Origin of the sequence: Streptomyces sp. NBC_01520 (genome assembly GCF_045040375.1) — a bacterium.
In the GTDB taxonomy this organism is placed as follows: Bacteria; Actinomycetota; Actinomycetes; order Streptomycetales; family Streptomycetaceae; genus Streptomyces.
The window spans coordinates 6,474,093-6,530,991 of sequence record NZ_CP109404.1 but is presented as its reverse complement, the minus strand read 5'-3'; the positions used below and the strand labels follow the sequence as shown (position 1 = coordinate 6,530,991).

Annotated in this window: 49 protein-coding genes and 5 pseudogenes (2 of these 54 only partly in view); 27 read left to right on the top strand and 27 right to left on the bottom strand. The window is 69.7% G+C overall.

The genetic code is table 11. The features are described 5' to 3' along the window. Positions 1-564, bottom strand: the 5' portion of a protein-coding gene (locus OG524_RS29465) for a phage tail sheath family protein (RefSeq protein ID WP_405387686.1). The gene continues 1,287 nt to the left of window position 1, outside the view; only the first 564 of its 1,851 coding nucleotides appear in the window; it begins with the start codon at positions 562-564; its stop codon lies beyond the left edge, outside the window. A 640-nt stretch (positions 565-1,204) separates the two neighbouring features. Between OG524_RS29465 and OG524_RS29460 the strand changes: the two genes are divergently transcribed. Further along, the gene (locus tag OG524_RS29460) at positions 1,205-1,675 is read left to right on the top strand and encodes a hypothetical protein (protein ID WP_405811976.1); all 471 of its coding nucleotides are present in this window, start codon (positions 1,205-1,207) and stop codon (positions 1,673-1,675) included. A gap of 21 nt (positions 1,676-1,696) precedes the next feature. Here OG524_RS29460 and OG524_RS29455 read toward each other — a convergent pair. The 3 genes and pseudogenes from OG524_RS29455 to OG524_RS29445 form a co-directional block, all read right to left on the bottom strand. Further along, positions 1,697-1,906: pseudogene (locus OG524_RS29455) on the bottom strand (peptide-methionine (R)-S-oxide reductase); the annotation flags it as partial. Between the two features lie 228 nt (positions 1,907-2,134). Continuing rightward, positions 2,135-2,710: pseudogene (locus OG524_RS29450) on the bottom strand (ISAs1 family transposase); the annotation flags it as partial. A gap of 359 nt (positions 2,711-3,069) precedes the next feature. Continuing rightward, complete coding sequence (locus OG524_RS29445) at positions 3,070-4,227, bottom strand: nuclear transport factor 2 family protein (protein ID WP_405811975.1); 1,158 nt, start codon at positions 4,225-4,227, stop codon at positions 3,070-3,072. A 95-nt stretch (positions 4,228-4,322) separates the two neighbouring features. Between OG524_RS29445 and OG524_RS29440 the strand changes: the two genes are divergently transcribed. Next, on the top strand, positions 4,323-5,303 hold the full coding sequence (locus tag OG524_RS29440; RefSeq protein WP_405387689.1) for a LysR family transcriptional regulator: 981 nt from the start codon (positions 4,323-4,325) through the stop codon (positions 5,301-5,303). Positions 5,304-5,637: 334 nt separating this feature from the next. On the opposite strand, the pseudogene OG524_RS29435 reads toward OG524_RS29440, so the two are convergent. The 3 genes and pseudogenes from OG524_RS29435 to OG524_RS29425 form a co-directional block, all read right to left on the bottom strand. Then, positions 5,638-7,028 (bottom strand): annotated as a pseudogene (locus OG524_RS29435) (IS1380 family transposase). 138 nt (positions 7,029-7,166) lie between these two features. Continuing rightward, positions 7,167-7,715, bottom strand: coding sequence for a flavodoxin family protein (locus tag OG524_RS29430; protein ID WP_405812517.1), 549 nt, complete (start codon positions 7,713-7,715; stop codon positions 7,167-7,169). Positions 7,716-7,748: 33 nt separating this feature from the next. Next, entirely contained in the window at positions 7,749-8,462 is a 714-nt protein-coding gene (locus OG524_RS29425) for a hypothetical protein (RefSeq protein WP_405387690.1), read from the bottom strand. Between the two features lie 234 nt (positions 8,463-8,696). Between OG524_RS29425 and OG524_RS29420 the strand changes: the two are divergent. Both OG524_RS29420 and OG524_RS29415 read left to right on the top strand, forming a co-directional pair. Then, a pseudogene (locus tag OG524_RS29420) lies at positions 8,697-9,561 on the top strand (IS5 family transposase). A 428-nt stretch (positions 9,562-9,989) separates the two neighbouring features. Beyond that, a complete protein-coding gene (locus OG524_RS29415) occupies positions 9,990-10,700 on the top strand; it encodes a hypothetical protein (protein ID WP_405811974.1) in 711 nt (236 codons plus the stop codon). Between the two features lie 317 nt (positions 10,701-11,017). On the opposite strand, the gene msrB is transcribed toward OG524_RS29415, so the two are convergent. From msrB to OG524_RS29395, 4 genes are all read right to left on the bottom strand, one after another. Further along, positions 11,018-11,425, bottom strand: a complete 408-nt coding sequence (gene msrB / locus OG524_RS29410) for a peptide-methionine (R)-S-oxide reductase MsrB (RefSeq protein WP_405387692.1) — start codon at positions 11,423-11,425, stop codon at positions 11,018-11,020. 10 nt (positions 11,426-11,435) lie between these two features. Continuing rightward, entirely contained in the window at positions 11,436-12,830 is a 1,395-nt protein-coding gene (murC, locus tag OG524_RS29405; RefSeq protein WP_405387693.1) for a UDP-N-acetylmuramate--L-alanine ligase, read from the bottom strand. Positions 12,831-12,875: 45 nt separating this feature from the next. Continuing rightward, on the bottom strand, positions 12,876-13,328 hold the full coding sequence (locus OG524_RS29400) for an indole-3-glycerol phosphate synthase (RefSeq protein ID WP_405387694.1): 453 nt from the start codon (positions 13,326-13,328) through the stop codon (positions 12,876-12,878). A 155-nt stretch (positions 13,329-13,483) separates the two neighbouring features. Beyond that, on the bottom strand, positions 13,484-14,266 hold the full coding sequence (locus OG524_RS29395; protein WP_405387695.1) for a pyrimidine reductase family protein: 783 nt from the start codon (positions 14,264-14,266) through the stop codon (positions 13,484-13,486). Between the two features lie 37 nt (positions 14,267-14,303). Here OG524_RS29395 and zapE point away from each other — a divergent pair, with 37 nt between their 5' ends. The 4 genes from zapE (at position 14,304) to OG524_RS29375 (ending at position 18,453) form a co-directional block, all read left to right on the top strand. Next, a complete protein-coding gene (gene zapE / locus OG524_RS29390) occupies positions 14,304-15,443 on the top strand; it encodes a cell division protein ZapE (RefSeq protein WP_405387696.1) in 1,140 nt (379 codons plus the stop codon). Positions 15,444-15,526: 83 nt separating this feature from the next. Further along, entirely contained in the window at positions 15,527-15,952 is a 426-nt protein-coding gene (locus OG524_RS29385; protein ID WP_405387697.1) for an OsmC family protein, read from the top strand. 134 nt (positions 15,953-16,086) lie between these two features. After that, positions 16,087-17,463 carry an alkaline phosphatase PhoX gene (locus tag OG524_RS29380; protein WP_405387698.1) on the top strand — a complete coding sequence of 459 codons (1,377 nt, stop codon included), beginning with the start codon at positions 16,087-16,089 and terminating at the stop codon, positions 17,461-17,463. Positions 17,464-17,607: 144 nt separating this feature from the next. Then, positions 17,608-18,453 carry a polysaccharide deacetylase family protein gene (locus OG524_RS29375; protein ID WP_405387699.1) on the top strand — a complete coding sequence of 282 codons (846 nt, stop codon included), beginning with the start codon at positions 17,608-17,610 and terminating at the stop codon, positions 18,451-18,453. Positions 18,454-18,501: 48 nt separating this feature from the next. On the opposite strand, the gene OG524_RS29370 is transcribed toward OG524_RS29375, so the two are convergent. Continuing rightward, a complete protein-coding gene (locus OG524_RS29370) occupies positions 18,502-18,681 on the bottom strand; it encodes a hypothetical protein (RefSeq protein WP_405387700.1) in 180 nt (59 codons plus the stop codon). 26 nt (positions 18,682-18,707) lie between these two features. Further along, entirely contained in the window at positions 18,708-19,385 is a 678-nt protein-coding gene (locus tag OG524_RS29365) for an AIM24 family protein (RefSeq protein ID WP_405811973.1), read from the bottom strand. Positions 19,386-19,456: 71 nt separating this feature from the next. On the opposite strand from OG524_RS29365, the gene OG524_RS29360 reads away from it, so the two are divergent. The 5 genes from OG524_RS29360 (at position 19,457) to OG524_RS29340 (ending at position 24,612) form a co-directional block, all read left to right on the top strand. Continuing rightward, positions 19,457-20,227, top strand: coding sequence for a peptidyl-tRNA hydrolase (locus OG524_RS29360; protein ID WP_405811972.1), 771 nt, complete (start codon positions 19,457-19,459; stop codon positions 20,225-20,227). Between the two features lie 200 nt (positions 20,228-20,427). After that, entirely contained in the window at positions 20,428-21,180 is a 753-nt protein-coding gene (locus tag OG524_RS29355) for a DUF4142 domain-containing protein (protein WP_405393051.1), read from the top strand. A 123-nt stretch (positions 21,181-21,303) separates the two neighbouring features. Continuing rightward, positions 21,304-22,596: a DUF692 domain-containing protein gene (locus tag OG524_RS29350; protein WP_405387703.1), complete on the top strand. Its 1,293-nt coding sequence runs from the start codon at positions 21,304-21,306 to the stop codon at positions 22,594-22,596. Positions 22,597-22,601: 5 nt separating this feature from the next. Next, a complete protein-coding gene (locus tag OG524_RS29345; RefSeq protein ID WP_405387704.1) occupies positions 22,602-23,729 on the top strand; it encodes a TIGR04222 domain-containing membrane protein in 1,128 nt (375 codons plus the stop codon). Between the two features lie 100 nt (positions 23,730-23,829). After that, positions 23,830-24,612 carry a TIGR04222 domain-containing membrane protein gene (locus OG524_RS29340; protein WP_405811971.1) on the top strand — a complete coding sequence of 261 codons (783 nt, stop codon included), beginning with the start codon at positions 23,830-23,832 and terminating at the stop codon, positions 24,610-24,612. Positions 24,613-24,940: 328 nt separating this feature from the next. On the opposite strand, the gene hemQ is transcribed toward OG524_RS29340, so the two are convergent. Next, on the bottom strand, positions 24,941-25,654 hold the full coding sequence (gene hemQ / locus OG524_RS29335) for a hydrogen peroxide-dependent heme synthase (protein ID WP_405387706.1): 714 nt from the start codon (positions 25,652-25,654) through the stop codon (positions 24,941-24,943). Positions 25,655-25,658: 4 nt separating this feature from the next. Then, the gene (gene hemG / locus OG524_RS29330) at positions 25,659-27,170 is read right to left on the bottom strand and encodes a protoporphyrinogen oxidase (RefSeq protein ID WP_405811970.1); all 1,512 of its coding nucleotides are present in this window, start codon (positions 27,168-27,170) and stop codon (positions 25,659-25,661) included. Between the two features lie 127 nt (positions 27,171-27,297). Between hemG and OG524_RS29325 the strand changes: the two genes are divergently transcribed. The 3 genes from OG524_RS29325 to OG524_RS29315 all read left to right on the top strand — a co-directional run bounded on the left by OG524_RS29325 (position 27,298) and on the right by OG524_RS29315 (position 30,065). Continuing rightward, positions 27,298-28,290, top strand: a complete 993-nt coding sequence (locus tag OG524_RS29325) for a DUF4349 domain-containing protein (RefSeq protein WP_405387708.1) — start codon at positions 27,298-27,300, stop codon at positions 28,288-28,290. A 45-nt stretch (positions 28,291-28,335) separates the two neighbouring features. Beyond that, positions 28,336-29,718 carry an FAD-dependent oxidoreductase gene (locus OG524_RS29320; RefSeq protein ID WP_405387709.1) on the top strand — a complete coding sequence of 461 codons (1,383 nt, stop codon included), beginning with the start codon at positions 28,336-28,338 and terminating at the stop codon, positions 29,716-29,718. A 71-nt stretch (positions 29,719-29,789) separates the two neighbouring features. Beyond that, complete coding sequence (locus tag OG524_RS29315) at positions 29,790-30,065, top strand: hypothetical protein (RefSeq protein ID WP_405387710.1); 276 nt, start codon at positions 29,790-29,792, stop codon at positions 30,063-30,065. 1 nt (position 30,066) lies between these two features. Here the strand turns inward: OG524_RS29315 and hemE are convergent, their stop codons facing one another. Next, positions 30,067-31,137, bottom strand: coding sequence for a uroporphyrinogen decarboxylase (hemE, locus tag OG524_RS29310; protein ID WP_405387711.1), 1,071 nt, complete (start codon positions 31,135-31,137; stop codon positions 30,067-30,069). Positions 31,138-31,229: 92 nt separating this feature from the next. On the opposite strand from hemE, the gene OG524_RS29305 reads away from it, so the two are divergent. The 8 genes and pseudogenes from OG524_RS29305 to OG524_RS29270 form a co-directional block, all read left to right on the top strand. After that, positions 31,230-31,889, top strand: a complete 660-nt coding sequence (locus tag OG524_RS29305; RefSeq protein WP_405387712.1) for a DUF3000 domain-containing protein — start codon at positions 31,230-31,232, stop codon at positions 31,887-31,889. 220 nt (positions 31,890-32,109) lie between these two features. Beyond that, positions 32,110-32,772 carry a response regulator transcription factor gene (locus OG524_RS29300; RefSeq protein ID WP_056791805.1) on the top strand — a complete coding sequence of 221 codons (663 nt, stop codon included), beginning with the start codon at positions 32,110-32,112 and terminating at the stop codon, positions 32,770-32,772. Between the two features lie 117 nt (positions 32,773-32,889). After that, positions 32,890-34,164 (top strand): HRDC domain-containing protein, encoded by a 1,275-nt coding sequence (locus tag OG524_RS29295; RefSeq protein ID WP_405811969.1) that lies wholly within the window; start codon positions 32,890-32,892, stop codon positions 34,162-34,164. A 27-nt stretch (positions 34,165-34,191) separates the two neighbouring features. After that, entirely contained in the window at positions 34,192-34,923 is a 732-nt protein-coding gene (locus OG524_RS29290) for a ferritin-like domain-containing protein (RefSeq protein ID WP_405811968.1), read from the top strand. Positions 34,924-35,045: 122 nt separating this feature from the next. After that, a complete protein-coding gene (locus OG524_RS29285) occupies positions 35,046-36,266 on the top strand; it encodes a thiolase family protein (protein WP_405387715.1) in 1,221 nt (406 codons plus the stop codon). Next, positions 36,263-38,395 (top strand): 3-hydroxyacyl-CoA dehydrogenase NAD-binding domain-containing protein, encoded by a 2,133-nt coding sequence (locus OG524_RS29280; protein WP_405811967.1) that lies wholly within the window; start codon positions 36,263-36,265, stop codon positions 38,393-38,395. Before OG524_RS29285 ends, OG524_RS29280 begins: the two co-directional genes overlap by 4 nt. A 171-nt stretch (positions 38,396-38,566) precedes the next feature. Beyond that, entirely contained in the window at positions 38,567-39,550 is a 984-nt protein-coding gene (locus tag OG524_RS29275) for a hypothetical protein (protein ID WP_405811966.1), read from the top strand. 196 nt (positions 39,551-39,746) lie between these two features. Then, positions 39,747-39,932: pseudogene (locus tag OG524_RS29270) on the top strand (2-C-methyl-D-erythritol 4-phosphate cytidylyltransferase); the annotation flags it as partial. A gap of 130 nt (positions 39,933-40,062) precedes the next feature. Here OG524_RS29270 and OG524_RS29265 read toward each other — a convergent pair. Next, positions 40,063-41,184 carry a hypothetical protein gene (locus OG524_RS29265; RefSeq protein ID WP_405387718.1) on the bottom strand — a complete coding sequence of 374 codons (1,122 nt, stop codon included), beginning with the start codon at positions 41,182-41,184 and terminating at the stop codon, positions 40,063-40,065. A 339-nt stretch (positions 41,185-41,523) separates the two neighbouring features. Here OG524_RS29265 and OG524_RS29260 point away from each other — a divergent pair, with 339 nt between their 5' ends. Together OG524_RS29260 and OG524_RS29255 are read left to right on the top strand one after the other, a co-directional pair. Further along, the gene (locus OG524_RS29260; protein WP_405387719.1) at positions 41,524-42,624 is read left to right on the top strand and encodes an LCP family protein; all 1,101 of its coding nucleotides are present in this window, start codon (positions 41,524-41,526) and stop codon (positions 42,622-42,624) included. Between the two features lie 20 nt (positions 42,625-42,644). Continuing rightward, the gene (locus tag OG524_RS29255) at positions 42,645-43,058 is read left to right on the top strand and encodes an NTP pyrophosphohydrolase (RefSeq protein ID WP_405811965.1); all 414 of its coding nucleotides are present in this window, start codon (positions 42,645-42,647) and stop codon (positions 43,056-43,058) included. A gap of 7 nt (positions 43,059-43,065) precedes the next feature. Here OG524_RS29255 and OG524_RS29250 read toward each other — a convergent pair whose 3' ends face one another. The 10 genes from OG524_RS29250 to ngcE form a co-directional block, all read right to left on the bottom strand. Further along, positions 43,066-44,529 (bottom strand): amino acid permease, encoded by a 1,464-nt coding sequence (locus tag OG524_RS29250; RefSeq protein ID WP_405812516.1) that lies wholly within the window; start codon positions 44,527-44,529, stop codon positions 43,066-43,068. A 251-nt stretch (positions 44,530-44,780) separates the two neighbouring features. Then, the gene (dxs, locus tag OG524_RS29245; RefSeq protein WP_405387721.1) at positions 44,781-46,694 is read right to left on the bottom strand and encodes a 1-deoxy-D-xylulose-5-phosphate synthase; all 1,914 of its coding nucleotides are present in this window, start codon (positions 46,692-46,694) and stop codon (positions 44,781-44,783) included. Positions 46,695-46,862: 168 nt separating this feature from the next. Continuing rightward, positions 46,863-48,140 (bottom strand): sugar ABC transporter permease, encoded by a 1,278-nt coding sequence (locus OG524_RS29240; protein ID WP_405387722.1) that lies wholly within the window; start codon positions 48,138-48,140, stop codon positions 46,863-46,865. Continuing rightward, on the bottom strand, positions 48,137-48,925 hold the full coding sequence (locus tag OG524_RS29235; protein WP_384497907.1) for an ATP-binding cassette domain-containing protein: 789 nt from the start codon (positions 48,923-48,925) through the stop codon (positions 48,137-48,139). Before OG524_RS29235 ends, OG524_RS29240 begins: the two co-directional genes overlap by 4 nt. Before the next feature lie 194 nt (positions 48,926-49,119). Further along, on the bottom strand, positions 49,120-50,232 hold the full coding sequence (locus tag OG524_RS29230) for a sugar ABC transporter substrate-binding protein (protein ID WP_405387723.1): 1,113 nt from the start codon (positions 50,230-50,232) through the stop codon (positions 49,120-49,122). A gap of 121 nt (positions 50,233-50,353) precedes the next feature. Next, positions 50,354-51,553: an ROK family protein gene (locus OG524_RS29225; protein ID WP_405387724.1), complete on the bottom strand. Its 1,200-nt coding sequence runs from the start codon at positions 51,551-51,553 to the stop codon at positions 50,354-50,356. Between the two features lie 806 nt (positions 51,554-52,359). Next, positions 52,360-52,842 (bottom strand): hypothetical protein, encoded by a 483-nt coding sequence (locus OG524_RS29220; RefSeq protein WP_405387725.1) that lies wholly within the window; start codon positions 52,840-52,842, stop codon positions 52,360-52,362. A gap of 103 nt (positions 52,843-52,945) precedes the next feature. After that, positions 52,946-53,863: a carbohydrate ABC transporter permease gene (locus tag OG524_RS29215; RefSeq protein ID WP_405811964.1), complete on the bottom strand. Its 918-nt coding sequence runs from the start codon at positions 53,861-53,863 to the stop codon at positions 52,946-52,948. A gap of 97 nt (positions 53,864-53,960) precedes the next feature. Then, positions 53,961-54,884 carry a carbohydrate ABC transporter permease gene (locus tag OG524_RS29210; protein WP_405387727.1) on the bottom strand — a complete coding sequence of 308 codons (924 nt, stop codon included), beginning with the start codon at positions 54,882-54,884 and terminating at the stop codon, positions 53,961-53,963. Between the two features lie 50 nt (positions 54,885-54,934). After that, the gene (gene ngcE, locus OG524_RS29205; RefSeq protein WP_405387728.1) at positions 54,935-56,383 is read right to left on the bottom strand and encodes an N-acetylglucosamine/diacetylchitobiose ABC transporter substrate-binding protein; all 1,449 of its coding nucleotides are present in this window, start codon (positions 56,381-56,383) and stop codon (positions 54,935-54,937) included. A 499-nt stretch (positions 56,384-56,882) separates the two neighbouring features. Between ngcE and OG524_RS29200 the strand changes: the two genes are divergently transcribed. Further along, on the top strand, positions 56,883-56,899 hold the start of the coding sequence (locus OG524_RS29200; RefSeq protein WP_405811963.1) for a GH92 family glycosyl hydrolase. It continues 3,832 nt past the right edge of the window; only the first 17 of its 3,849 coding nucleotides appear in the window; its start codon is at positions 56,883-56,885; its stop codon lies off the right edge, out of view.

Sequence of the window (56,899 nt, the reverse complement as noted above, 5' to 3'; positions counted from 1 at the left end):
CCGGTCCTCGTCGAGTGCCTTCACCCGGACGAGGGAGGAACCCGCGTTGACGACGGTCTCGACGAAGCGGCCGTGGCCGGCGTCCATGGACAGGCCGGTGAAGGACTCCCGGGCTCCGCCGCGGGCGTCGAGGATCTGGAGGTTGAACGTCCGGTCCGGCGCGGGGGTGTCGTGGTCGACGGCCACCCGCAGGCCCGAGCCCCATACCCCGGGCTCTTTCGCGTGCACCTCCAGCACCGGGCACTCGCTGTGCCCCTCGGTGGAGCGGAGGGTGACGCAGGCGTCCTCGCCCGTGCCGGCCTTGGCCACCCGGACGATCACCGCGAGCGTGCCGCCGTTACCGAAGAACTGGTGCACCGCGTAGCTGAGGGCGCTCTGCGAGGTGAGTCCGCCGAAGCGGCGCTCGAAGTCCGCGAAGCTGGTGACCCGTATCGGTTGGTTGAGCGGACCCCGGCGCGTGTGCCCCACGAACGCGGTCACCGAGGTGGTGACCGAGGCGATCGTGCGGACGCTGCTGGGAAGTTCTTCGATGTACACACCGGGATAGCCCATGTGCGTCGGCATTCCCCCTCCATTCCCTTCGCGCACCAAGAGATGAGAGGAGAGGTGAAGGAATTGCGCGCATACGCTGAATACGCATACGCGCGCACGATCCCCCGCGTGCATCCCCCGTCGTTCACCCCGTGCGATATCTGGTCTCGCAGGGCCATCCGCATCCGTGTGCGCTCGTGGCTCCTGATGCATGAGTGCCTCTTGCGAGTGTGTATCTCGCTACGAGAACAGGTCAAGGTAGTGATTCGGTCATCCCGGGACGGCGCCTGACCGGATCGCCGATAAACGATTCGGCATGGTCAGAAGATTTTCCCATCTTCATATGAAGATTCAATTCACCATCGCTTCACAGAAAACTCGGAGCTCACAGGAGAAACAAGCCGAATTGACTCGATGACGGCGCGCCGTCGTGCGCGGGGGCCACCAGGAACAGCGATCAGGTTCGATTCCCGGACGGATATAGCATTCGGGGTCATACGGGATTCTCGCGGATCTTGCGGACCTCGTGGGGCGAATCGGCAGGGCGCGAGGGCGCGGACGGCGGGTGCGGCGGCCCGGGGGTCGCCGCACCCGTGGGTGTGGAGCGCCAGGTACCGTAGGGAGGAAGATTTCGTGGGCCTCCTGACGGGCTGCGTACACCCAGGAGGAACACATGACGACGAACCGCGGGCGCAAGGACGTCATCCGGGACCGGATGGCCGCGACCGGCGAGTCGTACAACGTCGCCGCGCGCAATCTGAAGGCGATGAAGGACATGGGCGCGACCCGCGACGCCATGCTCGTCCAGCGCTGGCAGCCCGCGGAGTCGCTGGACGTCCCCTGCCCGTGCGGCGGTACCTGTGAGCCGGGCGAGACGTGCGACCACTGTCACGCCCGGCACCGGCATGTGAAGCGGTACCCGGGCAGCGTCACGGACGTGGAGGTCTGGGCGGACCGCTACGAGTGCCTGAGCTGCTCGTCCTCGTACGCCCTGACCGTCCGCCTGGCCGGACGGCCGTGGGGCGTCGCCGAGACCGTGGTCCAGGGCGGGTCGGCCGAGGAGGTCGTGCGGGCCCGGGTGTTCCCCGGGGTCAGGCACCCGCTGCTGCGGGCCGAGGCGACCGCCGGGTCCCAGGAGGACTGACGGCGGCCGCGCCCCGGCCGCTCAGCCCTCGTCGGGCGCCAGCGTCAGCGAGATCGAGTTGATGCAGTACCGCTGGTCCGTGGGCGTGGGGCAGCCCTCGCCCTCGAAGACGTGGCCCAGGTGCGAGCCGCAGCGGGAGCAGCGCACCTCGGTGCGGGTCATCCCGAGGCTGGTGTCCTGGATCAGCTCGACGGCTTCGGTGTCCTTCGGGTCGTAGAAGGACGGCCATCCTTGGTTTGCCCATTCACACAACAGCCAAGGAATCAATCCATGAACGATCGCGTGATCGGGGCAATCCGGCTCTCCGACAGAACTGACGTCACGACATCGCCGGAACGTCAACGTGCAAGCATCGTCAACGCGGCAGCGGCTCGGGGAGCCGTCATCGTCGGCTGGGCCGAGAACATCGACGACCTTGATTGTCCGGGTGGCCCGGCGTCCGTGACCGCGATCTGTTCTGGTGGTGGCGGGTACCGAAGCCCAGGGAAGCGCTTTGAGGTGCGCATACAACGACTTCTGATTGGCTTTCACGGTCAGGACGTAGTCACCGCCGACCCTGGTCACGACGGCCGCGGTGTCGTGCTGGGTGTGCGGCGCGTCCATCGTGACGACCACGCCGTCCAGGTCGAGGTTCTGGAGCGACTCCCGGGCAGCCGGGATCTCGTTGCTCTTCTCGCTCACGGCGATCTGGCCGAGCACCGCCCCTGATCCGTGCGCGAGGGCGGCGACCAGGTGCGGGGCCGAGGAGCCGCCACCGCGTGCACCCCGGACGGCCTTGCCGTCGATGGCGATCACCCGCCGTCCCGCCACCAGCGCGGTCCTGGTCACCGCCCAGGCACCCAGCACCGCATCGAGCCGGTCCGCGTCGAGGCGGGCGAACAGACACCGCGACGTCGACTCGTCCACACCGCCGCGTTCAAGTCCCAGCCGGGCAAGCGCACCGCCGCCGGCATCCCGGGCCCACTCCCCGATCGCGGTGAACCCCCGCGCTCCGGCCACCACCGCACACACGGCCACCGCGATCAGAGCACCCACCGGGTGCCGCACACCGCGTCGATGGCGCGGATCAGGTATCCGGCCGAGCAGGTGGACCAGGAGTTCGTGATCGAGCACGGGCGCGCGAACAGGCGCGGGGATGAGGGACGATGGCACGACGCGGGCGTGATCCCCTGGCCGGACGGTACGGCGTAGGAACCTCCGTCCAACCGGACCGGAACACGCCCGCGCACCACTGCTCCGCCACAAAACCCCACGTCACAGGGCTACAAGACGACTTTCCCGGGGCCCTGGGACACGTCCCTCCCCGAAAACGCGGACTTCTACTTCGAATCTCGTTGCGAGCTGCTGTCGTAAATCGATGAGGAACCGGAAATTCGGCTACATCGAACGCCCTCTCATGGGTGCCGGTGATACGCCTTGTTGGCGATGCGCCAACTGTCGCCGACATGGACCAGCAGGAATATGTCGGTAAAGGTGTCTGCGCCGTGTTGGAGCGTCATGGTCGCGGTCGCGATAGTGCCGTAGACATCGACGGTGTCGATCCGGCGAGAGCGGCTCGCTTCGTCCAGCGCCGAGTGGCCGTCAAAGAGAGCGCAGTATTCATCCAGAGGCCACGAGACGAAAGCACCGCCCCGAATTCCCTCAATGTGGGCTGTGGGCAGGAAAGCGTCGCGGAAGTGGTTGGGCTCGCCGGTGATATGTCCGAGAATGTAGGCGCGAAGCGGTGCGAGAACGGCGTCCGACACAGCGGGGACCGTGGCGGCCATGGCGATGTCGGCCTCGGGAGCGACAGAGGTGTCAGCCAGACCGGCGGCGCTGCGCAGAGGCGTGTCTGATGCGGCGGCCAGCACAGCCATATCCTTGGCCAGCGCACCAATTGTGAAGTCGGCGGTGCCGACGGGCGACTCACTGCCGAGGAAGGGTCGTTTGCGGGTCACGAGCCCACCGAGCTGGCCGAGCTCGAGGACGTCCAGCGCTTGGTCGCGTTGCAGGCCAAGGGCGTCGGCTTGCCGCAGCGAGTCGCGCAGTGCGAGAACGGTGCCGGCGAGGCTGTTGTTAGCGATCAACTTGAGCGCGGCAGCGGTGGAGGCGTCATCGACACGCCGCATGGTGCCGAGCGTTTCCAGAACCGGTCGGGCTCGATCGAGGGCATCTTGGTCGGCAGCGGCGAGAATCTGCAGGGTGCCCGCGGCGACCGCCGGAACAGAACCGAGCACGGGCGCGTGGATGTAGGACGGGCCGAGCTGTCGGGCCAGAATCGACGCTTCGGCAGGGGCGATGGTGCTGGTGTTCAGGACAATCGTGTCCGGTCGCAGCGAGTCACGAATGTCGTCGAGGACCTGCTGGCAAGCCGGGCCGTCGAACAACGCCAGGAGCACGAGGTCGGCCTTCGCCACCGCCTCGTTCGGGTTGTCGGCCGTCTTGCCGACGCCTGATGTACGCCCCGAGCGTGTCCAACCCACGACGTCCCAGTCCTGGGCAGCAAGTCGAGTCGCGATTGCGCCACCCATGCGCCCCAAGCCAAGGACGGCGATCGTGTGCAGTGTATTCATGCACGCCAGAGTGGCCCGTCAGAAGGACTGCGACAAGCGCATATTGCGCAGGCCAGACATGCGGGAGGAGCATACCAGCTGTGCATACTGATGCCATGGAACTGACGGTGTGGCGGACCTTCGTGACCGTGTGCCGACTCGGGTCGCTGTCGGCGGCAGCCGCCGAGCTCAATCACACGCAGTCGGCCGTCTCCCGCCAGATCGCCGGGCTGGAGCGAGAACTCGGCGTGCCTTTGGTGGAACGCCACGCGCGCGGTGTGCGTCCGACGCCTGCTGGCGGGGTCTTCCGGCACCACGCCATGGCCACACTCAATGAGGCGGACCGCGCCGTTCGTGCCGTACGAGACATTCGTGACGGAGCGCTCAATCGATCGCTGGCCGTTGGCTCGACACCGTCGCTGGCCGCAGGGGTCGTTCCTGAGGCCATCCGGGGGCTGCTCGAGCAAGTCGGATCCATCCGCTGGAACCTACTGCCGGACCTGAGCGCGCAACTACACAACCGCGTGATCGCCGGCGATCTCGACATCGCTGTTGTCACCGATGCACCGCCAGGGCTGCCCCATGACCCCGGGATCGAGCGCCGATTCTTCGGGTTGGACCACATGGTTGTCGCACTGCCCGTCGGCCATCCACAGGCTGGTCGCGGCCCGGTGCACATCCAGACGCTGGCCGATCAGATCTGGGTCGAGGACAACGACGGTTCGGCGGCGCTTCTGCGCCAACACGCCGCCCGCGCCGGGGTAAGCGTCCGTATCGACCTCACCGCAGCTGATCTGGTCGGCAAGTTGGCCTTGGTCGCAACCGGTCACGCCATAGCGCTGATACCTGGCGTACTAATGGGCGCCCTGCGGACCGGCGTCATCACCGTGCCCCTTGTCGATCCTCCGTCCCGTGGTATCTACGCGATAACTCCACGCCGTGATCCCCACCCCTCTGCAGCGCCCCTACTCGACCAGCTCGCTGCGGCCTTCGCCTCGGTACGTCCTACCCACATCCCTCATCAGCCGAATGAGGAGGATGTCCATGCCGCCGCGCTGACATTTTATGACAGCGTTATGGAAACGCCCCGAGTTTGAGCCACTGCGCAAGGGCACCTCGGTGCCGCCCGCTCATCAGCGCGCTCAGAGCGTGGACGAGATGTTGGACGGTGGCAGCACCGGGTCCGTATGGGCGTCGACGTTTCTCGTCGGGCTTGAGCCCGGCGGGCCTGAGAGGACGGTGGCGTTCGGCGGTGTCTCGACGCCAGCGCGGCTGGCCTCAGCCTGGATCCACCGGCTCGGTTCGTGAGTGATTGATTCTCGTGATTGGTCGGAGTTTCCGTTCTCGGGCGCGGGGTGGCCGCTGGTCTGCCCAGCTTTTCCACGTGTCCACAGCTCTCGGGCCCTCGCGGGCGGGTCGGACAGGTCCTGGTCAGGCCGGTGGAGGTGGGACGTGGACGCCATGGAAGAGGGTGTCGAAGGCGTCTTGCCAGGGCCAGTGTTCGGGCAGGTGCAGGGTGAGCCGGCGGGCCGAACGAGCTAGGCGGGCAGGCACGTTGATCAGGTGTTCGCGGATGGTCGCGCAGGTCGCGCGGGCGTGGAAGGTGTCGGCGAGGGTGCCGCAGGCTCGCATCAGGTTGAAGGCGAGGGCGGCCGGCGCCAGCCAGGCGGCGTTGGCCTGGAAGTTCCCCGAGGGCGCGTGGGCGAACGGGCCGATCTTCAACTCCGCGATCACCTGTTCCACGATCGCGTGCCTGCGGTGATCCTTCTCGGCATCGGCCGGCGACAGCGTGCTGTCGGTGAACGCGGCGTGGAAGCGCCAGGCGGTGAACAGTTCGCCTTGGCCCTCGGGGACCGTGGCGGGGTTGAGGCCTTTCACGCGGCGCACGATCAGATGTGCGGTGACCTGCTGTTTCTTCGGCTTCGAGGTGAACACGGTGTAGGGGATCTCGGCGATCTCCGCGTCCGATATCCAGCGGGCCTCCGCGTCGTCCCAGATCGCCCGGGGGTACTTGATCGGCCTCCAGGCGTCCTCGGCGATGGTGGCGATGGCCATCTTGACGGAGGTGTTGTGGCGCACGGTGATCGAGAAGCGGGCGCCGGCCGCCCTGCAGGCGGCGATAAGTTCAGCACCGTAGTAGGCGGAGTCGGCCCGCACGATCAGCATCCCCGTGACGCCCGTGGCGCGGGCGGTCGTGATCGCCTCGGTGGCGAAGGAGGCGGCTCCGCGGGCGGAGTTCACGCTTCCCTTGCGCAGCCTCGTTGCGGCGATCACCGGCGCGGCCAGCGGCGTGGAGAGCGTCGCGATCAGCGCGTTCAGGCCCTTGACCTTGTTGTATCCATAGCCCACGCCCTGCTTGGCATAGCCGTGCACGGGCTTGATGGTGTCGTCCAGATCGAGGTGGGCGACGGTGTCCGCGCCGGGCAGCAGCGGGGCGTGGGCCGCCAGGCGGGGCAGCAACCGGCGCGCGACGGAATGGAGTTGTTCCACGTGCCCGTGGGTGAAGGACCGCAGGAAGCTGCCCAGCGTGGACGGCGCCCGCACCCCGCGAAACAGACCGTTCATGGCGCCGTGCCGCAGCCGGTCCATGTCGTCGATGCTGTCCGCGCCCGCCGCCATCCCCGCGACCAGGCCATCACCTTCGATGCCGGGAAGGCGCCGGTGCCGTTGGCCGACGGCGGCAGGCGCACCAGCTCATCAACCAGACCGGGCAGCCCGCACCGCTCGGCCAGGCGCACCAGCGGAGCCAGCCCGCCGTACGCGATCAGATTCGGGTCGTCGAACCGTGCGGAAACCCCCGCCGGGGCATGGGAAGATCGCATCTCGGAAGTGCCCTCGTGAACGTGCTTGATGTGGTCCTAGAGAAACCTCATCATCGCAGGTCACAGGGCACTTCTTCGTTCCCGGAGAAGTTGTCCACAGCCATCGGGCCGGTGGATCCAGGCTGAGTAGGCGCAGCGTCAGCGATCGCCACCGAAGAAGGCGACAGCCCTCGCCAGAGCAGCCTGGTCCGCTTCCAAGTCGCCCTCACGGTGTGCGCGGGCGAGAAGCGCGCCACACCACTCCATGCCGAGGTATTCGGCAGTCCGCCGGAACATGCCTGTGAGTGGTTGGGTATCGGTCTCGTCGCCGCGAGCGTACGCCGTGACAGCCCACAGATTTTTGCCCCGCATCTGCTCGCGGAAGCCAAGGTCCGGCAGCCCGCTCCAGCGGGCCCAGTAGTCGAGATAGAGTTTCGTCGCGGCGGAGACGCTGTACCAGTGGAGCGGCGACGCAACGACGATGTCCGTGCTATCCAGAGTCGCATCGAGCAGTACCTTCTCTGCACTATTGAGAAGCGGCCCGGCAGGACTGGGCGGAAGCGTCAGCTCGCTCAGACTGAGCCAGCTGTCCGTGGCATCCGGTGGAAGTCCTTCAGCCGCGTAGCGGGCCAGCGTCTCGGTATTGCCTCCTCCGCGAGGGCTGCCCAGGATGAAGGCGAAGCTCCGGCTCCGTACCGGGTCGAGCATGACAGTCACAGCAGTCCTCACAACTCGTGGTGGTCAGACGGACTGATCCGCGACCCCGTGGCCGTCGGCAACCAGCCTCAGGTGGTTCTCTGCGTCGCGGTGCAGCTCCTCCGAGTAGTTGATGAGGCCGCCGGTGCCGGCGTAGCGCAGCTTCTGCTCGCCGGACGTGCGGCGCAGGATCGTGACACTGTTCTGCATCAGCTTCTGCGGCTCGAGCAAGCTGACGACCTCCAGCTCTCCTGGGTGGCGTTCCTGAAACTTCGCGATGTAGCGGCGGACGGCATCGCCCTCCGGGTAAGTCATCAGATAGTGCATGACGACGAGGCCACCGTCGGGGTTAATCAGGGGCCAAAAGTGGTCGAAAAACCATAGGCACTCCCAGGCATCGACCCAGGCGAAGTCGATGGGGGCGAACTCCTCAGGCAGCTTGTCGAGGGAATCCTTGATGTCGGCGTTGACGACGGTAACCAGGTAGTCCAGACCGAGTTCAGCGAGTACCTTACGGACTCGCCCCGCCGAGGACTCGGCGATCGACAGGTCGTCGACAGCAGCGAGACGCGGATGGTACGGCTCCAGGTGAAGGGAGGGCGTGACGAGCGGAGGCTCAGCAAGCAACCAACTGTCGTCGAGCGCTCGACCGGCGTCGAAGTGCCCGCGAGTCTTCGCGGCAAGGGCTAGCGACTCGTCAGCGACAGTGCGCTCGGCCTCGGCGAGCGCGGCGGCAAGAAATGGGGTCGTGTATCCCATTCCCACCTCCAGTACGCGTTGCGGCCTCAGCAGTTGGACAAGGTTAGCGAGGAGCGGGCCAACAACCTCGGTGCCCATTCCGGGCACGGACAACCGGGCTACCGCCGAACGAAATTCTTCACTGTGTATCAAATGAGGTATTTCCATCCCTTTGAATTAGCGGAGCATTAAACCCAACAGGAGCAGACCGCTCACAGCGGATTTTCCAACTTTAACAACGGCTAACACAATGAGGTGGATCGGCCTTGGCGGCCGTGTCCGCGTCAGAAGTGCAGCGTTGTTCGGGTATGGGGACTTCGCCGTGGATCGTGTCGGATGACCTGTGGGAGCGGATGGAACCGCTGCTGCCACGCAAGGAACGCCGGTTTCGGCACCCAGGACGGAAGCCGCTGCCGGACCGGCAGGTGTTGTGCGGCATCCTCTTCGTGCTGCACACGGGCATCCAGTGGGAGTTCCTGCCACGGGAGTTGGGCTTCGGTTCGGGCATGACCTGCTGGCGGCGGCTTCGGGACTGGAACGAGGCCGGCGTCTGGCAGCAGCTCCACGAGGTGCTGCTGGCCGAGCTCAACGCGGCGGCCCGCCTCGACTGGTCGCGTGCGGTGGTCGACTCCAGCCACGTGCGGGCCATAAAAGGGGGAGCCAGACGGGACCGAGTCCGGTCGATCGTGGCCGAACCGGATCGAAACACCACCTGATCACCGACGGACACGGCACACCGCTCGCCGTGATCCTCACAGGCGGCAACCGCAACGACGTCACCCAGCTCATGCCGCTGATCGACGCCATCCCGCCCGTCAGGGGCCGGGTCGGGCACCCACGACGCAAGCCGGATTCACTCTTCGCCGACCGCGGGTACGACCACGACATCTATCGCTACCAGGTCCGGCAACGCCGCATCGTGCCGGCCATCGCCCGCCGAGGCACCCTCCACGGCACTGGGCTGGGCACCTACCGCTGGGTCGTCGAGCGCAGTTTCGCCTGGCTCCACGGCTTCAAACGCCTCCGCATCCGCTGGGAACGACGAGCAGACATCCACGAAGCCTTCCTCAAACTCGCCTGCTGCCTCATCACCCACCGACAGATCAGCTCATTGTGTTAGCCGTTGTTAACGGCCGGAGAGGTGCGTCGGCCGCGTTCGCTTGTCGGACATTCGCATCGTGGGGTGAGGGAGACGTGAAGATCAACGCGATGCGATCGCACACCCGTGCGGCGCACGTTCATGCGAGCCGACGAAGCGGACATCCTGGATCTTTCTCATGGGCTCACCCGTTGACGCTTGCCTAGTCTTGGCTGAGTTCACCAAGGGCAAGTGCAATCGACATCCGCCTAGCCGGAATACCCTCAAAAGAGGGCTTGCGTAACGCTCTTCCGCCACGACCTGGCAGTCTCTGCTCAACCGAGCCCTCTGGCCCTGACCATTCAGCGGAATTGTCCGGTCTGACGGTCCGGTAGCAGAAAAGGTGTCCTGGCCTGCGAGGATGCGACTGTCGAGGAAGCATCGGTTGCAAGAATCAGGACACCTTTCTGGTGAGCGAGCGTACAGGGTGGGACCGGGGCCTGGTCGTGGGGGCTGACGGGAAAGGGCTGGTCGGGCATGCCGGGGTGGTGTTGCTGCGGCGGCTGGCGGACCGGTCGGGGCTGACGGAGGCGCTGGCCGGGGTGTTCCCGGCGGGCGGGCCGGGGTGGCGTGATCGGGCGGTGGTGTTCGTCCAGCTGGCGATCTCCATCGCGTTGGGCGCCCGCAGCGTGGCGGAGGCCGAGCAACTCGCCCTGCATCACGAGCGGATGACCGGCCCGGGTGTCCCGGACTCCACGAAGAAGACAGGATTCAAGTACTCGGTCATCGCCACCAACATCAACAAGATGACCCGGATCCCCGGCTCCCACCAGGCACAGTGGCTGGACGCTCTGCACCGGCACCACGCGGTCGTCGAAGACCGCGCGCGCACGAACAAAGCGATGGGACCGCACAACCTGCCCTCGAAATCCTTCACCGCGAACCAGGGCCGAACGCTCGCCGCGAACCTCCGCCGCCGACCTCGACGCCTGGCTCCGCCTCCCGGCCCCGCACGACCAGGACGAGCTCGCCGACGCCGAACCCGACACCATGCGGTTCCGGATCCACCACCCGCCCGCCTCACCACCCACGCCCGCCGCCGGCACCTCCGCCTCGCCCCCGACCGGCCCCGGGCAGCCGCCTTCGTCCTGGCACGGCAGCACCTGACCGCCGTCACCTGACGACCAGGCCCCGCCCCGACGAAGACCAGGAAGGAGAGACCCGCACAACCCCGGGACCGTGGAACCCGGCGCAGCCGCAGCGACACGCGAAGACCCTGACCGCGAACAGCGGGAACAAACAGGGCGAAATGACCACCCTATCCGGCAACGATCACCCCTGAAGGATCGAGGTCAACCCCACGCCGGGACCTGAGGAGCCGACACGGGCCACCCTATCGAGCGGGAAGATTGCCCGGAATTTTCCCACAGGAACGCGAAGATGCCCGCACAGAATTCTCTGTACGGGCATCGGCCGGACCATCGTCAGCCGACTACGGTCAGCTCTCGTCCGGCGTCAGCCGCAACGAGATCGAGTTGATGCAGTACCGCTGGTCCGTCGGGGTCGGGTAGCCCTCGCCCTCGAAAAGATGACCCAGGTGGGAGCCACACTTCGCGCAGCGGACCTCGGTGCGGACCATGCCGTGTGAACGGTCGGACACAAGTTCCACCGCGTCTGAGTTGCGTGCATCAAAGAAGGACGGCCAGCCGCAGTGCGACTCGAATTTGGTGTCGGAGCGGAACAGTTCCGCATCGCAGGCCCGGCAGGAGTAGACGCCCTCGGTCCTGGTGTCGGTGTACTCACCGACGAACGCGGGTTCGGTGCCGGCCTTGCGCAGCACCGCGTACTCGGCGGGGCTCAGCTCCGCCCGCCATTGCTCGTCCGGCTTCTCGACGTCGTACGACACGGTGGCTCCCTCAGTTCGACAGGTGGTCCAGGATCTGCGGGCCGAGGTCGGTGACGTCGCCCGCTCCCATGGTGAGAACCAGATCGCCCGGCTTCGCCATTCCCGCGATGACGGCGGGAACGGCAGCCTTGTCGTGGACGGCCGTGACGTCGGCTCCGGCCGCCTTCGCCGCGTCGATGATCAGGGTGCTGGTGATGCCCGGGATCGGGTCCTCGCGGGCCGGGTAGATGTCCAGGACGACGGAGGCGTCGGCGAGGGCGAGCGCCTGCCCCATCTCGGTGCCGAGCTCCTGGGTGCGGGAGAACAGGTGGGGCTGGAAGACCACCAGCAGGCGGGCGTCGGTGGCCGCGCCGCGCATGGCCGCCAGGTCGGCGGTCATCTCCGTGGGGTGGTGCGCGTACGAGTCGATGACCTGCACGCCGGCCGCCTCGCCCTTGAGCTGGAGGCGGCGCTTCACACCGGTGTACTTGCCGAGCGCGGAGGCCAGGTTGTGGGCCGGGATGCCCAGGGCGACACCGGCGGCGAGGGCCGCGACCGCGTTGTGCGCGTAGTGGCTGCCGGGCACGGAGACCGTGAAGGTGAGGTACTTGCCGTTGAGGACGACCGTGACCTCGCTGGTCAGGCCGCGCGGGGTGATCTTGTGGACGCGTACGTCGGCGCGCTCGGACTCGCCGTAGGTGACGACGTCGAGGGACTCGATGTCGCGGACCCGCCGGGTCAGCTCCACCGCGCCGGGCTGGTCGGCGGAGACGACGAGCGTGCCGCCGGGGACGACCTTGCCGACGAACGTCTCGAAGGAGTCGTAGATCTCGTCCATCGAGGCGTAGTTCGCGTGGTGGTCCAGCTCGACGTTGAGGACGATCGCGACCTGGGGGTCGTACTTCTGGAAGCTGCGGTCGCTCTCGTCGGCCTCGGCGACGAAGATGTCGCCGCCGCCGTGCGCGGCGTTGGTGCCGGGGCCCTCCAGGTCGCCGCCGATGGCGTACGAGGGGTCGAGGGCCAGCTCCGACAGGGCGACGGCGAGCATCGACGTGGTCGTGGTCTTGCCGTGCGTGCCGGCGACCGCGATGGCGCGCAGGCCCTCCATCAGGGAGGCGAGCGCGTCGGAGCGGTGCACGACCGGGACGGACAGCTCCGCGGCGCGGGCCAGCTCGGGGTTGTCCGCGCGGATGGCGCTGGAGACGACCACGCAGGACGCGTCGTCCGCCAGATGACCGGCGGCGTGCCCGATGTGGACGGTCGCCCCCAGCGCGCGCAGGGCCTCGGCGGTGGCGGACTCCTTGGCGTCGCTGCCCGCCACCTTCGCCCCCCGCTGGGCGAGGATCCTGGCGATGCCCGACATTCCGGCGCCGCCGATGCCGATGAAGTGCGGCCGTTCCAGGGCGGCAGGAATACCGGGTGCCATGCGTGCGTCTCCGAGGGTGCGAGGTGGGTGCGGTCCGCCCCCAGCCTATTCGCTGTGCGCGAAGAGCTTGAGCACCGGTACGCCGACCTTGTGCCGGGCCCGGGAGGCCCAGTCGCGGTGGAAGAACTCCTCCACGTAGTGCGGGGCGGTGAGCACGATGACCTCGTCGGCCCCCGCGTCCTCGACCACGGACTTCAGCTTGTCCAAGGGGTGGTCCTCGATCACCTGTCCGACCGCTTCCGACCCGGCCTCGCGCAGTTCCTGGAGCGAGTACTCCAGGGCGATCGCCGCGGGTTCCTGCGCCGCCCTGCCTTCCGGTTCCTCGCCCTCGCGGACCGCTTCTCTCAGTTCGCCGAGCGCCACGTCGTCGATCGCCCGGAGCAGGACGTCGGCCTGGTCACCGCGTGGCTGCATCAGTACGACGAACGAGATCCGCTCCTCGCCGTGGAGGGTCGTGACGAATTCCACGTCCTCGGGAGTGAGGGGCTTCTCGATCATCAAAACGCTTGTGAACACGGCAGGCGCCTTCCGTTTCATCTCATCGGCCCTGGACGGCCGCTGCTGCTGAAACCATCCTTCCCCGCAATTGCACGGGGTTGCAGGACTAATAGTGCCCACCCGAAGCTAACCGGAACGGTAAATTCCGGTAAGTGTCAGATCTTCCCGTACCGACTGAAGAGGAATCCTGCCTCCTCCAGCAGCGATACGAGGGAGAAACGTTCCGGCACGATCACCGGCGGGCCGCCCGAGATCCGTTGCGCGCCTCCGGCGACGAGCATCGGGGACAGGGTCAGGCAGAGCTCGTCCAGCACCCCGGCCGCCACGAACTGGCCGAGCAGCCGCGGTCCGCCCTCCGTGAGCAGCCGGGTGTGCCCGCGCGCGGCCAGCTCGGCGACGGCGCGTGCCGGGTCGGCGCCCGCGCCGTCCCCCGCGACCAGTACCTCGGCGCCCGCCTCCCGGGCCGCGCGGATCCGGTCGGCCGGTGCCGCGGCCCCGGTGACCACCAGGGTCGGGACCAGCGGCGAGACGAAGAGCGGCAGGGAGAAGTCCAGGTCCAGGCTCGCGCTCACGACGGCGATCACGGGGGCGGGCCCCTGCCCGGCCGCCGCGCGGCGTGCGGCGAAGGCGTCCCGGGCCCTGGCGGGCCGGTAGCCCTCCTTGCGCACCGTCTCGGCGCCGACGACGACCGCGTCGGCCAGCCCGCGCAGGGTGCCGAAGATCCGCATGTCGGACGCGGAGGAGATGCCCTGGGAGCGGCCGTCGTGATGGGCGGCGCCGTCCAGGGTGGACACCATGTTGGCGCGCAGCCAGGCGCGGTCGCCCCCGGGGTACGCGTAGGCGTTGGCCAGTTCGTCGAGGGTCCACTCGCGGTCGGTGGCGGCGGGGGTACCGGCGGCCGTGGGTGTCAGGTCCGTCACAGGGAGCAGGCGTCGCATGCCCCGCAGTCTGGCACGGCCCTTAAGGTGGAGAGTTGTGTCGTCCTCCACCGCCGTGCCGGGGCAGAGCCCCATAGCCGAAACGGCCCCGCAGTCCCTGTGCGCCCTCGAGCCGCGCGTCCCCGCCGACCGTCTGGTCGCGGAGATGGTGCCGCCGCCGCGCTTCGACTCGGTGCGTTTCGATACGTACGTACCCGACCCCAACCAGCCGAGCCAGACCGAGGCCGTCAGGGTGCTCGGCGATTTCGCCGGTGGTCTCGGCGGGGCTCATGCCAGTGGTGCGGGCAGGAAGGGAAGTGCGCGGAGCGCATCCGCTGCGGGGTGGTGGCGGGCGACGGGTGGGCGGTTCAGCAAGAAGCCGGCGCCGCCGGCCGGACCACGCGGTGTCTATCTCGACGGCGGTTACGGCGTCGGCAAGACCCATCTGCTGGCCTCCCTGTGGCACGCCACCCCGGCCGCCCCTTCACTGAAGGCCTTCGGCACGTTCGTCGAGCTGACGAACCTGGTGGGCGCGCTGGGCTTCCAGCAGACCGTGCAGACCCTGAGCGGCCACCGGCTCCTGTGCATCGACGAATTCGAACTGGACGACCCGGGTGACACGGTCCTGGTGTCGTCCCTGCTCAGCAGGCTCGTGGAGGCGGGGGTCGCGCTGGCCGCCACCTCGAACACCCTGCCCGGCAAGCTCGGCGAGGGCCGTTTCGCCTCGGCCGACTTCCTGCGCGAGATCCAGGGCCTCTCCTCCCACTTCCGGCCGCTGCGGATCGACGGCGAGGACTACCGTCACCGCGGGCTGCCCGAGGCGCCGCCGCCGTACTCCGACGAGCAGGTCACCCGGGCCGCGTACGCCACGCCCGGGGCCTCCCTGGACGACTTCCCCTCCCTGCTCGACCACCTCGCCCGGGTCCACCCGAGCCGCTACGGCGCGCTGACGGACGGGATCACGGCGGTCTGCCTCACGGATGTGCGGCCGGTCCCCGACCAGTCGACGGCCCTGCGCCTGGTGGTGCTCGCGGACCGGCTCTACGACCGCGAGGTCCCGGTGCTCGCGTCCGGCCTTCCGTTCGACCGGCTGTTCAGTGAGGAGATGCTGAACGGCGGGTACCGGAAGAAGTACTTCCGGGCGATCTCCCGGCTGACGGCACTGGCGCGTGAGGCAAAGGGACTGGTGGCGCAGTAGGTTCGGGGTCGTACGCGTACGAGGTGCCGCCGGGTGCCTCGTACGTCCTGTTTGACCGCGCACACCGTTTGAAGGGATCCAGCATGGCTACCACGCGTCAGGCGCACACGGTCTGGGAAGGCAACCTGCTCGAGGGCAAGGGCGTCGTCACCCTCGACTCCTCCGGGATCGGGGAGTTCCCGGTCTCCTGGCCGTCCCGCGCGGAGAAGGCGAACGGCAAGACCAGCCCGGAGGAGCTCATCGCGGCCGCGCACTCCAGCTGCTTCTCGATGGCGCTCTCCAACGGCCTGGCGTCGGCGGGCAACCCGCCCACCCAGCTGACCACCCAGGCCGACGTCACGTTCCAGCCCGGCACCGGCATCACCGGCATCCACCTCACGGTGGCGGGCGTCGTTCCGGGTCTGGACGAGGCGGGCTTCGTGAAGGCCGCCGAGGACGCCAAGGCGAACTGCCCGGTCAGCCAGGCGCTCACGGGCACGACCATCACGCTCACCGCGTCGCTGGCCTGACCTCACCCGTCCCGGAGGCCTCTTCCGCCCCTGGGACACATCGAGGCACGGTGACCCGCATGGTTCCCGCGTGACACGACGCGTGGTACACACATGCGGGTCACTACACCTGTCCGCCAACAGGGAGTTGCCTCATGTCTTCCGAAACACGACGGCTCGCGACACGACGCCAGGTCCTGGCCCGCGGCGGCGCAACCGCCGCTTCCGTGGCCTTCGCCGGGGCCTTCACCGAACTCTTCGCGGGCACGGCTGCCGCGCGGGGCCACAGCGGCTACGGCCCCCTCCTGCCGGACCCCGACGGCCTGCTCGATCTGCCGAAAGGTTTCCGCTACCGGGTGCTCTCCCGCGAGGGCGACCCGCTCCGCTCCGGCGAGGGGCCGGTGCCCAGCAATCACGACGGCATGGCCGCCTTCGCCGGCCGCCGTGGCCGGGTCCATCTGGTGCGCAACCACGAGAACCGGGTCACGGGAAAGATCGGCGTCCCGACGGTCGAGGGCCTCACGTACGACCCTATGGGCAAGGGCGGTTGTACGGCCCTGGAGCTCGACAACCGGAACAACGTACTCGGTGAACGGGTCGCCATCGCCGGTACGGCCGTCAACTGCGCGGGCGGTCCCACCCCGTGGAACACCTGGCTGACCTGTGAGGAGACCGAGGACAAGGCCGGTACCAACGGCTACACGAAGGACCACGGCTTCATCTTCGAGGTGGACGGCGCCGATCCGCGCCGCACCGGGGCCGTGCCCCTGACCGCGATGGGCCGCTTCCAGCACGAGGCGATCGCGGTCGACCCGAAGAACGGGATCGTGTACGAGACCGAGGACGCGTTCCAGCGGCCGTTCGGGCTCTTCTACCGCTTCCTGCCCGAGAAGCCGCTCGGCGGCACGGGTTCACTGCGGGCCGGGGGCGCACTCGAGGCCATGCGGGTCCCCGGGCTGCCCGACCTGTCCGCGGTCCAGGAGACCGGTGCGAGCTTCGACCGGGTCGAGTGGGTCCCGGTCCCCGATCCACTGGCCGCCGAGACGCCGATCCGGCTGCAGGACTTCGGGCCGAAGGGCATCACACACGCCCAGAAGCTGGAGGGGTGCTACTGGGGCGGCTCGTCCGTCTACTTCGTCTCCAGCTTCGCGCACAGTTCCGAGGGGTCGGCGGCCGACCACTTCGGCCAGGTCTGGCGCTACGAGCCGAAGCGGCGCCGGCTCACGCTGGTGGTCGTCTTCGGCCCGGACACCGACATCCAGCTGCCCGGTGAGTCCCCGGACAACATCTGCCTCGCCGCCGACGGCGGGCTGATGGTGTGCGAGGACGGCGGCGGCGCGCAGCACGTGCTCGGGGTGACGCGGCGCGGAGAGGTCTATCCGATGGCGCGGGGGCGGCAGAACACCGGGACGGCCGAGGACCCCGAGTGGGGCGAATTCGCGGGGGTCACGTTCTCGCCGGACGGCGGGACGATGTTCGTGAACTGCTACACACCGGGGACGACGTTCGCGGTGACGGGTCCCTGGCGCTGAGCGACCGGGAGCGGGCCGCGGGGCCGGGTGGCGACGGCCGCCCGGCCCCGCGGCGGTTCCGTGTGCCGGAGGAGGCCGGAGCGCCTGAACGAATTCTGATCACCCATCAGCTAGCGTCTTCCGGTGATCAAATCTGTTCGTACGATGACAGCACTCACGATTCTGGGTGTGGTCCTCACCGGCTGCGGCAGCCCGGAGGCCTCGCGGACCGCGGCCCTCGCGCCCCCGCCGAGTCCGACCGCCGGCCCCACGGTGCGGGCGGAGGAGCGACCGCCGACGATGGCGCCGGGGCCGCAGGGCCTGACCCCGGTCTTCGAGCGCCGGGCCGCCGGGGCCGACGGCGGGACTCCCGGGGCCGACAGGATCGTGGCGCTCACCTTCGACGCGGACATGACGGCGGATCAGGGGGCGCGTGCCGCGGCGGGAGAGCACTTCGACAACCCCGGCCTGATCGCGCTGCTGCGCCGGCTGAAGGTGCCGTCGACGGTCTTCATGACCGGGCGGTGGGCGCAGGAGTACCCGTCCCAGGCCCGCTCGATCGGCACCGATCCGCTGTTCGAGATCGCCAACCACTCGTACAGCCACTACGCCTTCGCCACGCCCTGCTACGGACTGCCGGTCGTGTCGAAGGCCGATATGCGGGCCGATGTGGAGCGGGCCTTCACCGCGATCCGGAAGACGGGGGCACGCAACGTCGTGCCGTACTTCCGCTTCCCCGGCGGCTGCTACGACGACGCGTCGCTGAAGGCCCTGGCGCCGACGGGGGTCACGGCGGTGCAGTGGGACGTCGTCAGCGGGGACGCGTTCGCCACGGACGCGGACGCGGTGGCCGACCAGGTGCTGGCCGGGGTGGAACCCGGCTCGCTGGTGGTCATGCACTGCACGCGCAGCGCTGCGCCCGTAACCGAACGCGCGCTGCTGCGGGTGATCCCGGAGCTGCGCGAGCGGGGCTACCGCTTCGTCAAGGTCTCCGAGCTGATGCGCGGCTGAGGGCCGTCCCCGCGTGACGCCCACGCCCGCCGCGCACGGCCCGCCCCGTCAACCGGAGCAGGCCGTGCGTCCCGCCTCCTGCCAGGCGCAGACCGGGCAGAGCGTGCTGCCCTTGGTCGACTCCGGGTACTCGGTCGGCTTCCGGCACAGCACGCATTCGGCGTACGGCGGACCCGCGTCCACGGGTGCGGGGGCCGGTGCGGGCGCAGCGCAGTACGAATCGTCCATGCGTCCGAGCGTACTGACCCGCGAGGTCAGTTGGCCGACGCCTTCTCCGGCTTGAGCTCGCTGGGCCGGACGATCACGAATCCCTCGCCCTGCAGCATCAGCTGGACGGCCTCGCCGGAGCCGCCGCGCACCATCGACCCGAAGCTCTGCGAGCGGTGCAGCGTGGTGGACAGCTGGGCGCTCCAGCCGACGACCGCGTCCGTGTCGACGTACACCGGCTGCTGGGCCGTGACGGGGATCACGATGGGCTGGCCGTCGCATATCAGGCCGAGCTTGCCGTAGCCGCTGAAGACGCTGTTGAAGAGGCCGCCGCCGGTCATGCCGGCCCCCTTCACCGTCTTGATCTCGTACGCGAGGCTCGCGTCGAAACACAGGACGTTGCGGCCGTTGATGGTCAGGACGTCGCCCTGTTCCATCTCCACGATGAAGCAGCTGGCCGCCTCGTGGGCGAACCACGCCTCGCCCTGGCCGCGGACCGCCATGAGCGGCAGCCCCTCGCCGGTGACCGCGCGCTTGAGCATGCCGCCGATGCCCTGGCCCTTGCGTTCGAACTGCAGATCGCCGCGGAAAGCGATCATCGATCCCTGACGCGCGTGCATCTCCCCGTTGACTGCGTACTTGATGGACTTGGCGTTCTGCAGGGACATGCCGGGGGCGGTGGCCTGCTGGGCCATGTGCTCGCTGGAAAAGAGATCGCTCTTCATGCCCGCATCCTCACCCGGAGCCCTTCGTTCCAGCAAGAAGCGGTTTCCGCGGGCCTGGCAGACTGGAGTCCGTGAGCAGCGACGACCTTCCCGAGCCCCTTCCCCAGTCCGTCCCCGAACCCGTCCCCGGGGCGGTTCCCGATTCTGCGGACAGCCCGTTCCGCACGGAGCCGACCTCCCGCGACGAGGCACCACAGTTCGTGCTGCCGCTGGTGGTGCACATGGAGAAGGCGGATCCCCCGGCGCGCACCGACGCGCTGCGGACCGCCGCCCGTGCGGTGCTCACGATGCTCTCCGACGAGCGTTCGCTCGGCGAGGGCGAGTGGGCGCGGGTGATGCGGGACTGGCAGGACGCCCGGATCCGTAAGGTGGTGCGGCGGGCGCGGGGCGCGGAGTGGCGCAAGGCGTCCGCGCTGCCCGGGATCACGGTCACCGGTGAGCACGCCGAGGTACGGGTGTTCCCGCCGGTGCCCCTGGACGGCTGGCCCAAGGAACTGGCCAAGCTCCAGGTGTCGGGCACGGATCTGGACGATCCCGAGCCGCCGTCCGCACCCGATCCGGCAGCGCCGGTGCTGTGGATGAATCCGGAGGTCGGCATGTCGGCGGGCAAGGCCATGGCCCAGGCCGGGCACGGTGCGCAGCTCGCCTGGTGGGAGCTGTCGGACATGGAGCGCAAGGCCTGGCGGGAGGCCGGTTTCCCGCTCTCCGTGGCCACGCCTGACGCGGCCCGCTGGCGGGAGCTCACGGTGAGCGGGCTGCCGGTGGTGCGGGACGCCGGATTCACCGAGATCGCGCCGGGATCCTGCACGGTGGTCGCGGACCACCCGGCACTGCGCCGCTGAGCACCGGGCCGAGCGGCCCGGCACCGGAACAGCGAGTCCCCTGGAACCACGCGGTCGGACTTCCTGCGGTTGAACATCCCTGCGCCGATATACGTACCTCCCGGTACTGCCGTACCGGCATTACCGCCAAGTAGGTTGAACGCCGAGTCAGTTGGCGGTTGGTTCAGAGCTGTCACGTATCGGCCCGGGAGACACACGTGTTGCGACGCATCAACGGAACGGCCCTCATCATCGCGGCACTGGTCGCCACGCTCGGCGCGCTCGCCTATCCGGTGTGGTCCTACTCGGACCGCTCGGGCACCGGTGAGGCCAATCTGAACGCCTCCAGCGTCCCGACCCAGTGGGGCCCGCTCTCCGCGACCGACCGGGACTTCCTGGTCAAGGTGCGGCTGGCGGGCCTGTGGGAGCTGCCCGCGGGGCAGCAGGCGATCGAACGGGCGCCGAGCGAGGCGATGAAGACGGCGGGCGACCACCTGGTGGTCGGCCACACCGATCTGGACCGGCGGGCCAGGGACGTGGCCGCCAAGCTCGGGGTGGAGCTGCCGAACCAGCCGACGGAGCAGCAGCAGGGCTGGCTGCGGGAGCTGACCGCGGCGGGCGGCGAGGAGTACGAACGCAAGTTCGCCAATCTGCTGCGGGCCGCGCACGGCAAGGTCTTCGCGCTGATCGCCCAGGTCCGGCACACCACGCGCAACGCGCTGATCCGGCAGCTGGCCTCGGACGCCAACCAGACCGTCCTGGACCACATCACCATGCTGGAACTCACCGGATTCGTCGACTTCGACGGTCTGGCCCGCGAGGCGGCCGGCACGTCGACGGCCAGCCCCTCGGGCCCGCCCATGTCGTCGGGCGGGAACGTGCCGCAGGTCCCGGTGCCGGTGACGCCGAGCGGGGACCAGTCCTTCACCTCGCGCCCGGTGCCGCCGACCCTGAATCCGCTGCCGCAGCCCTGAGCACGGCCGCGCGGCCCCGGGAACCTCAGATCCACCTCTGAACGTCCCCCTTTTCGGATTCACCACCGCCATGCCGGGTCATCACCCCCGTACGAGGCGATGGAGCGGACGAGGGGGGACGGGATGAGGCTGGGAACCGGTATCGGCTGGCGGCCCGAGATCGAGGACGCCGTCGAGGCGCTGCCCGGGATCGACTGGGTCGAGGCGGTCGCGGAGAACATCTGCGCCGATCACCTCCCCGCCTCCCTCGTACGCCTCAGGGAGCGCGGCGTCACCGTCGTCCCGCACGGTGTCTCGCTGGGCCTCGGCGGGGCCGACCGCCCCGACGCGGGACGCCTCGCCGACCTGGCGGCGCGGGCCGTCCTGCTGGACACACCGCTGGTCACGGAGCACATCGCGTTCGTACGGGCCGGGGGGCCGCTCACCGCGTCGCCGGGGCTGGAGGCAGGCCATCTGCTGCCCGTGCCGCGGACCTGGGACGCGCTGGAGGTGCTCTGTGAGAACGTCCGGATCGCGCAGGACTCGCTGCCCGTGCCGCTGGCCCTGGAGAACATCGCCGCACTGATCTCCTGGCCGGGTGAGGAGCTGACCGAGGGGCAGTTCCTCGCCGAGCTGGTCGAGCGCACGGGGGTGCGGCTGCTGATCGACGTGGCCAATCTGCACACCAACCACGTCAACCGGGGCGAGGATCCCGCGACGGCCCTCGACGAACTGCCGGTCGAGGCCATCGCGTACGTCCATGTGGCGGGCGGTGTCGAGAAGGACGGGGTCTGGCACGACACGCACGCCCATCCGGTGACCCGCCCCGTCCTGGACGTGCTGGCCGAGCTCCGCTCGCGGGTCGATCCGCCGGGTGTGCTGCTGGAGCGGGACGACGACTTCCCGCCTGCCGCGGAGCTGGCGGGCGAACTGACCGCGATCCGCGCCACGCTGGCCGCCGCGGCCGGCGTTCCGGCGCCCGTACGCCGACGGCCCGGCCGGCCCCCGGAGCCGGCAGGGCGGACGGCCGGTGCCCGTGAACGGCTCGCCCTGGCCCAGGCGTCGCTGCTCTCGTCGCTGGTCGCCGGTGCGCCGGCCCCGGAGGGCTTCGACCACCGGCGGCTCGGGGTGCAGAGCCGTGCCCTGGCCGCCAAGCGCGCCGAGGTCGTCGCCAAGGTGGCACCGGAGCTCCCGGAGATCCTCGGCGACGGCTACCGCGAGGCGTTCCTCGGGTACGCCGGGACCCGGCCGATGTCCGCCGGATACCGCCGCGACGCCCTGGACTTCGCCGAGCAGTTGCTCATCACGGGCCGTCCGGCGGACGCCGCGGCCCGCCTCCGGCTGACCCGCTGGTGGCAGGACCGGGCGGCGCCGCGTCCGCCGCGCCGAAGCACCATGTTCGTCCGGGCGGCCCGTGCCGCCCTCATGGGAAGGTGACCCCGATGAATGCCCTCGCTCTTCTGCTGACCCTCGCCGTGGCGGTCTCCTCGACGCTCCTGATCGTCTCGACCCGCAAGGCCGGCCGTCATGGCGGCGGCCCCGTGTATGTGCATGACCGGTCCGAGGCGGCCTTCCTCGGCGGCGGCCCTGCCAGGGTCGTGGACACCGCGCTCACCGCCCTGCACACGGACGGACGGCTGGTCATCGGCGGCCCAGGCATCGTCGCCGTACAGCGGGCGGAGGCCCGTGACGTGGTGGAACGTGCCGTGCTCCAGGAGTTGTCCGTCGCCCCGAGCGGGGCCCTGCACACCCTCCGGCTGGCCGTGATGCGGCATCCGGCGGTGCAGGAGATCGGTGACGGTCTCGCCGCCCGCGGGCTGATGGTCGCGCCGGGCGAGAGCCTGAGCCGCCGCCGCTGGGCGCTCGCCCAGGGGGTCGTGTGCACGATCGCCTTCCCCGTCGGCATGGTGCTGACCTTCGTGCAGTACGCCCTGCACGAGGGCTACGCGGACATGCCGTTCCCCTTCATCGTGAAGGTGCTGCCCGCGCTCGTGACCGGCGGCGCCGTCGGTTTCCTCGTCGCCGCGTCGGCCAAGGCCCGGGTCACCAGGGCCGGTCGCCTGGCCGCCGACGGATACCGGGCCGCCCACGCCCATATCCCGGACCCGGCCCACCTGGTGGCCACCGTGGGGCTGCGCGCACTCCCCGACCCCGTGCTCCAGGGGCAGTTGCTGGCAGCCGCTCGGCATCCGTCCGTCCGGCGCCCCTCGCCGTCCTCCGCCCCGTACTCCCCCTCGACGGACTCCTATGCCACGAGCGCCGCGCTCCTGCCCGTGATGTGGTGCGCCGGGGCGGGCCCGGGCAGCCGAAGTTGCGGAAGTTCCGGCGGCGGCGGCCACGGGACGGGCTCCTCCTGCAGTTCCGGATCGGGCTGCGGCGGAGGTTCGGGCGGCGGATCGGGCTGTGGCGGAGGTTCGGGCGGCGGATCGGGCTGCGGTGGAGGTTCGGGCGGCGGGTCGAGCTGCAGCGGAGGGTCGAGCTGCGGCGGAGGCGGCGGGTCCAGTTGCAGCAGCAGCAGTTCGAGTTGCAGCAGCAGCAGCAGCGGTTCCAGCTGCGGCAGCAGCTCCTGAACGTACCGATACGGCCACCGATGACCGTCAGCGACCGTAATTCGTCCATATCGTGAACAGCCCATGGCGCTTCCTTGCCCGTCTCGCATAGAACTCCGCCATGCTCTGGGTCTTGCTTCTTCTGGTCGCGTGGGGCACGGCGGCCGTCTCCTGCATCCGGCTCTGCCTCGTCACCGCGGGCGCGGCCCAGCGGCCGGCCGAGGCCGTCCGTGAACCCGCCCTTCACGAACTCAACCTGTACGAGACGGCTTTCCTGGCCGGCGGCCCGCAGCGGGTCGCCGACCTGGCGCTGGTCTCCATGCATCTGCGGCGCCGTCTGCTGCTCGCCCACACGGGCTGGGCGACGGTGGTCGATCCGGAGGGCCGGGACGAGGTCGAGCGCACCGTGATCCGGGCGATCGGCCCGGAGGGCCAGTCCCGCATAGCGCCGATACGGGCGTCGGCCGCTGCCGCCGACGCCGTACGCGCCCTCGCCGACCGGCTCGTCGCGGCGGGCCTCGCCGTACCGCACGGCACCCGTACGACCCTGGCGTCGGCGGTGCGCGCGGTGCGGGGTGCGGCCGTGCTGGTGGTGGTGCTGGCAGCCGCCGCGGTGCTGCTGCCGGGTCAGGACCCTGGGTACGCGGGCCCGGTGGTGGCGTGGTTCGGGCTGCCGCTGGTGCTGACGCTGGGCTGCCTGGCCATCGCACGGGTGGAGAACCATCCGTACAGCCCCTGGGCGTCACCCTCCGGGCAGCGGTGGCTGGACTCGCTCCCGGCACCGGTGCGGGGCGCGGACCGCGATCTGCTGGCCGCGGTGGCCGTACGGGGGGTGGGGGCGGTGGAGGACCCCGAGCTGAGGGCTGCCCTGCGCGACGGCCGCACGGCGTATTCGGGCCATTGAGCGGCTAGGGGCAAGAGGGCCCTCCCCGACCGGCAGGAAAGGGCGAAATGCCCGCTCCTCGACCGGCCGGGCGTGGCGGAAGGGCCGCCCCTCGACGGGAACGGCCCTTCCACGATGCCTCTTTCGGCCCGGGGCACATCGGCCCGCACACGGCGAGGAGCGGCGGCCTGCGGGGAGGAATGGCTGACTCCCCCGCAGGTCACCGCAGTTCGCCGGTACCGGCCGATGTGCCCGGAACCGGACCCGGTGTCGCTGGAACGACGGGCGGCGTCACACGCGCCGTAGCCCGCCAACTGATCTTCCGGGTCTGGGTGACCGGAAACGCTGGTTATGCGAGACCGGCCACCAAGTCTGCGACGGACTTCCTGCGCCCCGTGTAGAACGGGACCTCTTCACGGACGTGCAGCCGTGCCTCGGAGGCCCGCAGGTGACGCATGAGGTCGACGATGCGGTACAGCTCGTCGGCCTCGAACGCCAGGACCCACTCGTAGTCGCCGAGCGAGAAGGAGGGCACGGTGTTGGCACGCACGTCGGGGAAGCCGCGGGCCATCTTCCCGTGGTCCGCGAGCATGCGGCGGCGGTCCTCGTCCGGGAGCAGGTACCAGTCGTAGCTGCGGACGAAGGGGTACACGCTGACGTAGGCGCGCGGCTCCTCGTCGGCCAGGAAGGCCGGCACGTGGGACTTGTTGAACTCGGCGGGGCGGTGCAGCGCCATGTTCGACCAGACCGGCTCCAGAGCGCGGCCCAGCGTGGTGCGCCGGAAGAGGTTGTACGCCTCCTGGAGAGCGTCGGAGGTCTCGGCGTGCCACCAGATCATCAGATCGGCGTCGGCCCGCAGACCGGACACGTCGTAGGTGCCGCGGACCGTGACGTCCTTGGCCGCGAGCTGGTCGAACAGCTCCTGGACCTCGTCGGCGTAACCGGCACGGTCCGCGGGAAGCACATCTCGCAGCTTGAAGACGGACCACAGGGTGTAGCGAATGACCTCGTTGAGGTCCTTGGCCTTCTTGCCTGCGTTCGGAAGCTTTTCTGGCGCACTCATACGGCTATTGTCCCGCCTCGCTCCGAGTGCCCTGAACCCGGGTCGGCGTGGCGATGATCTCCTCCGTGTGATCCTTCGTGTTCCCCTCCGCGATCCCGCCCGTGAGGTACCGGGCGATCTCGTCCGCGGCCTGCCGTGCGCTCGCGACGCAGGCCGGGATGCCGACGCCGTCGTACACCGCTCCGCACACCCGCAGCCCCGGCAGTCCGGCGACCTCGGCGCGGATCCGGGCGACCCGGGTCAGATGCCCCACGGGGTACTGCGGCAGTCCGCCGATCCACCGGGTCACCTCGGTGTCGACGGGGCGGGCCTTCAGCCCGGTCGCGGCGGCGAGGTCGCTCAGCGAGACGTCGACGAGTTCGGAGTCCTCGCGGTGAAGGTGCTCCTCCTCACCGTATCGGCCGACGGAGGTGCGCAGCACGAAGAGGTCGGGGGCGGCGTCGGCGACCCACTGCCACTTGTTGCTGGAGAAGGTCGACGCCTTGATGGTGCGTCCGTCGACGGGCGGGACGAGGAAGCCCGAACGCCCTTGCAGCGCCGGGGTACCCGCGATGTCGGAGCGCCGGAAGGCAAGGGTGACCAGGGCCATCGAGGCGTACTCGACAGCGGCCAGCTCGACGGACGCGGCCGGGCTCTCCGCGGCGAGCAGCGTGGACGCCGACCAGGCAGGGGTGGCCAGGACGATGCCGTCGGCGGCGATCACCCGGGTGTCGGTGCGTACGTCCCAGCCCTGCGCGGTCCGGGTCAGCCCGAGTACGGGGGTGGCGAGGAGGATCTCCGCCCCTCCGGCGCGCACGGCGTCGGCCACGGCGTCCGGCAGGGTGCCGATGCCGCCGTCGATGCCCTGGAAGACCGGTCCGGTCTGCTGCCGGGCGGCCGCCCGCTCCTGGACGCGCCGGACACCGTCGAGGAGCGAGCCGCCCTCCTTCACGGCCTCGAAGAGCTGCGGTACGGCGGCGCGCATCGAGATCCGGTAGGCGTCGCCCGCGTACACCCCGCCGAGCAGCGGCTCCACGAGCCGGTCGACGACCTCGCGGCCGATCCGGTCGGCGACGTACGCGCCGACCGCGACGTCCTCGCCGACGGCGGTCGGGGTGAGGTCGCGTTCCTGGGCGATCCTGGCCAGTCCCTCGGGGGAGAGCACACCGCTGAGCGCGTCCGGGTCGCCGGGCACGCCCATCACATGGCCCTTGGGCATGGGGCGCAGGGCGTCGCGGGTCCAGACCGAGGCGGTGGCGGTGGCGGGCGGCTGCAGCCGGTCGCCGAGGCCGACGGCGGTGGCGAGCTCGACCGCCTCGGGGCGGCGGGCGAGCATCGACTCGGCGCCGAGGTCGACCCGGGTGCCCGCGATCTCGCCGGTCATCAGCTTGCCGCCGAGCCGCCCGGTCGCCTCCAGGACGGTGACCCGGAGACCGGTGAAGAGCAGCCGGTGGGCGGCGGCAAGTCCGGCGATGCCACCGCCGACGACGACGACATGGCCCGTACGCGTGGTGTCGCGCTGAAGAGGAGACTGCATGGGTCCACTCTCTCAAACCGTTACCGGGTCCCGAACGTGACCACTTCGAAACCGCTGGAAGGCAACCCGCGCAGGGGTCCCGTACGTCGAACCGGCACCACCGACAACGGCCCTGGGGGGACTCGTCATGAAGATCGACCACCACGTGGACAACCGTCCACCCGCACGCCCGCTCCCGCGTCCCGCACGCCGTTCGCGCGCCGCCCTGGCCGCCGGGGTGCTCGTCGTGCTGCTCGGTACCGGTGCGTGCGGTGCCGCCGACGACAGTTCGTCGAGCGACAAGGGTGTCGCCGCCGCCGACCAGAGGGGGCTGGGCTCCGGCGCGGAGTCGGACAGCAAGGAGGCGGCCAAGTCCGGGGCAGGCGCCTCGGCCGCACCGAAGCCGGGGGCGGCGGTCGCGGTCCATGTCATCCGCACGGCAACCCTCGACATCGAGGTGAAGAGCGTGCCGAAGGCGGTCGCCACCGCCCGCGGGGTGGCGGAGGGGGCCGGGGGGCTCGTCTCGGAGGAGACCACGGAACGCGTCGACGACACCCACGAGATGTCGCACCTCGTGCTGCGCGTGCCCCAGGAGCGTTACGACGCGGTGCTGCGCGAGCTCGCGGGGACCGGGAAGCTCCGGTCCCGTACGTCGAACGCGAAGGACGTCACCGGCCAGGTCGTCGACGTGGAGAGCCGGATCGCCACCCAGCGGGCGAGCGTCGTCCGGGTCCGGGACCTGATGGACAAGGCTGAGAAGCTCACCGACGTGGTGACGCTGGAGGGCGAACTGAGCAGGCGTCAGGCCGATCTGGAGTCGCTGCTCGCCCAGCAGGCGTCCCTGAAGGACCGCACCTCGCTGGCGACGATCACGCTCGAACTCGGCGAGCCGTACGAGGACGGGAAGGATCCCGAGGACGAGGACACGGGCTTCCTGGACGCGCTGGCCGGCGGCTGGGACGCGTTCGTGACGATGCTGCGGTGGATCGCGGTGGCGATCGGTGCCACGGCTCCGTTCCTGGCCGCGGCGGCCGTCCTGGCGGTCCTGTGGCGGCTGCTCCGCGGTCGTCTGCCGCGACGTCACCGGCCGGCCCCGTCCACGACGGTGCCCCCGGCTCCGGAGGCCCCGTCGGCACCATGAGCGCCGTAGCGTGGGCTCCCTGACACTGCGGCGAAGGGACCCGGCATGGCGGCGGAACGACTGGTGGTCATCGGGGGCGACGCGGCGGGCATGTCCGCCGCGTCGCAGGCCCGCAGGCTCAAGGGGCCGGACGACCTGGAGATCGTCGCCTTCGAACGCGGCCACTTCACCTCGTACTCCGCCTGCGGCATCCCGTACTGGGTGAGCGGCGACGTCGAGGAGCGTGACGACCTCGTCGCCCGTACGCCCGAGGAGCACCGGGCCCGTTCCATCGACCTGCGGACCCGCACCGAGGTGACGGAGATCGACGTCGCCGGGCGGCGGGTGCGGGCACTGGACCGGGACGGCGGGCAGACGTACTGGACCGGCTACGACAAGCTGGTGATCGCGACGGGAGCCCGCCCGGTCCGGCCCGGGCTGCCCGGGATGGACGCCCCGGGGGTGCACGGGGTCCAGACGCTGGACGACGGCCAGGCGCTCCTGGACTCGCTGGACCGGGCCCCCGGGCGCCGGGCGGTGGTGATCGGGGCGGGCTACATCGGCGTCGAGATGGCCGAGGCGATGCTGAAGCGCGGCTTCGAGGTGACGGTGCTCAACCGCGGCGCGCAGCCCATGGCGACCCTCGACCCCGACATGGGCCGTCTCGTCCACGAGGCGATGGACGGGCTGGGCATCACCACGGTGAACGGCGCCGCGGTCACCCGTATCCACACCGGCCCGGACGGCCGTGCCGCCGCTGTGGCCACGGACGACGCGAGCTATCCGGCGGACGTGGTGGTGCTCGGCATCGGCGTCGAGCCGGAGACCGCCCTGGCCCGCGCGGCCGGTCTGCCGCTCGGCCCGCACGCCGGCCTGCTGACCGATCTGTCGATGCGGGTCGTGGGCCACGACGACATCTGGGCGGGCGGCGACTGCGTGGAGGTCCTGGACCTCGTGGCGGGCCGCACCCGCCACATCGCGCTGGGCACCCACGCCAACAAGCACGGCCAGATCATCGGGGCCAACGTCGGCGGCGGCTACGGCACCTTCCCGGGCGTGGTCGGTACGGCGGTGAGCAAGGTCTGCGACCTGGAGATCGCCAGGACCGGGCTCCGCGAGAAGGACGCGCGTGCGGTCGGCCTGCGGTACGTCACGGCGACGATCGAGTCGACGGGGCGGGCGGGCTACTACCCGGGAGCGCGGCCGATGACGGTGAAGATGATCGCCGAGTACCGGACCGGCCGGCTCCTCGGCGTGCAGATCGTGGGCCGCGACGGGGCCGCCAAGCGCGTGGACGTCGCGGCGGTGGCGCTCACCGCCGGAATGACGGTGGAGGCCATGACCGCGCTCGACCTCGGTTACGCCCCGCCGTTCTCCCCGGTCTGGGACCCGGTCCTGGTGGCGGCCCGCAAGGCGGTGACGGCGGTACGGAAGGCGGGCACGGCCTGAACCGCGAAGGCCGGCCTGAACCGCGAAGGCCGGGCCGAACCGCGAAGGGCCGGGCCGCGTCCCCTCGTGGAATGCCCGTCGGTTCGAACCCGAGGGGCCCCGGATGTCCGTACCCGGCCTGTCCCCTCCTGGTGCTGGGGGCTGCCGCCCGTGTGGGCCTCGGCGTCCTCCTGGGCAGCAGCAGCCCGCGTCTTCCTGCCCGCCGGGTCAACCGCTCCGGCCGCAACTGCCCGAACTGCGGCAGCGGTTTCCGGGTGAGGGCGGTCGTCCCCGACGACCGTCCCGACGGCATGCTGGAGTGCCGGGCCTGTTCCCGGGTCCGGGACCCGGAGTGGCACCGCGCCTGAGTCAGCGTGCCGTCTGCTCGTGGACGTACTCCACGAGCCGGGTCAGCGCGTCCGGGTCGGTCGTCGGCATGACCCCGTGGCCCAGGTTGAAGATGTGGCCCTCCAGGCCGGCGGCTGCGTCGAGCACCTCGCGGGCCTTCGCCTCCACCGCCTCCGTCGGTGCGAACAGCACCGCCGGGTCGAGGTTGCCCTGGAGGGCCTTGCCGGGCCCGACCCGGCGGGCGCCCTCGTCCATCGGGACCCGCCAGTCGACGCCGACGACGTCCGCGCCGGCCTCGCCCATGAGGCCGAGCAGTTCACCGGTGCCCACGCCGAAGTGGATCCGCGGAACGCCGTACGACGCGACGGCGTCGAACACCTTCGCGGAGGCCGGCATCACGGAGCGGCGGTAGTCGGCAGGGGCCAGGGCGCCCACCCAGGAGTCGAAGAGCTGGACCGCCGAGGCGCCCGCCTCGATCTGGACCTTCAGGAACGCCCCGGTGATCGCCGCGAGCCGGTCGAGCAGGTCGGCCCAGAGCTCCGGGTCGCCGTACATCATGGCCTTGGTGCGCTCGTGGTTGCGGGACGGGCCGCCCTCCACCAGGTAGCTCGCGAGAGTGAACGGCGCTCCGGCGAAACCGATCAGCGGCGTCGCGCCCAGCTCGGCGGTGAGCATGCCCATGGCCTCGGTGACGTACGGGACGTCCTCGGGCGTGAGGTCGCGCAGCCTGGCCAGGTCGGCGCGGGTGCGGATCGGCTCGGCGATCACCGGGCCGATGCCGGGCTTGATGTCGAGGTCGATGCCGATGGCCTTGAGCGGTACGACGATGTCGCTGAAGTAGATCGCGGCGTCGACCTTGTGGCGGCGTACGGGCTGCAGGGTGATCTCGGTGACGAGCTCCGGCATCATGCAGGAGTCGAGCATCGCGACGCCTTCGCGGACCTTCAGGTACTCGGGGAGTGAGCGCCCCGCCTGGCGCATGAACCACACCGGGGTGTGCGGCACGGGCTCACGCCGGCACGCCTTGAGGAAGGCCGACTCATGGGTGGCGGATGTCGTCTGCAGGCCCGAGGGGCTGTCGTTGGCACTCACACCCGGAATCTTCGCACGCATGCGGAACGAGCCCGACCCCGCAGGGGTGTCCCTCCCTGCGCGAGGCTCCGGTTCCGCCTACTCTTCCCGGCATGGCTCCGGCTCAGGGACAATTCTCCGATCATTCCGATGGCGCTGCTACCGAGGAGAGCGGTGGGGACGATTCCGTCCCACCCGCCTTCCGTTCGGCGGTCGACGCGCTGCGCTCCGCCCGCCTGCGCCCCGAACTGGAGGTCGAGCCGACGCGGCCGCCCCAACGCCTCGCCCCGCACGCGTACGCCCTGGAGGCCGCGGTCGTGGACGGTGAGGACGATCTCGCCGACGGCCGTCTCGTGCTGCTGCACGATCCGTCCGGGCACGACACCTGGCAGGGCACCTTCCGGCTGGTGACGCTGGTCCGGGCCGAGCTGGAACCGGAGATGGCGGCCGACCCGCTGCTGCCCGAGGTGTGCTGGTCCTGGCTGACGGGTGCGCTGGACGCGCGGGGCCTGTCGTACGGGGAAGCGGGCGGGACGGTGACGCGTGCCGGATCGCACTACTTCGGCGCGCTGGGCGCGCGGCGCCCGGCGACGCAGATCGAGATCCGGGCCTCCTGGACGCCACGGGAGGGGCGTGGCGGCGTGCCGGACACGGCGGCGCACCTGGCCGCGTGGGGCGACCTGCTGTGCCAGCTCGCCGGTCTGCCGCCGTCGGGGACGGCCGACGCGGCGGTCGTGACGCTGCCCCAGCGGCGGGGCCCCCGGAAGCCCTGACGCAGTGTCACCTTCGGGAGGGAGCCGGTCACGCAAGCACCGGCTCTCTTTTCGTACAATCGATCGCGCGTCCTATTTGCCCGAATTGTTACTCACTAAATCGTGATCTTCCCCTAAAGGAGGACGCGCCTGCTGCCGAAGAGGTCAATGACCCTTCAAGCACGGTTCGCCCCGGCTTCATCCCCGAGCCGGCCCGTACCGCCACTCCCCAGGAGGCCTGGTGTCCGTTCTCCTCGAGCAGCCCGCAAGCCTGGTCGCCTACCGCCCGAACAAGCCGACGGCCATGGTCGTCGTGGCCGACCCGCGCGTCCGTTCCACCGTCACCCGCCATCTGTGGGCACTCGGAGTTCGTGACGTCATCGAGGCGTCGTCCATCGCGGAGGCCCGCCCCCGCGTCGGCAACCCGCGCGACATCTGCGTTGCCGACGTCCACCTGCCCGACGGTTCCGGGCTGACCCTGCTGTCCGAGACCCGAGCCGCCGGCTGGCCGAACGGCCTCGCCCTCTCCGCCGCCGATGACATCGGCGCGGTTCGCAACGCCCTCGCGGGCGGCGTGAAGGGCTACGTCGTCACCGGCACCCGTACCAACATCGGCCACCCCTCCCGACCCGGTGTCGCCCCGATCGGCGCCAACGCAGCCCGCATGCACCGCAGGCCTCCCGGTTCTCCGAGCCACCCGGGCGGCTACCGCGAACTGTCCGGACGTGAGGTGGAGGTGCTCCGCCTGGTCGCCGAAGGCCAGTCCAACAAGGCCATCGGCGTCTCGATGGGCCTCTCCGCACTCACCGTCAAGAGCCACCTCGCCCGCATCGCCCGCAAGCTCGGCACCGGAGACCGCGCAGGAATGGTCGCCGTGGCCCTGCGGACGGGCATCATCCACTGACCCCCGCTCCCCGCCGGTACGTGCAGCGATGCGTACCCGGCCGGTTTACGTGCATCGGCACCCGTCGGCGGAACGTTACGTCGACGGGTGCCGCACATACACAGATACCCTTGGCATGTGACCGACGCCCAAGAGACCGCAGCAGACACTTCACTGCGAACCACCGGGGGCGCTCCCCCGGACGACGTCGCCCCGGCGCCGACCCCCTTGCTCGAACCGCGCGAGGGCATTCCCCCGGTGGTGGCGACCGACGACGCGCTGGCCGAAGTGATCGCGGCCTTCGCCGCGGGCACCGGCCCCGTCGCCGTCGACGCCGAGCGCGCCTCCGGCTACCGCTACGGGCAGCGCGCCTACCTCGTGCAGCTGCGCCGCGAGGGCGCGGGCAGCGCGCTGATCGACCCGGTCGGCTGCCCCGACCTCTCGGGCCTGGGCGAGGCCCTCACCGGCACCGAGTGGATCCTGCACGCCGCAACCCAGGACCTGCCCTGCCTCCGTGACATAGGCATGATCCCGACCTCGCTCTTCGACACCGAGCTCGCCGGACGGCTGGCGGGATTCCCGCGGGTCGGTCTCGGCGCCATAGTGGAGAACGTCCTCGGCTACGCGCTGGAGAAGGGCCACTCCGCGGTCGACTGGTCCACCCGTCCGCTGCCCGACCCCTGGCTGCGCTACGCCGCGCTCGACGTCGAACTGCTGGTCGACCTGCGCAACGCCCTGGAGGAGGAGCTCGACCGGCAGGGCAAGCTGGAATGGGCCCTGGAGGAGTTCGACGCGATCGCCACGGCGCCTCCCGCCCCGCCGCGCAAGGACCCCTGGCGCCGCACCTCCGGCATGCACAAGGTGCGCCGCCGCCGCCAGATCGCGGTCGTACGGGAGCTGTGGACCGCCCGTGACCAGGTCGCGCAGCGCCGTGACATCTCGCCCGGCAAGGTGCTCGGCGACGCCGCGATCATCGAGGCTGCCCTCGCCCTCCCGGTGAACGTACAGGCCCTCACCGCGCTGCCCGGCTTCGGCCACCGCATGGGGCGCCGCCAGCTGGAACAGTGGCAGGCGGCCGTCGACCGGGCCAAGGAGCTGCCCGAGTCGGAGCTCCCGCAGCCCGGCCAGCAGCCCGCCGGACCGCCACCGCCCCGCTCCTGGGCGGACAAGGACCCGGCCGCCGCGGCCCGCCTGTCGGCGGCCCGCACGGCGGTGTCGGAGCTCGCGGAGCGGCTGCACATGCCGCAGGAGAATCTGATCACCCCGGACACCGTGCGCCGGCTCTGCTGGGAGCCGCCGCGGGGCCTGACGCCGGACGGGGTCGAGGAAGCGCTCGCCGGATACGGCGCCCGCCGCTGGCAGATCGAGCAGGTCGGCCCGCTGCTGCTGCGGGCCCTGGACGCGAGCGCCTGACCACGTACGTACGCCCGGGGGGAGCGGATGACGGCAGGCGGGTTCGACGACTGGATACGCGCGTTCGAGGACGCGTGGGAGCGCCGGGCCGGGCAGGGGGATCCGGAGTGGGAGCCGGGTGCCCTGCTGCCGCCGCCGGTCCGGCGCAGTGTGCGGCGTTTCCAGGTCGGTGAGGACGGGGACGGCGCGAATCTGATCGCCAAGGCGGAGGCCGCGGGGGACTCCGCGTACGCGTCGGCGGTCCGTTTGTTCGTCGACGAGGAGCGAAATCACGCCAGGTTGCTCGCGCTGCTGCTGGCCGCGGGCGGGGCGTCCACGCTCCGTTCGCACGGGAGCGACCGGGTCTTCGTGGCGCTGCGCAGACTGCTGGGTCTGCGGCTGGAGCTGCTGGTCCTGATGATCGCGGAAGTGATCGCGCTGCGTTACTACCGGGCCCTGCGCGACGGTACGGCCGACGCGCTCACCCGTGAGGTGGCGGGGCGGATCCTCGCCGACGAGGAGCGGCACGTGCCGTTCCACTGCGCACGCCTGCGCCGTGCGCTCGGCCCGCTCCCCCGCCCCGTGCGCGCCCTGGCCACGCTCGGCTGGCGGACGGCCCTCGGCGCCGTCGCCCTGGTCGTCGCGTGGGGCCACGGTCCCGCGCTGCGGCATCTGGGGGTGCGGAGGCGCGGGTTCGTCGCCGAGGTGGTCCGGTCCTCGCACCCGATCGCCGCGGACATGGTGCGCGGGAGGGCCGTACGGGCAGTGTGTGACATGTGACCTTCGCCGCTCCGCCCGCAGGGGGTGGGCAGTCTGGTTACTCGCAAGTAGCATGTGGGGGGCGGCGCGCTCCTGGGCGCGCCCCGCAGCAGTGCCATCCCGCACCCTGGAGGAGAGCCACCGTGCCTCGTACCATCCGGGACGTCGTCTTCGTCGACGGCGTCCGCACCCCGTTCGGCAAAGCGGGCCCGAAGGGCATCTACCACGAGACCCGCGCCGACGATCTCGTCGTGAAGGCCATCCGGGAGCTGCTGCGCCGCAACCCGGACCTGGACCCCGCGAAGATCGACGAGGTCGCCATCGCCGCGACCACGCAGATCGGCGACCAGGGCCTCACGCTCGGCCGCACCGCCGGAATCCTGGCCGGTCTGCCGCAGTCGGTCCCCGGCTACTCCATCGACCGCATGTGCGCGGGCGCCCTGACCGCCGTCACGGCGACGGCCGGTTCCATCGCCTTCGGCGCGTACGACGTCGTCGTCGCCGGTGGTGTCGAGCACATGGGCCGCCACCCGATGGGCGAGAGCGTGGACCCGAATCCGCGTCTCGTCTCGGAGAAGATGGTCGACGAGTCCGCCCTGTTCATGGGCATGACCGCGGAGAACCTGCACGACAGGTACCCCTCGATCACCAAGCAGCGCGCCGACGAGTACGCGGTCCGCTCGCAGGAGAAGGCCGCCAAGGCGTACGCCGACGGCAAGATCCAGCAGGACCTGGTGCCGGTCGCCGTGCGCCGCACCAACGCGGAGGCCGGTGAGACGGGCTGGGGCCTGGTCACCGCCGACGAGCCGATGCGCCCGGGCACCTCGATGGAGTCCCTGGCCGGTCTGAAGACCCCGTTCCGCGCCCACGGCCGCGTGACGGCCGGCAACGCCGCGGGTCTCAACGACGGCGCCACCGCCTCGCTGCTCGCCGCCGAGGACGTCGCCCGCGAGCTGGGCCTCCCGGTCAAGATGCGTCTCGTCTCGTACGCCTTCGCGGGCGTCGAGCCGGAGGTCATGGGCTACGGCCCGATCCCGGCGACGGAGAAGGCCCTGTCCAAGGCCGGTCTCTCCATCTCCGACATCGGTCTCTTCGAGATCAACGAGGCCTTCGCCGTGCAGGTGCTCGCGTTCCTGGAGCACTACGGCATCGCCGACGACGACGCGCGCGTCAACCAGTACGGCGGCGCGATCGCCTACGGTCACCCGCTGGCCTCCTCCGGCGTCCGCCTGATGACTCAGCTGGCCCGCCAGTTCGAGGAGCAGCCGGAGGTCCGCTACGGCCTGACGACGATGTGCGTCGGCTTCGGCATGGGCGCCACGGTCGTCTGGGAGAACCCGAATTTCGACGGAGGCAACAAGTGAGCACCACCACCACTGAGCTTCTGAAGGGCGCGGCCGAGCTGTTCCCCGGTGAGGTCGTCACGCAGGCGCACGTACGCCACCTCGACCTTCCGGGCGGTGCGGGCCGGTTCGCCCTCATCACGCTGGACAACGGCTTCGACCACACCAAGCCGACCACCATCGGCCCGCAGTCGCTGGCGAATCTGAACGCCGCCGTCGACCAGGTCGAGAAGGAGGCCGCCGAGGGCGCGATCACCGGTGTGGGCATCACCGGCAAGCCGTTCATCTTCGCGGTCGGCGCCGACCTCAAGGGCGTCGAGCTGCTGAAGAAGCACGAGGACGCGCTGGCCATCGGCAAGGGCGGCCACGACGTCTTCCGCCGGCTGTCCGGCCTCGCGGTACCCACGTTCGCGTACTACAACGGCGCGTCGATGGGCGGCGGTGTCGAGATCGGCCTGCACTGCTCGTACCGCACCGTGTCCACGGCGATCCCCGCGTTCTCGCTGCCCGAGGTCTTCCTCGGTCTGGTCCCCGGCTGGGGCGGCTGCGCGCTGCTCCCCAACCTGATCGGTGCCGACCGTGCCGTCTCGGTGATCATCGAGAACTCGCTGAACCAGAACCGCCAGCTCAAGGGCAAGCAGGTCTTCGAGCTCGGGATCGCCGACGCCCTCTTCGAGGGTGCGGACTTCCTGGAGCAGTCGCTGCTCTGGACCGCTTCCGTGCTCAACGGCACGGTCACGGTGGAGCGTCCCGAGGTCGACCGTGGTGACGCCTGGGACCAGGCCGTCGCCCGTGGCCGGGCCATCGCCGACTCCAAGGTGCACGGCGCGGCCCCGGCCGCGTACCGCGCGCTGGAGATCATCGCGGCGGCCAAGGACGGCGACCTGGGTGCCGGCTTCGACGCCGAGGACCAGGCCCTCGCGGACCTGATCACGGGCGGCGAACTGCGCTCCGGGATCTACTCCTTCAACCTGGTCCAGAAGCGCGCCAAGCGCCCGGCCGGTGCCCCGGACAAGGCCCTGGCCCGTCCGGTCACCAAGGTCGGTGTGGTGGGCGCGGGCCTGATGGCCTCGCAGCTCGCCCTGCTGTTCCTGCGCCGCCTGGAGGTCCCGGTCGTCCTCACGGACATCGACCAGGCGCGTGTCGACAAGGGTGTGGGTTACGTCCACGCCGAGATCGAGAAGCTGCTCGGCAAGGGCCGTATCAACCAGGACAAGGCGAACCGGCTGAAGGCCCTGGTCTCCGGTGTGCTGGACAAGGCGGAGGGCTTCTCCGACGCCGACTTCATCATCGAGGCCGTCTTCGAGGAGATCGGCGTCAAGCAGCAGGTGTTCGCGGAGGTCGAGGCGGTCGCCCCGGCGCACGCGATCCTCGCCACCAACACCTCGTCCCTCTCGGTCACCGAGATGGCGTCGAAGCTGAAGAACCCCGAGCGGGTCGTCGGCTTCCACTTCTTCAACCCGGTCGCGATCCTCCCGCTCCTGGAGATCGTCCGCGGTGAGCAGACCGACGACGCCTCGCTGGCCACGGCCTTCGGTGTCGCCCGCAAGCTGAAGAAGACCGCGGTCCTGGTGAAGGACGCCCCGGCGTTCGTCGTCAACCGCATCCTCACCCGCTTCATGGGCGAGATCCAGAACATCATCGACGAGGGCACCCCGGTCGAGACGGCGGAGAAGGCCATCGAGCCCCTCGGCCTGCCGATGTCCCCGCTGGTGCTGCTGGAGCTGGTCGGCCCGGCGATCGGTCTGCACGTCTCCGAGACCCTGAACCGCGCCTTCCCGGACCGGTTCACCGTCTCCGGGAACCTGGCCGCGGTGGTCAAGGCCGGCAAGCGCGGCTTCTACGTCTACGATTCCGGCAAGCCGGAGCTGGACCCCGAGGTCGCCGCCCTCCTGAAGCAGGGCGACACCGTCCTGACCGAGGAGCAGGTCCGCGACCGCGTCCTGGACGCGGTGGCGCAGGAGATCGGCCTGATGCTGGCCGAGGGCGTCGTCGCCGAGGCCCAGGACATCGACCTCTGCCTGATCACCGGCGCGGGCTGGCCCTTCCACCTGGGCGGCATCACGCCGTACCTGGACCGCGAGGGCGTCTCCGAGCGGGTCAACGGGAAGCGGTTCCTGGCGCAGGGCGTGGCGAGCGTCCCGGCGTAGCATCTGCCTGACGCGCGAAGGGGTACGGCCCGGACACCGGGCCGTACCCCTTCGTCGTTCGACGGGCCTGTGCGGGCGGGCATCATCCCCGTCACCCAGCGTGAGAAGCAAGACTCCACCTCCGTAGCCCGTCATCTGTGTGCCGAAGGCCGAGAACCTGGCAAGGTCGAGATGCCGGAACTCCGGGTCACCCTGTACCCGGGCAACGCCGGCAAGAACGTGCACATGCTCCAGCGGCACGAGGTCAAGCACGTCTTCATCGGCCACGGCGACAGCGACAAGCTGGCCAGCAGCAACCGCGTCAGCAAGGTATTCGACGAGATCTGGGTGGCCGGCCGTGCCGGACGCGACCGGTACGAGCGCATCAAGCACGCGGTCTCCTCCCACCAGATCGTCGAGGTCGGACGTCCGCAGCTGATGCCGCTGCGCCGCTGGACGGGCTCGGTCGCCAACGAGACACCCACCGTGATCTACGCCCCCACCTGGGAGGGCTGGACCGACGACGCCTGCTACACGTCGGTCATCCCCGCGGGTGAGCACCTCATCCGCACCCTGCTCGGCCACGAGCGGCAGCTGCGGATCATCTACAAGCCGCACCCGCTGACCGGCACCCGCTCCCCCGCCGCCGCGGCGCACCGGCGCATCATCGCGCTGCTCCAGGACGACAACGCCCGCCGGTCCGGCCGGAAGGTCATGGACTCCAAGACCGCCACCCGCAGGCTGGCGCGCATCGACAAACGCCTCGCCGCGCTCCAGGAGCGCGGTGTCCGTTCCAGGTACCCGGACCTCACCGAGGAGGAGCGGACCACCCGGATCCGTAAGTTCCGCGACCAGGCCGGCTCGCTCTACTGGGACGCGCTGCCCGCCGACGCGCACCACGTGGTGACCGAGCGGGTTCCCACGCTGTACGACTGCTTCAACCACTCGGACCTGCTCATCGGCGACATGTCGAGCGTGGTCTCGGACTTCGTGGCGACCCGGAAGCCCTACGCGATCTTCAATATGGAAGGTCTCCCGGACGCCGAGTCCAGGACCGAGCAGCGGACCGCGTACGCGTCGTACCTCCTCGACTCCGAGTGCAACGGCCTGGAGATGGCCCTGGACGCCATGCTCTCCAGGGACCAGGACGTCATGGCCCGTACCGGGAGCAGCTGAAGGAATACCTGCTCGGTCCGGACCATCCTCCGTCGACGGTCCGCTTCGCCCAGGCGGCGAACGATCTCCACCTCCGCGGGCTCAGGGACTTCCCCGTCGAGTACCCGGCGCAGGAAGCCCTGAAGTCTCAGCCGCACCAGCCCGCCTGACGGGCCCTCCGCATCCACCCTCACCCCTTCCAGGAAGCAGGAACGTCTTGAGCATCCGCGCCACCCGTCGCCGTACGGTCGCAGTTGTCCTCGCCGGTGGCACCGGGCAGCGCATCGGTCTCTCCATTCCGAAGCAGCTCCTGAAGATCGCGGGGAAGCCCGTCCTCGAACACACCCTGCAGATCTTCGAGAACGCTCCGGACATCGACGACATCGTCGTCCTGGTCCTGCCCGCCGGCCGGTCCCGGCAGAACGCGGCAACTACCTGCCCATCGGGCTCAAGCCCGCTTCCTGAGCCCGGCAGGGGCAGGACACGCGGGAGGGCACCCACGGGCGTGGGTGCCCTCCCGCGTGTCCTGCTCTTCAGACCCGGACGGAGGGGTCCAGGGCCAGACCGGGCTCACGGTTCTGGCGTGCGATGTGCAGTGCCCCGTCCTTGCCGATGAGTGCGAGCACCACCCGCCCGTACGCGTCGTACGCGAGGGCGGGGCCGCCTGTGCAGTACTCGCCCGTGGGGGACCACCACACACCGCCGCCCTCGTTCTCCGTACCGCACGCGGTGAGCATGACCTGGCCGTCGTGCGCGCTGTGGGCGAGCACCGTGCAGTCGTAGCCGTCGAGCATGGTCCGCAGGACGGCGACCGTTCCGGTGGACGCGGAGCCGCCCAGCGGGATCGCCCAGGTCCCGGGCCGGTAGGCCACGACCCCTCCCGTGGAGTCGTCCGCCCAGTAGTACGTGACCCTGTCCTGGGCGGTCTCCAGGGCGACGGCGCTGCCGGGGGTGTGCGCGAAGGGGATGTCCTGGTCCTGCTGGTAGGCACCGCCGGGCTCCCGGCTCAGGCGCGGGGTCACTCCGGCCCCGGGGACCAGCACCTCCACCCGGCCGGAGGCGGTGGTGACCGTGGCCGTGCCGTCCTGGACCCGCCGGACCTTCAGGTCGCGCCAGGCCTCCCACTTGCCGTCGGGCCTCTCGCACCGGACGAGCAGGGCGCCGCCCTCGTTGCGTACGAAGACGTGCAGTGTCCCCGTCTCGCTCACGGCCGCGGCCGGCACACCGAGGAGAGCCGCCTTGGGCCGTTCCTTGTGCGGGTTGCCGAGGGGGCGCCACTGGGTGACGGGGCGGCCGGTCTGGAACTGGGTGGCGGTCACCAGGTCGACGACCGGCGGGCCGTCGTGCTTCTCCACGGCGCGCCTGCCCACGAAGTGGACGAATCCGTCGGCTCCCTGGGCCACCGTCAGGGAGGTGAGGTGCGGGACGGGAACGAGCTCGGGGCCCGCCCACACGGAGCCCCCGGGGCGTTCCTCCGTCCAGCGGAGCATTCCTTCGTCGGCCAGGGCGTACGCGCTGAGCCGGCCGTCCTTGCCCAGGACGAGCCAGCGGCCGCCCGCCACCTCTCGCACCATGTGATGCGCGCGGGCGCCGGGGCCTTCGGGCCCCTGGGCCGAGGCCCTGTCCTGGGTGACGCGCCTGGATCTGACCGGCATGGCGTGAGGTTGTCCTTCCCGAGCTTCTCGGCCCCGCGTCCGGGAACGCCCTGCGCTCCGGCACGCGGCCGACCGAACACGCCCCATCATAGAATCCCCGCTCGCCCCGGGATCCGGCGCTCCCCACGTCCTCGGGCGTTCACCGAAGGGGCAGCCCTATCACGCGTTGTGGAACATTCCGGGAGATCACGCCGAAGTTTGTGTGAAGAAGAACACAAGAATCGAATATATTTCTATAGTTCACACTCAGCCCTCCCCCACACGCGTGGACCGGCCCCACCCGAGTCCCCAACTTGCCCCCAGCCCTTCGGGGCGATGAGACCAAGGGACTCTCGCAGGATGAGCCACGACGCCACGCCCCCGGGCCGGTCCGCCTCACGGCGGGCGGAGCCCTCGAACCGGGGACGGAAGAAGGAACGCAAGCGCCGCCGCGGCCTCAAGATCACGCTCGGGGTCCTGCTGGTCCTCGTGCTCGCGGGCGGCGGCACCGCGTACTGGATGTACAGCAGCCTCGACAGCAACATCAAGGGCGTCGACATCAACAAGGCGCTCGGCGAGGACCGCCCCGAGAAGCTGCCGACCGCCGGGCAGAACCTCCTCGTCCTCGGCTCCGACTCGCGCGCGGGCGCCGAGAACAAGGAGCTCGGTGGTGGCGGCGACGTGGGCGGGGCGCGCTCCGACACCGCGATGGTGGTGCACATACCCGAGGGCCGGACCGAGGCCGTCGCCGTGTCCATTCCGCGCGACACCCTGGTGACCCGGCCCGCGTGCACGAAGGCCGACGGGACCGAGGTCCCGTCCGCGGAGCGCAGGATGTTCAACTCCGTGTACTCCGAGGTCGGCCCGGCCTGTGTGGTCAAGACCGTGGAGAAGATGTCCGGGGTCCGCATCGACCACTACATGGAGATCAACTTCGCCGGGTTCAAGGACCTCGTCGACGCGATCGGCGGCGTCACCGTCGAGGTCGGGGAGCCGATCCACGACAAGGCGTCGGGGCTCGACCTGGCCGCCGGTTCGCACAAGCTCGACGGCACCGAGTCCCTCGCCTACGTCCGGACCCGGCACGGTGTCGGCGACGGCAGCGACCTGGGCCGGATCGGGCTGCAGCAGCAGTTCCTGTTCTCGCTGCTGACCGAGATCAAGTCGCAGGACCTGCTGGGCAGTCCGACGACGGCCTACAGGATCGCCAGTTCGGCCACGAAGTCGCTCACCACCGACGAGGGGCTGGCCTCGCTGACCTCCCTCACCGAGTTCGCCCGCTCGATGAACGGCGTAGACCCCTCCTCCATGGAGACGATCATGCTGCCGGTTGCGTACGACAAGCAGGACCCGAACCGGGTGGTGGCGGCGGAGCCGCAGGCAGGTGACCTCTGGAAGGCGATCCGTACGGACGCCACGATCCCGGAGTCCGCGAAGAAGTCCCCCGCGACCGGCGGCTGAGTCCGTGTCACCCTGACGGGGTGACGAACGAACAGGCCCTGGTGATCGTCGACGCCGCCAACGTGGTGGGGTCCGTGCCGGACGGCTGGTGGCGGGACCGGGGCGGCGCGGCCGAGCGGCTGCGGGACTCCCTCGTCCCGTACGCCGCCGACGGCCTGCCCGGGCATCCCGGTCCCGTCGAGGTCGTCCTGGTCGTCGAGGGCGCGGCCCGGGACGTGGCCTCCGTGCCGGGCGTCCGGGTGGAGTCCGCGCCCGGCTCGGGCGACGACCTGATCGCCGGGCTGGTCGCCGGCTGGGCCGCCGGTCCGGACGCGGACCGCGACTGCGTCGTCGTCACGGCCGACCGGGGGCTGCGGCAGCGGGTCGGGGCGTACGGGGCCCGGTGCGCGGGCCCGCGTACGGTACGGCCGCTGCCGCCCTCGCGCGGGGCCTGAGCGGGAGTCAGACCTCCTTCGCCATACGGCTGTTCCTGCGCCCGTACGCGAAGTAGATGATCACCCCGAGCACCATCCAGATCCCGAACCGGAGCCAGGTCTCGGCCGGCAGGTTCAGCATCAGCCAGACCGAGGCGGCCACCGAGACGATCGGGAGCAGCGGTACCCACGGGGTGCGGAAGGCGCGGTGCAGGTCGGGGCGGGTGCGGCGCAGGACGATGACGCCGAGGGCGACGACCACGAAGGCGAAGAGCGTGCCGATGTTCACCAGGGTGGCCAGCTCGTTGATGCTCGTGAAGCCGGCCACGATCGCGATGATCACGCCGAGCAGGATGGTCGGCCGGTACGGGGTGCCGAAGCGCGGGTGCGTGACCGAGAAGAACCGCGGGAGCAGGCCGTCGCGGCTCATCGCGAAGAACACCCGGGTCTGGCCGAGGAGCAGGATCATGCAGACCGTGGTGAGGCCGATCGCGGCGCCGAAGCTGATGACTCCCGCGTAGAAGGGGTGCCCGACCGCCTTGAAGGCGTCGGCCAGTGGGGCACTGACCGAGAGTTCCGAGTAGTGCTGCATGCCGGTGACCACGATCGACACGGCGACGTAGAGCAGGGTGCAGATGAGGAGCGAGGCCAGGATGCCGCGCGGCATGTCCCGCTGCGGGATCTTCGTCTCCTCGGCGGCGGTGGCCACGACGTCGAAGCCGATGAAGGCGAAGAAGACGACGGAGGCCGCGGTGAAGATGCCCATGACGCCGAAGTTCGTCGGTTCGTAGCCGAAGATCAGCTGCACCAGCGGGGCGTCCAGGCCTGAACCGGCCGGCTGGGGCTCCGCCTCGGGGATGAACGGCGAGTAGTTGGACGCCTTGATGAAGAACATCCCCGCGACGATGACGATCCCGACGACGGCCAGTTTGATGGCGACCACGACCGTGGTCACCCGTGCGGAGAGTTTCATCCCGAGCACCAGGATGACGGTCAGGATCAGCACCAGGGCGAACGCCAGGATGTCGAAGCCGAATCCGCTGGCCACGTCCGGGCCGGAGAGCCCTTCCGGCATCGTCCAGCCCACGTTGTCCATGAGCGAGCGGACGTAGCCGGACCAGCCGACGGCCACCACCGCCGTGCCCAGCGCGAATTCGAGCACCAGGTCCCAGCCGATGATCCAGGCCACCAGCTCGCCCAGCGAGGCGTAGGAGAAGGTGTACGCCGATCCCGCCACGGGGACGGTGGAGGCGAATTCGGCGTAGCACAGGGCCGCGAGTGCGCACACGATTCCGGCGGCCACGAAGGCGAGGGCGGTGGCGGGGCCCGCCGTCTCCTTGGCGACCTTGCCCGTGAGGACGAAGATGCCGGTGCCGATGATGACACCCACCCCGAAGACCGTGAGGTCCAGCGCGGAGAGCGACTTCTTGAGCGAGTGCTCCGGCTCCTCCGTATCCCTGATCGACTGTTCGACCGTCTTCGTCCGAAACAGTGTGTTCACCGGTCTGCCTCCGTGATGTCCGTCGCCGTCCTCGCGTTACCCGAATCACGGTCATGATCGAGAGGACGCGCGGCCGGGGGGCGGCAGGAGGGCGCGATTCACCCGATGGGGCCCGGGAGAGGGAAGTCCGGTCGGCCGAACGGAGTAACGGCACCGGCGCGGGGGCGCATACGGCAGTGCGCCCCCGCCGTCCGGGGACGGCGGGGGCGCACTGTCGTGTGCCGTAGGACTCGGCGGTCCGATCAGTCGCGGGCGGGCTCCACCGCGCGGCTCTCGTAGCGGCCGTCGAGCTTGGCGACCAGACCGGTGACCTGACGGGCGATGTCCGGCGCGGTCAGCCCGATCTCGGCCATGACCTCGCCGCGGGAGGCGTGGTCGAGGAAGACCGGCGGGATGCCGAAGTCGCGCAGTGGTACGTCGACCCCGGCGTCACGCAGTGACTGGGCGACGGCGGAGCCGACGCCGCCCGCCCTGCTGTTGTCCTCGACGGTGACGACGACGCGGTGCCGTGCGGCGAGCGGGGCGAGTGCCTCGTCGACGGGCTTGACCCAGCGCGGGTCGACCACCGTCGTGGAGATGCCCTGCGCGTCCAGCAGCGCGGCGATCTCCAGGCACATCGGGGCGAGCGCGCCGACGGAGACCACGAGGACGTCCGGAGCGTCCGTGCCCGCGTGGCGCAGCACGTCCATGCCGCCGACGGTGCCGACGGCCTTGACCGCCGGGCCGACCGCGCCCTTGGAGAAGCGGACGACGGTCGGCGCGTCGTCGACGTCGACGGCCTCGCGCAGCTGGGCGCGGACCTGGTCGGCGTCGCGCGGGGCGGCGATGCGCAGCGTCGGCACACACTGCAGGATCGACATGTCCCACATGCCGTTGTGCGAGGCGCCGTCCGTGCCGGTGACTCCGGCCCGGTCCAGGACGAAGGTCACTCCGCACCTGTGCAGGGCGACGTCCATCAGGACCTGGTCGAAGGCGCGGTTGAGGAAGGTGGCGTAGACCGCGAAGACGGGGTGGAGTCCGCCGGTGGCGAGGCCCGCCGCGGAGACCGCGCCGTGCTGCTCGGCGATCCCGACGTCGTAGATCCGGTCCGGGAAGGCTTCTTCGAACCTGCCGAGGCCGACGGGCTGGAGCATGGCCGCGGTGATGGCGACGATGTCCTCGCGCTCGTGGCCGAGCTTGACCATCTCCTCGCCGAAGACCGAGGTCCAGTCGAGGCCGGAGGTGGAGATGGGCAGGCCGGTGTCGGGGTGGATCTTGCCGACGGCGTGGAAGCGGTCGGCCTCGTCCTGGAGCGCGGGGGTGTAGCCGCGGCCCTTCTCGGTGAGGCAGTGCACGATGACCGGGCCGCCGAAGCGCTTGGCACGCGTCAGCGCGGATTCCAGGGCTTCGATGTCGTGGCCGTCGATGGGTCCGACGTACTTCAGGCCGAGGTCCTCGAACATGCCCTGCGGGGCGATGAAGTCCTTGAGCCCCTTCTTCGCGCCGTGCAGGGTCTCGTACAGCGGCCTGCCGACGACCGGCGTGCGCTCCAGGAGGTCCTTGCCGCGGGCCAGGAACCGCTCGTACCCGTCGGTCGTGCGCAGGGTGGCGAGGTGGTTCGCGAGGCCGCCGATGGTCGGGGCGTACGAGCGCTCGTTGTCGTTGACGACGATGACGAGGGGGCGGTCCTTGGCGGCGGCGATGTTGTTCAGCGCCTCCCAGGCCATGCCGCCGGTGAGTGCGCCGTCACCGATGACGGCGACGACGTGGTCGTCCTTCCTCAGGACCTCGTTGGCCTTGGCGAGGCCGTCGGCCCAGCCGAGCACCGTCGAGGCGTGCGAGTTCTCGATGACGTCGTGCTCGGACTCGGCGCGGGACGGGTATCCGGAGAGGCCGCCCTTGCTCTTGAGCTTCGAGAAGTCCTGCCGGCCGGTGAGCAGCTTGTGCACATAGCTCTGGTGGCCGGTGTCAAAGAGGACCTTGTCCCGCGGCGACTCGAACACCCGGTGCAGGGCGATGGTCAGCTCGACCACGCCCAGGTTCGGGCCGAGGTGGCCGCCGGTCTTGGACACTGCGTCGACGAGGAAGGTACGGATCTCCTCGGCGAGCTGGTCCAGCTGCTCAAGGCTGAGCCGGTCCAGGTCGCGCGGTCCCCTGATGCGGGTCAGCAGATCCACCCGTGCCTCCTTGCGTGTGAGCTGGTCGAGCGTGTCGATCCGATGAGTCTAATGTTCCGCCGGCGGCCGCGGTCATCGGGCGGCGCATTGGTCCGCGCCGCGTCGCGGCGGACATGCCTGTGCCCGGCGTCACGGGGACGCCGGGCACGGGTGTGCAGGTACGGACGGTCAGGCGCGGCCTGCGGTCTTCTGCGTCTTGCGGGTGACGGAGTCGATGACGACCGTGATGAGAAGAACAGCGCCGGTGATCATGTAGTTGATCGGTGTGGCGATGCCTTCCAGTGCAAGGCCGTACTGGATCGAGACGATCACCATGACGCCGAGGAGCGCGTTCCAGGTACGGCCCCGGCCTCCGAAGAGGCTGGTTCCGCCGATGACGGCCGCGGCGATGACGTTCATCAGGAGGTCGCCGCCGCCGGAGCCCTGGTTGGCCGCCGCGATCTTGGAGGCCCAGAACAGGCCGCCGATCGCCGCGAAGGTGCCCGCGATGGCGAAGACCGAGACGCGGATGGCGGTGACGTTGATGCCCGCGCGGCGGGACGCCTCGACGCTGCCGCCGAGCGCGAAGATCTTCCGCCCGTAAGAGGTGCGGCGCAGGACGAAGTCCGTACCGACCAGGACGACGAGGAAGAGGACCAGGGCCAGCGGGAGGCCGCGGTACTGGTTGAACATGAACGCCGCGCCGAAGGCGAACACCGCGAGGACGACGGTGCGGACCAGGATGTCGACGATCGGCCGCGACGGGACGCCCGCGGCCTCACGGCGGCGGGTGTCCAGGAACGCGGAGAGGAAGTAGCCGATCACCGCGACGGCGGCGAGGCCGTAGGCGGCGGCGACGTCCGCGAAGTAGTACGTGGTCAGCTTGCCGACGACTCCGTCGCTGTCCAGGTTGATCGTGCCCGTGTCACCGAGCAGCTGGAGCATGAAGCCCAGCCAGAACAGCAGACCGGCCAGGGTCACCGCGAAGGCGGGGGCGCCGATCCGTGCGAAGAAGAAGCCGTGGATGGCTCCGATGACCGCGCCGCTGAGGATCGCGACGAGGACGGCGAGCCACTCGTTCATGCCGTGCGTGACGCTGAGCACGGCGACGACCGCGCCCGAGACACCGCTGACCGAGCCGACCGAGAGGTCGATCTCGCCGAGGAGCAGCACGAAGATGATGCCGACGGCCATCATGCCGGTGGCCACCATCGTCACGGCGATGTCGCTGATGTTCTTCGCCGAGAGGAATTCGGAGTTCAGGCTCTGGAAGACCACGCCGATGATGATCAGGCCGATGATCACGGGGATCGAGCCGAGGTCACCACCGCGCATCTTGCGCTTGAACTCGGTGAGGTAGCCACCGAGGCCCTGCTCGCGCACGAGGAGCCGGGGGTCGACCGCGGTGTCGGCGCCCTTGGCGGCCTCCGGGTTGACCACTGCGGTGGACGTCTTGTCGGTTGTCACTTCTGGACCTCCGCGTTGCGCGCCGCACGACGGGTCACGGCGTTCTCCGTGGCGCCGGTGATGGCGGAGATGATCTCTTCCTGCGAGGTGGTCTTCACGTCGAAGACCCCGTTGTTCCGGCCCAGCCGGAGCACGGCGACCTTGTCCGCGACGGCCTTCACATCGGCCATGTTGTGGCTGATGAGGATGACCGCGTGGCCCCGCTCGCGCAGCCGCTCGACGAGGTCGAGGACCTGCGCGGTCTGCTCGACACCGAGTGCGGCGGTGGGCTCGTCGAGGATGACGAGCTTGGGCTCACCCAGCATCGAACGGGCGATGGCGACGGTCTGGCGCTGACCGCCGGAGAGCGAGGCGATCGGGATGCGGACGCTGGGGATGCGGATCGACAGCGTGCTGAGGAGCTCGCGGGAGCGGCGCTCCATCTCGACCTCGTCGAGGATTCCGAACTTGCGGAGCTCCCGGCCGAGGTAGAGGTTGCCGACGACGTCGATGTTGTCGCAGAGCGCGAGGTCCTGGTAGACGGTCGCGATCCCGAGGTTCTGGGCATCGTGCGGCTTGTTGATCTGGACCTGCCGGCCGTCCCACTCGATGACTCCGTCATCGATGGGGTGGACTCCGGCGATCGTCTTGACCAGCGTTGATTTTCCGGCTCCGTTGTCACCCACCAGGGCGACCACCTCACCGGCGTGGACCTCAAGCTCGACGTCGGTGAGCGCCTGGACGGCACCGAATCGCTTGGAGACCCCTCGCAACGCCAACACGGGCGTAGCGGACACGTGAACCATCTCCTTCGCCGCCTGACCCGGCGGGGATACCGCGCCGCCCGAGGGGGGTGCGGTGGTTGAGCAGAAGAGTGAGAAACAGCGGAAGCGTTCCGTCCGGCGCCCCGCCCGGTAGCGGGACAGTTGGTGGGCGGGGCACCGGACAGGCTTCGGGAGGCCGCGCGGGGCGCCTGTGACAGGCGCCCCGCGGTGGGGGCCTACTTCTTCAGACCGGCGGCGTCGCAGGCGGCCTTGTACTTGGCCGAGCAGATCTCGTCGAACGTGTAGATGCCGTCCTTGATGACCGTGTCGGTGATGTTGTCCTTCGTCAGCGAGACGACCGGGACGAGCACGGTGGGAATGCCCTTCGTGCCGGCGTTGTCGACCTTGGACGTGGCGATGCTGTCGAGCTTCTCGCCCTTGGCGAGCGCGACGGCCATCTCCGCGGCGACGACACCCTCCTGCGGGTACGGCTTGTAGACGCTCATGAACTGCTCACCGGTGACGATGCGCTGGACACCGGCGAGTTCGGCGTCCTGGCCGGTGACCGGCGGGAGCTTGGAGAGACCGGCGGACTTGAGGGCCTGGATGATGCCACCCGCCATGCCGTCGTTGGCGGAGTAGACGCCGGCGATCTTGTCCTTGCCGAGGGCCGTGATCGCGCCCTCCATGTTGGCGTTGGCGTTCTCCGGCTTCCACTCCTTGGTGTCGTACTCCTTGCCGTACGTCACCTTGCCGTCGAGGACGGACTTGGCGCCCTTCTTGAAGAGCGCGGCGTTCGGGTCGGTGATCGACCCGTTCATCATCACGATCGTGGGCTTGCTCGCGGAGCCCAGGGCCTCCAGCAGGGCGGTGCCCTGCACGCGGCCGACCTCTTCGTTGTCGAAGGAGGTGTAGGCGTCGATCGGGCCCTCGGCGAGGCGGTCGAAGGCGACGACGGGGATGCCCGCGTCCTTGGCCTTCTTCACGCTGTTCTCGATCGCCTTGGCGTCGACCGCGTCGACGATGAGCGCGTCGACCTTGTTCGTGATCATGGTGTCGACCTGCTGCGCCTGCAGTGTGGCGTCCTGCTTGGCGTTGGCGTAGACGACCTCGCCCTTGCCGCCGGTCAGCTCGCTGACCTTCTTCTCGATGATCGGCTTGTCGAACTTCTCGTAACGGGCGGTGACGTTCTCGGGCAGAAGCAGCCCGATCTTGACGCCATCACCCTTGTCGCCCGACTCCGTGCTGGTCTTGTCGCCCGACTCCTTGGCGCTGCCACAGGCAGCGAGTGAGACGGCCATCGTGGTGGCGGCAACGGCAACGGCGGCACGACGCATACGCGTGTTCATCTTTCGAACCTCCCTGACGAGGCCGCGACGTTGCGGCCGAGGTGGACGGAAGTCAACTCGGCCGCAACGTCAGCGTCAAGGAGTAAATCCTTAACGAGATGACAACGGTGCCATTCGTTATCTAAGTGAAGGCAGGCGTCGCGGCAGGCAGTGTGCTTTCCAAAAGGGTTGAATCCCCCATCTCACTGAGAACGAGGGCCAGCGCGCCCAGCACCTCCGCCCGGCCGCCGAGCGCGCCGGGCAGCACGGAGAGCTGTCGCGCCGCGCTGGGGATGGCGTACCGCGAGACGGAGTCACGGATGGGCCCGAGCACCAGCTCCCCGGCCTCCGCGAGGGATCCGCCGAGGACCACCCTGCTGGGGTTGAGCAGGTTGCAGAGGTTGGCCACCCCGCTGCCGATGTGCCGGCCCACGTCCCCGATGACCCTGCGGCAGCCCGGATCGCCCTCGCGGGCCAGCTGGACCACCCGCTCCATCGTGAGATCGGGCCCATGGCTGGGCTGCAGCAGGGGCAGGACGTACCGGGCGGCCGTGAAGGTCTCCAGGCAGCCGCGGTTGCCGCAGCGGCAGACAGGGCCCGACTCGTCGAGCGTGATGTGCCCGATCTCACCGGCCGTACCGCCGGGTCCGCGGTAGATGTTCCCCTCGATCACCAGACCGGCGCCGACACCGCTGGCGACCTTGATGTACGCGAGGTCCCTGACCCCGCGGCCGCTGCCCCACACGAGCTCGCCCAGCGCCCCGAGGTTGGCGTCGTTGTCCACGTACACGGGCACACCGAGGCGCCCTGCGAGCTCCTGGCTGGGATTGATCCCCGTCCAGCCCGGCAGGATCGAGGTGGAGCCCAGCGTGCCGGACTCGACGTCGATCGGTCCCGGTACGCCCAGGCCCACGCCGATCACCTTCTCGGGACTTATCCCGGTGGTCTCGACCAAGCGGTTGACCAGCTGTTCCGCCCGGCCGAAGCCCTGCGCCGACGAGGCGTCGACGTCCAGCGGCTCCGATTCCTCGGCCAGCACCTGATGGGCCAGGTTGCCGATGGCCACCCGAAGGTGAGTATGTCCGAAATCAACCCCTATGACAATGCCTGCGTCCCCGCTCAGGGAGACGCTCCGCGCACGGCGCCCGCCCGCCGAGGTGGGGGTCACCTCGACCGTGCCGCCGTCCTTCAATTCGCGAACGATGTTGGAGACAGTGGCTGCGGAGAGGCCGGTGCTTCTGGCGATCTCGGCCTGGGTCAGTGCCCCAGCCATCCTCACGGCACGTACGACCCGCTCAAGGTTGGCCCTGTGCAGAGATGTCTGCGACCCCGGAGTCTCCATCGACTCTCTCACTCCTGCCGGTTTCTCTAACATGTGAACCCTAAGCTGAGCGTTTTGGGGTGCCCCCCGTCAAGACCTTGAGCAGTCAGAGCCTCTGATGAGCACGACCCTCCGCTTCCGGGCCGGAACACTGCCGAAGCCCTCCCTCTGTCTGGAACTCTCGAACGAGCACGCGGCACACAGGCAGGAACCCGGGCGCAACGGACGACCGGACGGGGTGCCGGGGGACGGGCCGCCCGACAGCCGGACGGCGGACAGCACTCTGCCCGATCATGGAGAAGTACCGCTCCGCATTTCCGGGACAACTGACAAGGCTCCGACGCATGTTGGTGACTGACTCCTCCGACGGCCTCTCCATCGGTCTCGTGTCCTGCTGACGCCGCTGGGCATCGGCCTCACCCTGTGGGCGGCCGTCCGCGGCCTGCGGGGCTGCTGCGCGGCCGGCGGGACGCGCACACCGCCGTCCGGGGCGCCGCAGCAGCCGCGTGGGCCTGCGCGTTCGGCTTCTGCACCTGGGGCCTGCTCCATTTCGTGACCCTGGACGAGAGCCGTCAGGCGCAGGCCTGTCAGGAGCGGCCGGGCACGGAGCTCGCCGGATCCGTCAGCGGGTCCGCGTACGCGTTCCTCCCCCTGGAATTCCGGTGCCGCCTCACCGACGGGCGGACGTACGAGGCCGTCGTGCCCGGGTACGTGAACCCCGCAGCGGGGCTCTTCGGCGGGACCGCCGCCGCGCTGGCCTGGGCCGCACGCCCGAAGTACTGGATCGACGTGAGGCAGGGCCGACCCCGAGGCCATGAGCCCGACGATCAGCTTTCGCCGCCCGCTCCCTTGCGCTGCCTCAGGTGGAGGAGGCCTGTCACGAGGCCGCAGACGAGTGCGAGCAGCAGCAGGACGGCAAGGGCAGGGTTGACGTAGCCGGGGATGAGGACTGCGAAGTCACGGCCGTCCGAGACCTCGCACACGAGCCGCAGCGGGACGAAGTCGCCCCTGCGCCCGACCAGGCCCGGGGTCCCCCCGGGGCGGTTCCGCTCGCACTCCTGCGCCTGCTCCTGGTCCTCGGCGAACAGGACGTGGAGGCAGCCCCACAGATAGAGGGCGAGCGTCGCGCCGGCCGCCGCCAGGGACAGGTCCCGCCACACGGCAGGAGGGGTGCGGCTTCGTCGCGCCCGCCGCGAGAGCCGGGAGCAGAGGTACCCGGCGAGGCCGAACAGGGCGGGCACTCCGGCGAGCAGGACCGTGAACAGCGTCGCGAAGTCGTGCCCCTGCCAGGGGTCGGATGCGGTGATCACGAAACCTCAGGGTTCCGGGGCGCCACGCCCCCGCCACCCCGGGCGCATGCGGAGGACCGCGCCCTCACGGGCACGGTCCTCCGTCGTCGGCGGCCTGCCGGGGCTATTTGAGCGCCCCGGCCGTCAGACCGGCGACCACCTGGCGCTGGAAGACGATGTAGGCCAGGAGCACCGGCAGCATCGCCATGACCAGTCCGGCGAAGAGGCCGGACCAGTCCCCCTTGTACCCCTGGCTGGTGGCCAGTTCGACCAGGCCCTGGGAGAGCACCTTGCCGTCCGGGTCGGTGTTGAGCACCGTCGGCAGCATGTACTGGTTCCACTGGCCGAGGAAGTTGAAGATCCCGACGCTGATCAGGCCGGGCTTCGCCATCGGGAGCATCACCTGGAAGAACGTCCTGGTGTGCGAGGCCCCGTCGAGCATGGCCGCTTCCGCGATCGAGGTCGGCAGTGTCCTGAAGAAGGAGGTGAGGAAGAAGACGGTGAACGGCAGCGAGTACGCGATGTACACCAGGATCAGCCCGTGCACCGAGTTGAGCAGCCCCATGTTGTTCATGACGAAGAACAGCGGGACCAGCGCCAGGATGATCGGGAAGCTCATCCCGCCGATGAAGAGGAAGTAGATGAAGCGGTTCCCGGGGAAGTCGAACCGCGCCAGCACGTACGCCGCCATCGAGCCGAGCAGCAGGGTCCCGATGAGCGAACCGCCGACCACCAGGATGGTGTTGAAGAAGTAGTCGCTCATGTGGGCCTGGGTCCAGGCCCGTGACCAGTTCTCGAAGTGGAGCTTGTCCGGCAGCGCCCACGGCGTCGACAGGATCGAGTCGTCGGTCTTGAAGGAGGCCATCACCGCCCAGAGCAGCGGCATGACGACGAGCACCGCCCAGATGACCAGGACGCCGTGCGAGAAGACGTTGAGGACCTTGCCCTCGCTGCTCTTCGCCGGCTCGCCGCCCGGACCGTCCGTCTTCGCCACCGGCGAGCGCCGGGCCACAACGGCGGGAGGAGTCTCAGTGACCTTCACGTGTGTTCACCTCGTACAGCTGTCGAGCCGGCCTCCGGGACCGAGCTGATGTGCGTGCTCCCGGTGTCCCGGTCGCCGTACCCCGCAACGGCCGGCATCAGTACTCCAGCCGATCGCGCCGGCCCAGCCGCATCACGACGGCCGCGAAGAGCATCGTGACGATCAGCAGCCCGACACCGATCGTGGTCGCGTATCCGGCCTGGGCGTCGCGGAAGGCCGTCTGGTAGACGTACAGCGGCAGGACGGTGGTGGAGTAGTCGGGACCGCCCGGACCCACCGTCATGACCTGTACGGCGGTGAAGGCCTCCACGCCGAGCGCCAGGATGCCCATGTAGACCCAGCCGGACTGCACCGTGTCCCAGAGCAGCGGCAGCGTGATCTTGAAGAACGTCGTGATGCGGCTGGCACCGTCGAGCAGTGCCGCCTCGTAGAAGTCCTTCGGGATGGACGCCATTCCGGCGGAGAAGAGGACGACGAAGAACCCGACCGTCGACCAGATCAGCACCACCATCACGCAGTAGAGCGCGAGGTCGGGGTCGCCGAGCCAGTCCGGCTGGAGGCTGTTGAGGCCGACCGCCTTCAGCGTCGAATTCAGCATTCCCGACGTCGGGTTGAACGCGAACTGGAAGAGCAGGGCCACGATCACGATCGACAGGACCTGCGGGAAGAAGTACGCGATCTTGTAGAACGAGGAGCCCCGCACGCCGGCGATCGCGGCGTTCCTACGCCGACGACCGCCGACATTGAGCATGAAGGCGAAGAAGAGCGCCAGGCCGAGCGTCACCAGCGGCAGCAGCAGCACGAGCAGCACACTGTGCTGCAGCGACTTCCAGAAGATGTCGTCGTCGAGCATCCGGCTGTAGTTGTCGAAGCCGACCATCTGGAAGTCCGGACTCAAGCCGGTCCAGTCCGTGAACGAGTAGTAGATGGACTGGGCGAAGGGCCAGATGACGAAGATGGCGTACAACGCCAGTGGGGCTACCAGGAACCCCACGATGAACCGGTACTTGCCGTGCTGCATCGTTTACCGACCCCGATCTCTGAGCGGGTGCCGCCGCTGGTGACGGTTGCTCACTGGTGCTTGTAGTGCTTGATGGACTGGTCCTTGGCTGCCGCGTCCGCGAAGCCCTGGATCTTCTTGATGGTCTCCGCCGGGGTCGCGCGGCCGGCCATCATCTCGCCGATGCCGGCGATACCGATCTGCTCCTTCTGCAGCTTCACGTACCAGTCCTGGAGCCGCGGGTTCACCACGTTGTCGCCGGCCGTCTTCAGCACGTCGACACCGGACTGCATGGCGGTGGACAGGGTCAGCCCGTCGGTGCCGCCGTTGAAGGCGCTGAGCGACTTGACCTGCTTGGTGAAGTTCTTGGAGGACTCCTCGGAGAGCATGATGCGCAGCTGCTCCATGGCGCCCTCGGGGTTCTTCGCCTTGGACGGGACGATGAAGGGCTCGCCGCCGGAGGCCCAGATGGTGCCGTAGGGCAGCTTGTCGGAGGCGTCCAGGCTGGACGGCGCCCCGACCATCATCTTGAAGTCCTCGGGCGTGGTCGGCGCGGCCTCGTTCTCCACCCACGAGCCGTTCGGGATGAACAGGGCCTTGCCCTTGGTCCACTGGGTCTGCGACTCGATGTGGGTCAGACCGGGGGTGCCCTTGAGGACGTAGCCCTTCTGGAACAGCTCGTAGTACGCCTCGAACGCGGCCTTGACGGCCGGGTCCTTCCAGGCGTTCGGCTCCAGGTTGTCGATCTTGTCGAGGACCTCACGGCCGCCGATCTTGCCGATGAAGGGGTACAGCGAGAACGGCAGGTAGTACGGGTACTTGCCGGGGTACGTCCAGCCGGCTATGCCCTTCTTCTTCGCCTTCGCGCAGAGGGCGAGCATGTCGTCCCACGTCTCGGGGTACGCCGAGTCGAGCTTCTCCAGGTTCGTCTGCGAGTACCAGACGCCGTAGACCGTGTACGCGTAGTACATGATCCAGACCGGGTCGCCGTCGAACTGGCCCATCTCCAGGACACCGGGGCGCAGCGTGTCTCGGACCTTCTTGGCCGGGTCGTCGTAGGACGGGGCGTCCATCAGCGGCGTCAGGTCGAGCAGCTGCTTCTTGCCGACGAGGACACCCATGTCCATCTGCTCGGCGCCCGAGTTGTCGATCAGGTCCGGCGGGGTACCGCCGTTGAACCGCGGCTGCAGCTGGGACTGGATCTTCTGGGTCGCCGCGTGCTTGACCTTCGGAGCCTTGGGGAAGGCCTCGTTGTACTTCTTCTCCGCGTCGATGGCGTACTGCTCGCCGAAGCCACCGTTGAAGATGACGACCTCGAGGGCTGCGGTCTCGTTGACGCCGAGCGGGTTCTTCGCGGACGTCTTGCCCTTGGTGACCTTCTCGTCGCTCCCGCTGTCGCCGCTCGCGCAGGCCGAAAGGAAGCTCATCGTCGGAACAGCGATCAGGCCGAGTGCGGCAGAACGCTTGATCACATCGCGACGGCCAAGGCCCTCATTCTTGTGGGCGGAGGTGGATCCCATGCTCAAGTCCTCGCCTTCTCCAGGACTCAGGCGGTGTACCGGTCACCCGTCGTGAATTCGCCTCAGGCGAAGGGCCCCGCCACCGCGGTCAGTTGCGCTTGGGTCGTGCAGATTGCCGGTTTTCCAGGTGCAGTGGGGGAGTTTCGGAAGACCGTACAGGGAGATGCCTCGGGCACCCCACAAAACGTTCCACCGTCCCCCATGTCCGCGGGCCGTGTGGAACGGCCTGTGCAGACGCCGACAGGTATAGTCCACTTGCCGCCAAGTGAGCAAGATCGAATGCAGGGTTGAGCGGCAGTCTTTCCCGAGTTGAGACCTCACCGACTCCTCGGCACCGCGCGCCCTGACACCGGAACGCTCATTTCCGGATTACGGTCGATCCGCGCATGCGACTGCGCGCAACACCCTTGACACATCCGAGCACTTGGCTCCCTACTGGAACACGTATCCCCCAATGACAACGTTGTCCATGTACGCCCCCCGGGAGGAACGACTCCGTATGCAGCCCCTGCGTGG

What these genes read in the sequence shown, in the direction of transcription:
- OG524_RS29320 (WP_405387709.1), top strand. Translation starts at nt 28,336, where the DNA reads ATGGCGGCGGAACGACTGGTGGTCATCGGGGGCGACGCGGCGGGCATG.
- OG524_RS29345 (WP_405387704.1), top strand. Translation starts at nt 22,602, where the DNA reads ATGAATGCCCTCGCTCTTCTGCTGACCCTCGCCGTGGCGGTCTCCTCG.
- OG524_RS29400 (WP_405387694.1), bottom strand. Translation starts at nt 13,328, where the DNA reads ATGATCGAGAAGCCCCTCACTCCCGAGGACGTGGAATTCGTCACGACC.
- OG524_RS29350 (WP_405387703.1), top strand. Translation starts at nt 21,304, where the DNA reads ATGAGGCTGGGAACCGGTATCGGCTGGCGGCCCGAGATCGAGGACGCC.
- OG524_RS29325 (WP_405387708.1), top strand. Translation starts at nt 27,298, where the DNA reads ATGAAGATCGACCACCACGTGGACAACCGTCCACCCGCACGCCCGCTC.
- OG524_RS29365 (WP_405811973.1), bottom strand. Translation starts at nt 19,385, where the DNA reads ATGAAGAGCGATCTCTTTTCCAGCGAGCACATGGCCCAGCAGGCCACC.
- OG524_RS29265 (WP_405387718.1), bottom strand. Translation starts at nt 41,184, where the DNA reads ATGCCGGTCAGATCCAGGCGCGTCACCCAGGACAGGGCCTCGGCCCAG.
- OG524_RS29380 (WP_405387698.1), top strand. Translation starts at nt 16,087, where the DNA reads ATGTCTTCCGAAACACGACGGCTCGCGACACGACGCCAGGTCCTGGCC.
- OG524_RS29290 (WP_405811968.1), top strand. Translation starts at nt 34,192, where the DNA reads ATGACGGCAGGCGGGTTCGACGACTGGATACGCGCGTTCGAGGACGCG.
- OG524_RS29315 (WP_405387710.1), top strand. Translation starts at nt 29,790, where the DNA reads ATGCCCGTCGGTTCGAACCCGAGGGGCCCCGGATGTCCGTACCCGGCC.
- OG524_RS29430 (WP_405812517.1), bottom strand. Translation starts at nt 7,715, where the DNA reads ATGCTCGACCCGGTACGGAGCCGGAGCTTCGCCTTCATCCTGGGCAGC.
- OG524_RS29340 (WP_405811971.1), top strand. Translation starts at nt 23,830, where the DNA reads ATGCTCTGGGTCTTGCTTCTTCTGGTCGCGTGGGGCACGGCGGCCGTC.
- OG524_RS29440 (WP_405387689.1), top strand. Translation starts at nt 4,323, where the DNA reads ATGGAACTGACGGTGTGGCGGACCTTCGTGACCGTGTGCCGACTCGGG.
- OG524_RS29370 (WP_405387700.1), bottom strand. Translation starts at nt 18,681, where the DNA reads ATGGACGATTCGTACTGCGCTGCGCCCGCACCGGCCCCCGCACCCGTG.
- hemG (WP_405811970.1), bottom strand. Translation starts at nt 27,170, where the DNA reads ATGCAGTCTCCTCTTCAGCGCGACACCACGCGTACGGGCCATGTCGTC.
- OG524_RS29395 (WP_405387695.1), bottom strand. Translation starts at nt 14,266, where the DNA reads ATGCGACGCCTGCTCCCTGTGACGGACCTGACACCCACGGCCGCCGGT.
- OG524_RS29230 (WP_405387723.1), bottom strand. Translation starts at nt 50,232, where the DNA reads ATGAACACGCGTATGCGTCGTGCCGCCGTTGCCGTTGCCGCCACCACG.
- hemQ (WP_405387706.1), bottom strand. Translation starts at nt 25,654, where the DNA reads ATGAGTGCGCCAGAAAAGCTTCCGAACGCAGGCAAGAAGGCCAAGGAC.
- OG524_RS29460 (WP_405811976.1), top strand. Translation starts at nt 1,205, where the DNA reads ATGACGACGAACCGCGGGCGCAAGGACGTCATCCGGGACCGGATGGCC.
- OG524_RS29445 (WP_405811975.1), bottom strand. Translation starts at nt 4,227, where the DNA reads ATGAATACACTGCACACGATCGCCGTCCTTGGCTTGGGGCGCATGGGT.
- OG524_RS29235 (WP_384497907.1), bottom strand. Translation starts at nt 48,925, where the DNA reads ATGGTTCACGTGTCCGCTACGCCCGTGTTGGCGTTGCGAGGGGTCTCC.
- ngcE (WP_405387728.1), bottom strand. Translation starts at nt 56,383, where the DNA reads ATGGGATCCACCTCCGCCCACAAGAATGAGGGCCTTGGCCGTCGCGAT.
- murC (WP_405387693.1), bottom strand. Translation starts at nt 12,830, where the DNA reads ATGGCACCCGGTATTCCTGCCGCCCTGGAACGGCCGCACTTCATCGGC.
- OG524_RS29425 (WP_405387690.1), bottom strand. Translation starts at nt 8,462, where the DNA reads ATGGGATACACGACCCCATTTCTTGCCGCCGCGCTCGCCGAGGCCGAG.
- OG524_RS29210 (WP_405387727.1), bottom strand. Translation starts at nt 54,884, where the DNA reads ATGCAGCACGGCAAGTACCGGTTCATCGTGGGGTTCCTGGTAGCCCCA.
- OG524_RS29385 (WP_405387697.1), top strand. Translation starts at nt 15,527, where the DNA reads ATGGCTACCACGCGTCAGGCGCACACGGTCTGGGAAGGCAACCTGCTC.
- OG524_RS29260 (WP_405387719.1), top strand. Translation starts at nt 41,524, where the DNA reads ATGAGCCACGACGCCACGCCCCCGGGCCGGTCCGCCTCACGGCGGGCG.
- OG524_RS29225 (WP_405387724.1), bottom strand. Translation starts at nt 51,553, where the DNA reads ATGGAGACTCCGGGGTCGCAGACATCTCTGCACAGGGCCAACCTTGAG.
- OG524_RS29305 (WP_405387712.1), top strand. Translation starts at nt 31,230, where the DNA reads ATGGCTCCGGCTCAGGGACAATTCTCCGATCATTCCGATGGCGCTGCT.
- OG524_RS29375 (WP_405387699.1), top strand. Translation starts at nt 17,608, where the DNA reads ATGACAGCACTCACGATTCTGGGTGTGGTCCTCACCGGCTGCGGCAGC.
- OG524_RS29275 (WP_405811966.1), top strand. Translation starts at nt 38,567, where the DNA reads ATGCCGGAACTCCGGGTCACCCTGTACCCGGGCAACGCCGGCAAGAAC.